This window comes from Photobacterium sanctipauli (assembly GCF_003026495.1).
In the GTDB taxonomy this organism is placed as follows: domain Bacteria; phylum Pseudomonadota; class Gammaproteobacteria; order Enterobacterales; family Vibrionaceae; genus Photobacterium; species Photobacterium sanctipauli.
This window is the reverse complement of the sequence record NZ_PYMA01000001.1, coordinates 403,700-461,370: the sequence shown is the minus strand read 5'-3', so window position 1 is coordinate 461,370 and position 57,671 is coordinate 403,700. Positions and strand designations below refer to the sequence as shown.

Here is a 57,671-nt window from a genome sequence, read left to right as displayed (position 1 = left end):
ATTTACTTAACCTGCGGATCTGAGGGGGAAGAGGCAATGCTTAGCGTGGGTGATAACGGCGTCGGTATCGCGCCAGAGCACCATGAATTGATTTTCAAGCGCTTGTACAGGGTCGACCAAAGCCGGACTAAGTCGGGGTATGGGTTGGGACTGGCGATGGTGAAGGTCATGGTGTCTTCGCTAAAAGCCAACATCCAAGTGGAGTCGGCATTGGGGCAAGGGGCGATGTTTACCGTTATCTTTGCTGATGAAACCACAACGAGAGAGCGCTAGGGGCGGGTTTACCCCGCGCTTCCCTTTGTTGAATCCGCTGCTAAGTGCTATGCTTCACCGCTCGTTTTAGTGTTAAGTCCGGAAGTAAGATGAATTTTAATCGTATTGTCTGTTTTGATCTCGAAATGTGCTGTTGGAACGATGGTCGGGAGTCAAGAACAGGCGAGATCATAGAAATCGGGGTCGCCGAACTTGATCTGACAAACGGTGAAATTGTCCGACGTGCTCAGCACTTTGTAAAACCCGAGCATGATGAAGTGTCGCAATTTTGTACCGAGTTGACGGGCATCAAGCCGGAAGTTATCGAGAAGAACGGTAAGCCATTGGCAACCATCCTAAAGTCGGTTGAACAAAAGTTTGGTGGTCGCCATAAGATCTATGCGGCTTGGGGACGAGATGACCTCATCTTGCGCCAAGAATGCAAAGAGAAGGGGATCAAGGTACCGTTCAATGAGTTTTTGAACTTAGCCACCTTGTTTAAGCTCCAGCGCCATGTGAAGAACAAACGCTGTGGTCAGCGTTATGCGATGGAAGTGGCTGGTATTGAGTGGGAAGGTCGTCAGCACTCGGGCTACGATGATGCCTATAATTTGGCACGCCTTGCTAGAACCATGTTTTTGCCAAGTGAAGGTTCCGAGTAACGTATCGATACTAATTTGGGGCACCCTACCTGCTGTGCCCCATGATTCTCTTTTGTTAAAAAGCCCTTAAAGCCCTATCATCTAATAACCTCTCAAACTGTACAGCTTTTCATACCTTAACTTTTCCATACGGTATCATGCCAATACGTGATGCTTTTCCAACTTTTTGCATTGTTATTTGATCTATAAAAGAAAATTATTGCTGTGGATTTGACACAGATAACGCTTTTAATAAACTAGTGGCATATAAAAAGAAAGACATTTTACACTGGTTGGCTATGAACTTTACAAATTGTCGTATCCCGATAAAACAGCGGGATACTGAGCACCTATTTCCTTGCGCAGATGTTCTGAACGAGAACCGCACCCATCATGAAATTATCGAATGGTGGAATGTCCCTTACATTGATGAACTGGTCTATGAAGAAAGCGGCTTGATTGGCGTTTACGTTCTTGACGGTGCAACTTGGGATTGCCCGCGAAAGATATCTGAACATGACAGCTTTGAAGAGGCAGTGTCTGCGGCCAATTTTTATATCAAGCACTCCCCGCTTTTAAGGCGTTACCATGAGACATATCAACCAACCGCAAAGGTTGATCACTTACTTGATATGAGTTCGTTAATTCGAGGTAAAATGGGGCGTCCAACCGAGCAGGAGCTGTTTGATTATATGTTCCATTGGTTACCGCCTGCCGAGGCGGAGTTGGAGCGAACGGCTTGATAGCTTTGTGTTGAGCTAGCAGGGAGTCTATTCCCCCATTAATGACATATTCTAGTGCCAGCCATTCGGTTGGCACATTTGTTTCCTCTCATTTTTGCTTCCTATATTTGCAAAGCGACTTCCTGAAAATAGATCTATCAATTATTACTTGATTCAGTTGCAATCGTCCTAAGCTAATTAACAAATTAATTACAAAGCATCATTAGCTGCCATGTATTTCAAAGGAACATCAAGGAGATAGATATGTCCACTGAAACGCTCCCCTATCAGAAACCCACCTTGCTTCAGCGCTTTTCATCGGTATGTACTGCAATCGTACAGCGCTATTTACCTGATCCATTTCTTTTTGCTGCAATACTGACGTTTGTTGTATTCCTTATTGCAATGCCGGTTACTCAGCAGAGCCCAATGCAGATGGTCGATGCATTCTCGGGTGGTTTTTGGAAGCTGTTAACCTTTGCCATGCAGATGGCACTGGTGGTGGTGACAGGCCATGCGATGGCGTCAGCACCAGTATTTCGCCGTGGACTCTCTTACTTAGCGATGACGGCCAAGACACCGGGCCATGCGATTTTGATAGTGACGGTTGTGTCGGCGATTGCCTGCTGGATCAATTGGGGATTCGGTCTGGTTGTCGGGGCAATTTTTGCCCGTGAGTTGGCAGCTAAAGTAAAAGGTGTCGACTACCGTCTGTTGATTGCTTCGGCTTATACCGGCTTCTTATTCTGGCATGCCGGCTTATCTGGCTCTGTGCCGCTTGCCATTGCTTCAGGTAGCAATTTAGAAGCCGTGACCTCAGGTGCCGTTACTTCGCCTATCCCAACGAGCGAAACCCTTTTTTCTAGCATGAACCTGATCATTGTATTGGCCATGCTGGTTGTTATCCCTTTATTGAATCGCTCTATGCACCCTGCCGCCGATCAGGTGGTCTCTATTTCGCCTGATTTATTGCAAGATGACAAAGAAGAAGAGGAAGTAGATAAAAGCAAACTGACCCCTGCAGAAAGGCTAGAGCAAAGCCCTTGGGTTAACCGTTTGTTGGCACTGCTGGGCTTTACCTACATCGTGAGCTATTTCAGCGACAACGGCTTTGCCCTGAACTTAAACATCGTGAACTTTATCTTCCTGTTCACAGCTATTTTGTTGCACGGAACACCAAAGCGTTTATTGAAAGCGGTGGCTGAGGGCACCAAGAATACCGCAGGTATCTTATTGCAGTTCCCATTCTATGCCGGGATCATGGGCATGATGGTTGCCAAAGGCCCTGAAGGTGTGTCACTTGCTGGCGCGATGTCGGACATGTTCGTCAGTATTTCCAATGAGTACACTTTCCCGCTATTTACCTTTATCAGTGCTGGTATCGTTAACTTCTTTGTGCCCTCTGGTGGTGGTCAATGGGCGGTTCAGGCGCCGATCATGATGCCTGCCGGTGCAGAGCTGGGTGTACCCGCTGCCAAAACAGCCATGGCAATTGCCTGGGGTGATGCATGGACTAATATGATCCAGCCGTTCTGGGCATTACCCGCATTGAGCATCGCCGGTTTGAACGCGAAGGATATTATGGGCTTCTGTATCATATCCTTGTTCGCATCGGGCACCATCATAGGATTAGGCTTGTTGATCTTCTAATCGGTAAGTTTTGCCTTAGCTGGCATGATGAAGAAAAAACGCCAAACAAGCTATGTTTGGCGTTTTTGTGTGAAGAGTTTAGGCTTAGGCTAACCTGACATTCATGGTTATCTCGGCCCGAAAGACCATATTGCCCTCAGTATCAGTCACTTCAACCGGCACGAGCTTGTCACCTTCTGTCGCCCAGTCAATGTTGTCCCCGATGGCTTTTGCCGTTAGGTCTGACTTTGCTTTTTTTAGGTATTCCACGGTCATGCCGACGGGGATCCAGCGGCTTTTTACCGGCACCGATACATCGGTCATCATGCCGCCGGCAAGCTCTGCCATATTACACATTGCGATAGCGTGAACGGTATTGAGGTGGTTGGTCACTTTGCGGCGTTTTTTGATTGTGACTTCCGCATAGCCGGGCTTGAGATCGGTGACTTTGGGCTTAATGGAGCCGAAGTAGGGTGCCATACGACAAACAACGAACGAAAAAAGGCTGTTGCCAAAAGGCAAACGGGAAAGCTGCTTATATATCTTGAGGTTTTTACGCATTGAAACTTCCTTTTCCAACTAATTTGCAATAACCATTCATTATTCAAGTTATAGTCTGGTCTGACCACTATGCAAGTTGAAATTAGAGTGTTCAACCCATTTGTTGGTTCTCATAATGCAAAAAGGGCTCTGAAGAGAGCCCTTTGATGGTGTTAAAAAGTGGTGTTAATTATGGGTTTTCAGAAACCGCAACAAACACTTCATTCTCGCCAAAGCCAACTAGGTCAGCACGGCCGTTGCCGTTTACGTCACCAAACATACGTGGGTGCACTCCTCGCTCCCAATTACGGTACGGAGTGAATTGCTGGTAGGCCGTATCATTTTCATTGTTATGGCGCCATTTAGATTCGTATACCCAAACACTGTTTAGGTTTTCGAAGTGGTCACCTGCACCATCGTCATTGATATCCGCAGACCAAGCTACATAAACACCATGCTCGCCGATAGCCCAGATATCAGCACGGCCGTTACCGTTCACATCAGCAACCCCGCGAGGGTACTGTGCACCCCAGTAGCTATCTGGTCCCCAGCCGACACCAAGAACTAGTTCAGCGAACGCAGTACCGGCTACAAAGTTTGCGCCATTGCCCTCTGCATCGTCACTTAGCCAAGTTTGACGTTCGCTGAAGTTACCTTTGCCATCATTCACCGAAACGTAAATCTCTGTGTGGCCGAAGGCGATGATATCAGCCGCGCCGTTACCTGTTACATCGGCGACAAAGCGTGGGTAATTCGAATCGTTGCCTTCAAATTTTTCACCACTTTCGATATCTACAAGGTTCTCTGAACCGAAATCACCAACAATTTTCGTTAGTGGGCCAAAGCTATCCCCTTGGTTTTGTCCAACATAAGTGCCGTCTACAGCGAAGACAACCAGATCAGCTGCGTCATTACCTAGCACTTTACCAAAGGCAATGTTGTAGTCTGAAGGCTTGACTGGTGGGAATGGGTTTGATGGTTCTTCGTTCTCTTCTTGAGCTGATTCAAGTGGGTCAACACCGCCATTCGCTTTGCCCCAGCTTACTTCATCCAAGAAGCCTTGCTTACCATCATTAACTGCAACTAGGATATCGCCATTATCATTCATACCTACAAGGTCAGCTAAACCATTACCAGTAAGGTCAATTAACTGAACAAGGTGGGTAGCGGTGAAAGTTGTTGGAAGCAGCTGTGGCTCATTGAAGCCTTCGCCTGTTGAGGTCGCTAAAAAAACCTGACCTGTAGCGAAATCAACTTTTACGGCATCTTGCAGTTTATTGCCAGAAACATCGCCGATAATACGAGCAGAGTTATAGTGATCACTACCAGTTGCCGAAGTTAGAACAGTGCTCTCACTCCAAACTTTTTCCTCTGCAAGTTCGCTCGAGGAGTAAACGTTCTCACCATCAACAAAAGTACCTTCGCCGAAGTCACGATTGAAGTAGTAAACCGATGAGTTATCGCTACCGTCTTGCCAGCTCTGACGGTGGTTGTGATAAGCCGAGGTAACGAGTGATTCAGAAACAAAGTTGATGTTACGCGTACGGCTGATTTCATCCAAGATCGGCAGTAGGTTTTGGGCATTGGTATCTGTAGAAATAGATTCTTCTTCAAGTACGATGCGATCTTCGGCAACACCGTATTCAGCCATTAAGTAATCTTTCATCGCTTGGGCTTCAGTTAAGCCTTCGCCATTTTCGAAACATGTTTCTAGAGACGTTGGGTTACCCTTACCAGCAAAGGCGAAAAACGGATTTTCTTTTTCAAGCGAAACGGCATAAGCGCGATCAACACGTTGCTCTAGAAGCAAACGCGCATTACAAGATTCGTAGTTAACCTGTAAGCCAAGGCCAATAATGAGATCTGCATTTTCTGTTGAGTTGTCACTTTGGCATCCAGCAACCAGTGCTGATGCAACCAATACTGCGGCGATCTTATGTTTCATCGTTATAAAGTCCTAAAGTATGCATAGAGGTAGCATGTAACACTACATCTGGGCCCTTCGAGGTAGTGAACGCGGTTATTTTGCGTAGAAGATAAAGTTATTTCCATTTGGTTTTTAAGCTTTTGTGCTGATGATCAAATAAGCATAAGAGTGTTCGCATATGTACTTTTTAGACAAGGAATTGCTTGAATGTGAGCAATAAACCATGAAATAAATGTGCTTTTTATAAATATGAAAGTAATTTACTTTGTTGATTTACTAGTTAATTTTTATTCGTAAAATAATGATGTTTACTTAGGGATATATAACTTTGGAGTATGAGTTGGCTGTGAGAAATTATTGTTTTTATGTGCTTATATGGGGTTAAATCCTGACTTTTATGTTTGTAACATAATGTGTCTGTGGCGGAATTTAAGAGGTTTTTTTCGTTTTTGCTCATAGATGAAGAATAAAGTTAAGGGACAAAAAATGACCGATTATTTTTGGCAAACTCTAAAAAGTAGCTTCTGCAATCCCGTTCCTGTGAGCTTTATCACTCTTTCTTATTGGGAATGAGTTGGGTTGATTTTCATTTATATTTTAAAAATCAGTGCTTTACATTGTTTATTGAATCTCGTTTTTCTTAATTTTTCATGTCGCCCAGATTAAATGTCCGACAATAAAGTCACGATGTCTTTTTAGAGATATTTATTTGCCAGATGACCTGCCAAAATATGCAGTAGATGAATAATTCATCAACTTCTTCTATTTGAAAGGCACGCAATGTTTTACTTATTTCCTTTATTGACCGTTTGCATTTGGGCGGGGAATGCTATCGTCAATAAGCTGTCGTATAGCGTTATTGATCCGGGGGCAATCTCTTTTTATCGCTGGTTTTTTGCCATGGCGGTGTTAACACCTTTTGTTTTGCCATCGGTGTGGCGAAAGCGCCATATCATCAAGCCGCATCTATCAAAGTTGGCCTTCTTGGCGCTGTTGGGCATGGTGCTTAACCAGTCGTTAGGCTACTTTGCTGCTGCGACGACAACGGCAACCAACATGTCGTTGATTATTTCGCTGGTACCTTTGATCAGTATGTTCTTGAGTGTACCGCTACTGGGCCAACGCTTGTTACCTACGGCGGTAGTAGGGGCCGTGTTATCGCTGGCTGGTTTGGTATTTATGTTGGGGCACGGTGACATCAGCAATCTAGTATCGCAAGGGATCACCCAAGGTGATGGTTTGGTGATGTTGGCTGCCGTGGTCTACGCACTATATTGTGTATTGCTAAAGCGTTGGCAGATGCCAATCAATAACTGGCAGTCTGTGTATGTACAAGGTTTGTTCGCGATTGTCATGTTGTTGCCGCTGCTATTTAGCAGTGAGCGAATGGCCATTACCAGTGAGTCGTTACCACTTATTGCTTATGCCGCAATCCCTGCTTCTGTACTCGCACCGTGGTGCTGGTTGAAAGGCATTGAGATCTTGGGGGCAGACCGCACCGCGATGTTCATGAACTTGATGCCGGTATTAACGGCGTTCATTGCGAGCATTACCTTGAGCGAGCAGTTGGCTATTTACCATTATATTGGCGGCAGCATGGTGCTTGCGGGTGTGATTCTGGCGCAACGTAAACCGAAGTTGGAAATGCCTACCGAACCGCTGGCTGGCAGTGCCAAACCAACGGCATAACGAAGCATACCTGATTGATGAAACGGCAGTGGTGAGAAGCCACTGCCGTTTTTTATTGTCGACAATCTAGACTAAGGTCTAATACATATTGTTAACAATTAGGTTGTAAAAGCCGATTTTTAGCGCTAAATTTGTTCGTAACTTAACCAATTGTTGACAATTTAATGAGCGAGCAAGGTTTGAAATTGAAAAGTGTCGACAGCCAAGGTGAGAAAGAAGGCACCAAGTCAGAAAACCTCACCGAGCAGCTAATTGATCAGATTGTAAAAGGTAGCTATCCCGCTGGCAGTAAGATCTCGGAGCCGGAATTGGCCAAGTATTATGGCGTCAGCCGTGGCCCTTTGCGTGAGGCGATGATGAGATTGGAATCCATGGGACTTGTTGAGCGGGTTCCCCATGTAGGGGCACGAGTGGTTGCTCTCAGCCAAGAAAAACTGATTGAAATCTATGCAGTTCGCGAAGCGCTTGAAGGAATGGCGGCAAGGCTTGCTTGTGCGCACATTACCGACGAAGAAATCGCTGGATTGGAAACCTTGCTAGACGCCCACCACCAACATATAGAACAAGTGGAAGGGGCCTCATATTTTCACCAGCAAGGTGATTTTGACTTTCATTACCGGGTGATAAAGGCGAGCCGGAATACCAAGTTAATTAGCCTACTTTGTGACGAGCTTTATCATTTGTTGCGTATGTACCGCTACCAATCGCAGCGTTCTCATTCCCGTCCGGAGCAGGCACTCAAAGAACACTTTCACCTACTTAGCGCATTAAAAGAGCGCGATGGAGAGTTGGCAGAAATGTTGATGCGGCGGCACATAATGAGAAGCCGTCAATTAATCGAACAACAGCTGATGAAGGATAAGGAGACAGCCTCATGAGTCCAGGGAAACGCTTCCGCCAAGCGGTAGCCAATAACAACCCGTTGCAAATTGTCGGGACCGTCAACCCCTACTGTGCCATGATGGCGGAGCAGGTTGGCCACCAAGCGGTGTACCTATCGGGGGGAGGCATTGCTAACGCCTCATATGGGTTGCCTGATTTAGGTATTACAACCTTGAACGATGTGCTTGAAGATGTCCGACGAATTACCGCCGTGACAAAACTACCCTTGATGGTTGATATTGATACGGGCTTTGGCGGGGCGTTCAACATAGCTCGAACCATCAAAGAGGTGGAACGAAGTGGGGCTGCTGCTGTTCATATGGAAGATCAGGTCGCTCAAAAGCGCTGCGGGCATCGACCCAACAAGGCGATTGTTAGCCAACAAGAAATGGTTGATAGGATCAAAGCGGCTGTCGATGCCAGAGTCGATGATGATTTCGTGATAATGGCGCGCACCGATGCACTCGCTGTGGAGGGGATGGACTCGGCAATTGAGCGAGCGCAGGCTTGTGTTGAGGCCGGGGCAGATATGATCTTTCCGGAAGCCATCAATACGCTGGAGCAATACAAGCAGTTTTCCGATGCGGTAAAAGTGCCGATTCTGGCTAACATTACCGAGTTTGGCCAAACCCCATTGTTCAGTACCGATGAGCTGGCGGAGTGCGGCGTAGATATGGTGCTTTATCCACTGTCGGCATTCAGGGCAATGAATCAGGCAGCATTGAATGTCTACCAACATCTATTGAAAGATGGCCATCAGCGCAACGTGGTTGATCAAATGCAAACCCGTGAGGAGCTCTACCACTACTTGGGCTATCACGATTACGAGCAAACACTCGATAAACTATTCAAAAAGCCTTAATCGAAATTATCTCTAAGGCTTATTAAAACAATAAAAATCGCAAACAAGTACAGGGTGGAAATAACCTCTGGGGATAAGTGTATCCATTTATCCAATAAATAAAGAGGAAGCCCAACTTATTTAAAATAACGTGAATACAACTTAAGAAGGAGTCTGCTATGACTGCGATAGCCGTAGCTGATGTAAAGAAGGACGAGAGCGAAAAGAAATCACCAGCCCTTGGGGGCGCTGGCTTGAGAGGCCAAAGCGCTGGGGTAACAGCGCTGTGTACGGTCGGTAAATCAGGCACAGGGCTGACCTACCGAGGTTACGATATTACCGACTTGGCTAATTATGCTGAGTTTGAAGAAGTGGCCTATTTATTATTAAAAGGCAAACTGCCAAATAAGCAAGAATTACAAAATTACAAACAAGCACTGGTTGAATTTCGGGGGCTACCTGAAGCATTAAGGTTGGTACTCGAAACTATCCCGGCCGATGCCCACCCAATGGATGTAATGCGAACGGGTTGTTCAATGCTTGGTAATCTTGAGCAGGAGCTTGATTTCTCGCAGCAGGATGAAAAAACTGACCAACTGCTCGCCATGTTGCCTGCCATTATTTGCTACTGGTATCGCTATAGCCACGACGGAGTCCGTATCGATACGGCTAATAGCCGCGAGGATAGTATCGGTGGCTACTTCCTTGAAATGCTCACTGACAAGTCACCATCGGCACTCCATAAGCAAGTGATGCATTGTTCATTGGTGCTGTATGCCGAGCATGAGTTTAATGCTTCAACGTTTACCGCCCGGGTTTGCGCCTCAACCTTGTCAGATCTGCACTCTTGCATCACTGCAGCCATTGGTAGTTTGCGTGGCCCGTTGCATGGAGGTGCCAATGAGGCGGCGATGGCGATGATTGAGCAGTGGCAAACTCCCGATGAAGCTGAAGCTGGCATTATGGAAATGTTGGCGAATAAAGACAAAATCATGGGCTTTGGTCATGCGATTTACCGTGAATCCGACCCCCGGAATGCTTTAATTAAAGCATGGTCAGAAAAATTGTCCGCTGATGTTGGTGACACGCACTTATACGCGGTTTCTGAGCGGGTTGAGCAAGTAATGAAGCGCGAGAAAGGGTTGTTCTGTAATGCCGACTTTTTCCATGCTTCGGCCTATCACTTTATGGGGATCCCTACCAAGCTCTTCACCCCTATTTTTGTGATGAGCCGTGTCACGGGCTGGGCAGCACATGTATTCGAGCAACGTGACAATAACCGTATTATTCGCCCAAGTGCTGACTATGAAGGCCCTGAGCATCAGGATTGGCTGCCGATTGAAGAGCGTCGTTAATACCACAATTTACGGATGTAATTTATGAACATGAATACTCAATACCGTAAACCACTGGCAGGTAGCGGGCTTGATTTCTTTGATACCCGCGAGGCCGTCAATGATATATCGCCCGGTGCTTATGAAAACCTCCCATATACGTCTCGGGTGTTGGCTGAGCAACTGGTGAGGTGCTGCGATCCTGAATCTTTGACTGACTGCTTGAAGCAGATCATCGATCGAAAGCGGGATCTTGACTTTCCTTGGTATCCAGCGCGTGTGGTTTGTCACGACATTCTTGGGCAGACGGCCTTGGTTGATCTCGCGGGATTGCGTGATGCGATTGCCGAACAAGGTGGCGATCCGGCTAAAGTGAATCCGGTGGTGGAAACCCAGCTTATTGTTGATCACTCCCTTGCCGTAGAACATGCCGGTTTTGATCCGGAAGCGTTCGACAAAAACCGGGCAATAGAAGAGCGCCGCAACGAGGATCGCTTTCATTTTATCGAGTGGTGTAAAACGGCTTTTGAAAATGTCAGCGTGATACCGGCTGGTAACGGCATTATGCACCAGATCAATCTGGAGAAAATGTCACCGGTGGTTCAAGCCAAGAACGGTGTCGCCTACCCAGATACCTGCGTGGGGACGGATAGCCACACTCCCCATGTTGATGCGCTGGGTGTCATTGCGATAGGTGTGGGCGGACTCGAAGCCGAGACGGTGATGTTAGGCCGGCCATCCATGATGCGATTGCCCGATATTGTTGGCGTAAACCTCACAGGCAAGCGTCAACTAGGTATTACCGCAACCGATATCGTGTTGGCTATCACCGAGTTTCTTCGTAACGAGCGTGTGGTGTCGTCTTATCTTGAGTTCTTTGGCGAAGGGGCGCGTGACCTTACTATTGGCGACCGTGCAACTATCTCCAATATGACGCCGGAATACGGTGCAACGGCGGGTATGTTTTATATCGACGAACAGACCATTAACTACCTCAAACTGACCGGACGGGACGAGCAGCAGGTCGAGCTGGTTGAACAATACGCCAAGCATACCGGTTTGTGGGCAGACGATTTGGAAACGGCTCAATATGAGCGGGTGTTGGAATTCGACTTGTCGAGTGTGTCCCGCAATATGGCTGGGCCGTCAAACCCCCACCGTCGTTTACCGACCTCTGAGCTTGCCTCGCGCGGGATATCGGGTGAATGGCAAGAAAAAGACGGCGAGTTGCCTGATGGTGCCGTTATTATTGCGGCCATTACGTCTTGTACCAATACCAGCAACCCGCGAAATGTGGTCGCAGCGGGCTTACTTGCCAAGAAGGCCAATGAGCTAGGCTTGGTGCGCAAGCCATGGGTGAAATCCTCGTTTGCACCCGGATCCAAAGTCGCCAAATTGTATTTGGAAGAAGCCGGACTGTTGCCAGAATTAGAGAAGCTGGGCTTTGGTATCGTGGCTTATGCCTGCACCACCTGTAACGGCATGAGCGGGGCATTGGATCCTGATATTCAGCAGGAGATCATCGACCGCGATCTCTATGCCACCGCAGTACTGTCGGGTAACCGAAACTTTGATGGTCGTATCCATCCGTATGCAAAACAAGCCTTTCTGGCATCGCCACCTTTGGTCGTTGCCTATGCGCTAGCAGGCTCTATACGCTTTGATATTGAGCGTGACTCTCTTGGTAACGACCAGCAAGGCAATCCAATTTACCTCAATGATCTGTGGCCCACTGACGAGGAGATTGATGCGGTTGTCGGTGAGCATGTGAAGCCTGAGCAGTTTAATCAGGTGTATATCCAGATGTTTAAACTGCATGATGAGCAGCGTAACAACAATCCGCTTTACGATTGGCGTCCAATGAGCACCTATATTCGCAGGCCGCCTTATTGGGAAGGGGCGCTGGCTGGCAAACGAACCCTATCAGGGATGCGCCCTTTGGCAGTATTGGGGGACAATATCACTACCGATCATCTATCACCATCGAATGCCATTCTGGCATCTAGCGCGGCGGGTGAGTATTTGGCGAAGATGGGCGTGCCTGAAGAAGACTTCAACTCTTATGCTACCCATAGGGGAGACCATCTCACCGCGCAGCGGGCAACATTTGCCAACCCGAAACTGTTTAATGAAATGGTGAAGAAAGAAGGCGAGGTTGTGCAAGGTTCGTTGGCGCGAATTGAACCTGAAGGCAAGGTCGTTCGTATGTGGGAAGCCATTGAGACCTATATGGAACGCAAGCAGCCTCTAATAGTGGTGGCCGGTGCTGACTATGGGCAGGGCTCATCGCGTGATTGGGCGGCAAAAGGGGTGCGTTTAGCAGGTGTTGAAGCGATTGTGGCTGAAGGATTTGAGCGTATCCACCGTACTAATTTGGTGGGAATGGGGGTATTGCCATTGCAGTTTAAGCAAGGCACTGATCGTAACACCTTGGGGCTGGACGGAACCGAGCTTTATGACGTGGTTGGTGACATAAAATCAGGTGCTGACTTGGCCTTGGTGGTGACGCGTGCTAACGGTGAAAAGTTCGATGTGCCAGTAACATGCCGCCTCGATACGGCGGATGAAGTGGCAGTGTACCAGGCGGGCGGTGTACTCCAGCGCTTCGCCCAAGACTTCTTGGCACAATAGGAGAGATAATCATGACAAATTTATCTTCTCAGCTTCAATTTAAGTCCCAGCCACAATTAAAAGTGCCAGCCACTTATATCCGTGGTGGCACCAGCAAAGGGGTGTTTTTCAACCTTGCTGACTTACCCCCCGAAGCTCAGGTGGCAGGTGAAAGTCGAGATAAGTTGCTGATGCGCGTCATTGGTAGCCCAGACCCTTATGCCAAGCAAATTGATGGGATGGGGGGCGCCACTTCGAGTACCAGCAAAACCGTGATTGTGTCAAAAAGCGACAAAGCAGATCACGATGTCGATTATTTGTTTGGCCAAGTATCGATTGATAAACCTTTTGTGGATTGGAGTGGCAATTGCGGAAACCTTTCGGCAGCTGTTGGGCCGTTCGCGATTCATGCCGGGCTCATTGCGAAAGAGCGTATTCCACAAAATGGCAGCGTTACCGTGCGTGTTTGGCAGGTTAATATCGAGAAAACCATCGAAATCCATGTGCCGGTGGTGAATGGTTTTGTGCAGGAAACCGGCGACTTCGAACTCGATGGCGTGACATTCCCTGCCGCTGAGATCCAGGTGGATTTTATGGATCCTGCCGACGGCGATGGCGCGATGTTCCCAACCGGTAACTTGATCGATGATCTCGAAGTGCCTGATGTGGGAACCTTCAATGCCACAATGATCAACGCTGGGATACCGACGATCTTCATCGATGCCGACGCGCTGGGCTATACCGGCACTGAATTGCAGGAAGACATTAACAGCGATGAAAAGGCGTTGGCGATGTTCGAGCGTATCCGGGCCCATGGTGCATTGAAAATGGGGCTGATAACGAGCCTTGAAGAAGCTGAAACTCGTCAGCACACGCCTAAAGTGGCTTTTGTCGCCAAACCCAACACCTACCTATCATCAAGTGGTAAAGCCGTGAATGAAGAGGATGTTGATGTACTGGTGCGAGCCTTGTCGATGGGGAAGTTGCACCATGCCATGATGGGCACTGCGGCAGTGGCCATCGCTTCTGCAGCGTGTGTACCGGGAACCTTGGTTAACTTGGCTGCTGGTGGCGGGAATAAAGAGTCTGTCACTTTCGGCCACCCATCGGGAACGCTGAGGGTGGGGGCGCGTGCAAAACCAGCACCGCAAGGTTGGCAGGTTGAGAAAGTGATGATGAGTCGCAGCGCGCGCATATTGATGGAGGGCTTTGTCCGTGTTCCATCTGATGTCTTTGTATAACGGCATTTTGAATAACGTTATTAACTAAAACGTTTAAAGCACTTTGATTGAGCAATGTCAGGACATACTGGAGGAAGCACTATGTCTGTATATCAGAAAGAATATCAGTTGGCACAAACTGCGCCGCAAGATTTTTGGCAACAGCAAGCACAAAAACTTCCGTGGTATCAATTTCCGCAAACGATTTTAAGCAAAGATGAAAATGGTATCGAACGCTGGTTTGCTGACGGTGAATTGAATACCTGTTACTTGGCGTTAGATCAGCATGTGGAAGCGGGGAGGGGCGATCAAACTGCCCTTATTTATGACTCACCAGTAACAGGCACCAAGGTTCAATACAGTTATCAGGTATTGCGAGACCAAGTCGCCAAAACGGCGGGTATGTTGGCTGAGCTTGGGGTAGTGAAAGGGGATCGCGTGGTGATATATATGCCGATGATCCCCGAAGCTGCAATGGCCATGTTGGCATGCGCTCGGATCGGTGCCATTCACTCAGTGGTATTCGGGGGCTTTGCGCCCAATGAGCTGGCTGTGCGTATCGAAGACGCCGAGCCCAAACTGGTACTGACTGCTAGCTGCGGCATCGAAGTAAACAAGGTTATCCCTTATAAGCCTTTGGTTGATCTAGCCATTATGGACAGCCGTTGGAAGCCAGAGCATGTGGTGGTATTCCAACGTAATGCCTGCCGTGCAGAATTAACCGAAGAAAGGGATCGTGACTGGCAGATGCTAAAGCAAAAAGCAGACATGTATCCCTGTGTGCCCGTCAAAGCCACCGACCCACTTTATATTTTGTATACCTCTGGCACAACGGGCAAACCGAAAGGAGTGGTGAGGGACAATGGCGGCCATGCCGTAGCGATGAAATACAGTATGGAGACGGTCTATGCCGTGGATCCCGGTGATGTATTTTGGGCTGCGTCTGACGTTGGTTGGGTCGTTGGCCATTCTTATATTGTTTATGGTCCACTCATTCATGGTTGCACCACGGTTATGTTTGAGGGGAAACCGGTTAAAACACCTGATCCTGCGGCGTTTTGGCGAGTATGTAATGACTACGGGGTGAAGGTGCTGTTTTCCGCCCCTACAACCTTCCGAGCGATTAAGAAAGAAGATCCCGAAGGGGCAATGTTGGTGGATTACCCGATGCCGAAGCTAAAAGCGATTTATATGGCGGGCGAAAGGTTAGATCCGCCAACACTGGAATGGGTGCAAGAGAAAACCCAGCGCCCAGTGATCGATCATTGGTGGCAGACAGAAACAGGCTGGGCTATCGCGGGTAACCCGGTTGGGCTAGAAAGTTTTGCGATTAAACCAGGCTCGGCCACTATACCTATACCGGGTTATGGCGTGGTTGTTTTAGATGAAACCGGAGAAGAAAAACAAGCCAATCAGCAAGGCTATATTGCGATTAAAAGGCCACTACCACCCGGCTGCCTACCCACGGTGTGGCGCAACCACGATAGGTTCCAGTCAGGCTATTTAAGTCAATTCCCAGGGTATTACGTTTCAGGGGATGGGGGCTACCTTGATGATGAAGGGTATTTATTCGTGATGGGACGCATAGACGATGTCATCAATGTGGCGGGTCACCGTTTATCAACGGGTGAGATGGAGGAAGTGGTAGGCGGCCATGAAGCCGTTGCCGAGTGTGCGGTGATTGGTATCCATGATGACTTGAAAGGTCAGTTACCGTTGGGTCTGGTGGTTTTAAAAGATGGCTACTATTCGGAGAATGGTGCCATAGAAAAAGAACTACTGCAGAAAGTGCGAAGCGAAATCGGTGCGGTAGCCTGCTTCAACCGTGCGCTGGTGGTCGATAGGCTACCTAAAACGCGCTCAGGTAAGATATTGCGTAGGGTAATTCGGCAGATAGCAGATGGTGAGCAGTATGTTGTGCCATCGACGATTGATGATCCTTCGAGCCTCAGCGAGATAGAGAAAGTAATCAATTGATGTTAATGTGATCTTGATCGTTTTTAACAATTGGTTTACAACTAAGGCGATGCATTGAAAAAGGAGGATCTATGCAGCTTAATCTTATCGTGATGATTTTTGCCTTGGGGATTGTGGCCGTCGATAAGTTGTCATGGTTTGATGATAGCGTGACTGAATATGCGAACGTACCGCAGTTTGAACCGTCAATTGTGTTTATGGATGAACAGCACGAGAAGGCGGTCGTACCCGATACCAAGGTGGCTTTGCATGAAAAAAAGCTTGCTGAATATTATGAGCAAAGCATGTCGCCTGCAATAAAAAAGGTGGTTTTGGGCAATCTTGTTGTGCCTGCTGAGTATTAATCCAATGTCCAGGCGAGTAAATTAAGGAGCCATTCATGATTATGAGTGGCTTCTTTATGTTAACCGTTCTAAATTTGGATCAGAGGTGCTTTTAGCGGTTTTTTGATTGCTTATTGTACTTTTCAAGAAAAGACAACCTTGTCTTGTTGATTGCATCACGACTTTGTATTTTTAGCTTTTGCCGAAGTTGCTTCGCATCCTTACTCATTACCTAGCCTTATCATTTTTAATATATTTTATTACTGATAGATATGTAAATGTGATATCCATCTCATAAAGTGGTGTGAATATACATGATAAGGTTAGGGTTTCATATTAACTTTTGATTGCGATTATAAGAAAAAATCTACAAATTTGATCCCCATCAACCTCCCTTCTTTTATGTCGACAAATTAGTTATTACGTGTGTACAGGAAATAACCTAATACTTAGTGGGTATTTTTTGGGGCGGTTTTATTACTTTGGCTTTAACATTACGTCCAAACTGTCACGCAAATCAATGAGAGGCTGCTGGCTGATATCGATGATACTTCTCGAAGGCCTGTCGAGTTCGACAATTAAGGTAAGAACGATAGAAAAAGCCAGTGCAAAAGGCACTGCGGCCACCAGTGCACGGCCTTTGTTTTGCGATCCGACTTGGAGGCCATTGAGCCCAATCGTTAGAAAAGTGAGAAAACCCAAAGTAAACCAAATGCTGACAGGGATACGGCCACGGATCCCTTTATTGATTCTTTCTGTATGTATATCAATGACTTCGTTTAAAGAATTTATATAGAGCAGTAATTGCTGAGGGGAGGTAGATTCATGGGCTTTCATCGCTTCGTTCCAGAGCTGGAGTTGGAGAGCCTCACTTTGTTTGATGACTGAATTAACAACCCGTTTTTGCTTTCTCTTGTCTTCAACAACCCTGATGGTGACATATTCTCTAAATAGCTCGCGGCTTCTTGAGCGGTAGGGCTCATCAAGTAGCGATGTACGGAGGATCGCCGTCCCCACAGCATTGGCTTCCTTCAATACCAACTCTTTGCGATCGGCTGATTTTGACGCCGCCATACTAAAGGTAAAAGCAAGAATAAACGCGAGCAGGCTAGCAAGGCCTGTTGCCATAGGGCTGATTGATTGGGTGATTTGCTTCGAGGGGGTACCAAGGGCTAAACGGTATCCGAACTCGAACATTAAGGCGATGACGATAAAGATCAAAGCCAGAATGGCATAGATGGATAGCGAATCAAAGAAGGCTTCCTGAAACATATAACGACCTTGATTTTTGGTTATGGTTATTCGGTTGCTGATAACAGTATAGCGGCTGCAATAAACACCGTATTTATGGTGGCATCTTGTGGAAGGAATGTGAAAGTCAGCGACTTGCAGTGTGGTTGGATATACTTGAAAGGGAGAAACCACAGCCAGCTGGGTGTTGTCATGAACTATAAGCATATGATGCTAGCAGTGAACTTCAATGAAGATGCTGAACAATTGGTGATGAAATCGGCGCAGCAAGCGCGGCTAAATCAAGCACAGTTTAGTGTGATCCACATTGATCCTGACTTCTCTAAGATCTATGAGGGTGTGCGTGAATTTAATCCTGAAAGGTTTGATGACAAGGTACACAGCCAGTCTGTAATCGCCATGAAAAACTTACTTAAAGGGGCTGATTACCCTGTATATAAACACTTGTTTTATGCAGGGTATGTGGAAGATCAAATCATAAAAGCGGTGGGTGAGTATGAGATTGATCTGTTAATTATTGGCCACCATGAATCAACCCTCTTCCATCAGCTTACAATGTCAGCGAGTGAGCCATTGTTACGCAAGATGCCCTGCGATATTTTATTTGTTCGCCTTGAGCGATGATGGCTATGCCATTTGCTTGGCTTATTCTCCTAGTCGATTCGCTTAACTATGTGTTAGGCATTGAGCAGCGTAGTAATGCTGTCCCAACGATACACAAACTCATCGACGGTACTGCCTTCGGGGGCTTGCCATTGCTGGGCCTTCGCCTCATACGCCCCTAAGTATTGGTAAAATGCTTGGGCACTGGTATTACCCGCCAATACTTCTAGATACATCCCATCAATATTTGCTTGTGCAGAAGCCTGCTTTGCGGCGTGGTGTAGCAGCGTTCGGCCTATGCCCTGGCCTTTGAAGCTTGGGTTAACATGCAGGTTCTCAATCAGTGTTCCCCATGCCTTATCTTGATCAAGGTAGATGCAGATAAAGCCGCACAACTGGTTATTTAGAGTGGCAATATACACCCGTTGATTAGGCTGCGGCGATGTAAAACGTGTTTGCCATAGCTCGCCCCTTTCGGAAAACACACCGTCTTTGAGGTAATCGCTGTTAAGTAAGCCTTGGTAAATCCCTTGCCAGCTGGTGGCGTGGAGGTGAGCGATATTTTCAGCATCATTGATTGTGGCAGGGGTTATGTTCACAAATAGTCCTTTAAATCAGAATTCATCACTGAGGGGCGTTGAGTACCTATACTGCAAATATTTTTTTGCTTGAGCAAGTACCAATATCTATGGCCTGTTTCTGTGATGGGCTTATTAGATACGGTGAAAAAATTTCTAACATTTAGTGAATTGTGAGCAATGTTAACCAAAAATATAAATTGGTTGATTTTGATCGAGTTTTCAATTTGTTTTGGTTAACCAATTATTATCGGGGATTATGATGGAGCTGTTGTTTCAATGACATAAAAAATTAAAAGGCACAGTATGAACAGCAAATTCTTTACCCTAGCACCAATAGCAGTGGCACTTGTGTTGGCCGGTTGTAACTCCTCATCAAACTCCAACGACGGAAAGGATGATTTAATTCAGCCCGTTGTACAATCTCGCGTCCATGCGTTGCTTGAGGTTGATGGCTACCGATTCCGAGACTTAGATGGGGATGGAAGCTTAGCACCGTATGAAGATTGGCGATTGCCTGTCAATCAACGCGTCGAAGATCTGTTAAGCCGCATGACGCTTGGAGAAAAAGTCGGCTTGATGCTTATCTCAACCCATAATATGGGCAGAGATAAGCTTGGTAAAGCCGATGGTCGGCTTAATGAGAACGACTCTGTAAGTTCTTTCAACCCATTTAACCCTGCTGTGCCTACGCTAGCACCAATGATGTCTGAGTCTGGTGCAACGAAAGGTATTCAGGAAAGGCACTTACGTCGATTTATTGCACGAGATAATGAGTCTGCCTTTATCTCCGCCCTTTGGGCAAACAATTTACAAGAAGTTGCAGAAGATACCCGTCTCGGTATTCCAGCACTTATCACGTCCAACCCACGAAATCACATTGCAGCAGATGCAGGCATTGGGGTGAGTGTGGGTGAAACCGCATTTTCGGCATGGCCGGGTGAGTTAGGCTTAGCTGCAACGCGAGATGCTGAGTTGGTGAAGGAGTTTGCAGAAATTGCGGCCCAAGAATGGGTGTCGGTTGGCTTAAGGAAAGGCTATCAGTATATGGCTGATATTGGTACTGAGCCGAGATGGGAGCGAGTGGAAGGGACTTTTGGTGAAGACGCCCATCTAGCTGCCGATATGATAAAAGCCATTACCGAAGGTTTCCAAGGTGATAAGTTAGGCACTCACTCAGTCGCCTTAACGACTAAGCACTTCCCTGGCGGTGGCCCACAAGTTGATGGGGAAGACCCACATTTTCATTGGGGTCAAGAACAGCATTATCCTGGAGGAATGTTTGATTACCACCTAATACCTTTCCAGGCTGCTATTGATTCAGGCACCTCTTCGATAATGCCTTATTATGCTATGCCGATTAATAGTACCAGCGACCTTGACTTTGATTTCGAAGAAGTGGCGTTTGCTTATAACAAAGCCATTATTACTGACTTACTACGAAAAGAAATGGGCTTTGATGGAATTGTAAACTCTGACACCGGACCAATTTTTTGGCAACCATGGGGTGTTGAAAGCTATAACTTGAATGAACGCTACCAAAAGGCATTAGAGTCAGGTATTGACCTGTTTTCTGGTAACGCCAACCCTGAGTATTTGCTAGAAACGGTTGAGTCAGGCATGGTGAGTGAAGACAGGATTGATCAATCTGTTCGACGCCTCCTACGTGAGAAGTTTGAGCTGGGTATTTTTGAAAACCCTTATGTTGATCCGCAATATGCAAGTGAAGTAGCTGGAAACGAGGAGTTTCAGAAGAAAGCGGATATTGCTCAACGTAAGTCTATCGTATTGCTAGAGAATGATAAGTCTATTCTGCCACTTCGCCAAAACAGTAATGTATACATTGAGAAGATGTGGTCTGATGCGCAATGTAGTGGTGGTATTATGTCAATGGGAGCCGAAAGTGCTGCTACAGTTGCGGCAAAAAATACCTTGTTGCCAGCGAGTAACGAGGTTGTCGAAACCAATTTGGCTCGTTCATTAGGGTTAAATAGCGCTGAAACAATTAACATTGTGGATGACATCGATGATGCAGATACAGCAGTGCTAGTTGTGATACCGAATAACTGTGGCCTGTTTTCTGCTTCCGAAGATCCAATTTCGCTGAAACTGTCTGAGAACAACATCGATATTGACTACATCAATGATGTTGCAGGAAATAAAGATACGGTACTGGTGGTTAACTTTACCAGTCCATGGTCTTTAGAAGAGGTTGATAGTGCTAATTTACATTCAGTAGTGGCGACTTTTGGCACCTCTGATGCTGCGATTCTTGATGTGCTAACGGGTGAGTTTAACCCTAGCGGTAAAATGCCAATATCAATACCAATGAGACAGGTTGATGCCGATAATAATGACTCGGATGTACCGGGACATATGGATAGTAAAATGCAGCTTCGTTGGACATTCGGTGATGGACTTTCATATTAATTGATTTATGCGAATAAAAAAGGCTAGGTATTTTACCTGGCCTTTTTATTATTCGATCAATGTCAATATATCAATAAGCTTTGGTCAACCAATTGTGGGTTTGATGTATAATATTATTGTTTTATATTGGTGAGTGAAATTCTGCATGATTAAAGGTAATTTAAATAGCATAGATAATCATCGTTACCTCGATGAGAAAATAATTGATATCATAAAAGTGGTAAAAAAACGCTTGGTTGAAAATGACGATTGTGGTCATTATTCTATCATTGGTGATAAAGCTTTTTTCTTTGTTGTTGATGATCATACCCAGTTATTAGCCGAGAGGCGATGTGAAATCCATAAACGCTATATTGATGTACAAATTTTATTAGCCGGGCATGAATGCTTTGGCTATAGCCTTGAGCCATTTTTATCAATATCCGAAGACTGCCTGTTAGAAAAAGACGTAGCGTTTAGCGAAGATATTGTTGATGAAAAGTTTACCTGTCTGCAGGCCGGTGACTTTGTTGTTTTCGACACTTTGCAGCCGCATCGTCCTTTGGTTGCCGTTGATAACCCAATGCCAGTTAAAAAAGCGGTTGTGAAAATCGATAAGAGTTTGATTTAAGGAATGAATGATGAACTCATATATGAATGTATTAGGTTGGGAGGATAGTGATATCCCTCATCGACTTTGGGTGGAAAAACAAAGTGATAGCCGTACTCGGCTATGTATGAAGGTTGTAAAAGATGTTGAGCCTGAAATGCTCTATTTGGATTTGCCAGTTAGCCAGGAAAAGGTGCTAGGTGCATGGCAAGGAAAAGCATTCGCAGTTTCTGATGAGTTTAATGATGGCACTTTATACACACAGGTGAGGGGGTTGTTTAACTTGGATAGTGGCTGTGTGGTTTGGATGGTCAATCATATTCAACTACCATGTGGCAATAAAATGTCAGCAGACAAGCTAACGTTAATCCCAAATATGAACTACCAAAATGGTATTCTATTATCTAAAGTTGACGCATAACTAATACACATCTTCTTATGAAAATATTATTAATTTAGTTGGTTTGTTTAATTTAATATTGTTAGGGTATAAACTATAACGCATAATTTAATCGATGATAGCACCAAGCATGAGCTTGGTGTTTTTCTATGTTTCTCTTGCCTGTTTAATTAAATTTGTAATGGTATATAGGTTCACAACAATAAATGTTGCCTCCATCATTGTTCCGCCGATAGAGCCGAGCAGCAGGTTATTGGTTAACCAGCAGAATGAGTTGAATAAGATAAGAAAGCGTAAGGTGAGCCCGTCGGTTTTAAATAGGCCGTACGTCGCAACCGAAGCACCAAAAATAGTCAGTAGCTCATAACTGTATTGTAAGTTCGGTAGTCCCATTATCCATAACAATGCAATGAAGAGTCCCATGACGTAGCCAGACTGGGTTTTTGTTGATGCATAACTTCTCAGTGCGCTGATCCCACAACCAATAGCGGCGGTAATCGCACCCATCAAGATAAAGTGGCTGCAAAGTACAATCTGGAAAAATGTAAGGTGAAGACGAAATTTATTGCCGTCTTGGTGTAAGAATGCGGTTGCTCCGATAAGAAAGGCAACAATACCAATAGATTGGGCGAAATCGAGTTCAGGCATGGTTCATCCTTACGTTGAGTGCTTTGCTTGAGCAAGCTTATCCGCAATATGTGTCAGGCAAAGCGCAGGGCTTGTCAGTACAGGTGTTGTAGTCGTTATGTCATGCTCGAGGGCGGGGGCCATGGAGGCTTGAGCCAAGATGATGGCATCAAACCCGCTGATGCGATTGATATAGTCTGCGATGACCTTGGCATAGGTAGTAATGTCGCCAGAGGTGAAAGATGACCATGCGTTAGGCACGATGGCCGTTTCAATCACTGGCGCTTGCTGTTGTTCTTGCCCACATTGTTCAAGCAAGGCCATTGTTGGTTGAATCGTGCTTTCTAAAGCGGCCAGCACCAGCACTTTTTTATATGTCGTTGCCTTCATGGCCATTGGACGGTCGACTCGGGTAACCAATGCTTGGATATTGGGTGTTTGCTCTGCCATATCGCCGATGCTCGAACAAGTACAAATTACCCAATCAGCCCCGTTAGCGCTCAATTGTTTCACTGCATCCTGTACCGATTCTGTGACCTCAGCGACTTCGCCAAGTTCGATGGCTTGTTGAAGTAATGCCTCGTTAACATGGTGGCTAATAGTCACGTCAGCTTGGCCTAAGTATCGGTTGATATAAGGGCGAAACAGGGCAACATTGGCTTCGAGTGTATAGAGAAAAGCGACGTGCATGCTTGGCTTCCTAGATTAATGAATAAGGGCGTTAAATTAAGGCCATGGAAGTACTGGCGCATTAAAGTGCTGGGCCAGTAAAAAGGCTTCCGAAAGGAAGCCTCAAAAGTGATGCTGCGAGCTGCTTACTTTACAAGGTCAGCCGCTTCTTTTGCCAAACGGCCAATTTCGTCCCAACGGCCTTCGTTGATGAGTTTTTTATCAACCATCCAAGTACCACCACAAGCGAATACGCGATCAATGGCAAGGTAATCTTTCACATTCTTGGTGTTGACCCCGCCAGTCGGCATGAACTGGATCTGGGTGTAAGGGCCCAGCAAGGATTTCACCATGTTAATACCGCCAGACGCTTCGGCAGGGAAAAACTTCAACGTGGTGATACCCATCTCGATAGCCGCTTCTACCGCACTTGGATTGTTGACGCCTGGTACGATATCAATGCCCAGCTCTTGGCAAGCCTTGACCGTATTTGGGTTAAAACCCGGAGAGACGACAAAAGTGGCACCGGCTTCTTTGGCAGCAATGGCTTGCTCTTTGTTAAGCACGGTACCTGCACCAATCAGCATGTCAGGTTGTGCTTCGCGTAGCAAGCGAATAGCCTCGGCAGCCGCGTCGGAGCGGAAAGTAATTTCAGCTGCTGGTAAGCCGTTTTCAGCCAATGCTTTGCCAAGGGGGATAATGTCTTGTGCACGATCGATAGCAATCACTGGAATCACTTTGATATCGGCAAGTTGTTGTGCGATGTTGCTCATTGTCTGGTGTCCTTTTGCGCTGTTTGGTTATATGAATTAAGTGCCTGCTTACTGAGCTTGGTTAAAATCAATATCTTGCGTTGCGACATGGGGAATGATTGCCCCTTTATGCTGGATCACTGTGCCCGCTAAGCGGTGACCTTGTTGCGAGCACTCGATAGGATCTTTTTCGGTTAGTACACCTGCAAGAAACCCAGCGTTGAAAGAGTCGCCAGCAGACGTTGTATCAATGACGGTTTGAACTGGGTTGGTGGCAATGAACATGCGATCATCTGTACTGAAGTCTTGGTAGAAGTTTCCTTTAGCGCCCATTTTTACCACTGCTTTTCGAACGCCAGCTTGCTGCAAGCGAGCCAATGTGGCTTCTTCACAGCTATCACCCCATAGCGCTTCTTCGTCATCATTAGTGACAAGCGCAAGGTCAGTGAAGCTAAATATTTGTTGGTAGCAGCGTTGTGCCTGTTCTACCGACTCCCATAGGGCAGGGCGGTAGTTGGAATCAAACGCGACTTTAACGCCTGACTGAGTCAATTCAGCGAGTAAGTCGATGAGTTGTTGTCGATCTTCTTGCGGCAAAATCGCTATGCTTATCCCACTTAGATACACCCAGTCGACTTGCTTCAAATGCGTGCTAACTTTGTCGAATTTAGGGTGCTGCAACATGTAACGTGCAGCAGACTGGTTTCGCCAATAAAGGAAAGTGCGCTCGCCCTGATCGTCGAGTTGGATCAAATAAAGCCCTGGCTGGCGTTGTGCATCGCGCAAAACGTAGTGAGTACCTACTCCTTCCTGTTGCCAGCGAGAAAGCATTCCGTCACTGATGGCATCGGTGCCCAGAGCTGAAATGTAGTCGATATTGATAGATTGGCCAGCGCAGCGAGCAAGGTATACGGCGGTATTGAGTGAATCACCGCCGTAAGTTTGCTCCATGGCGCCGAACGGGGCGCCATTGAGCTCAATCATGCATTCGCCAAGCAATGCGATACGCTTCATGCTTTAGGCTCCTGCGATTTCAGATGGTAGCTTGAAATAGGTTTTGGCATTGTTGAAGCAGATATCCTGAACCAGTTTACCAAGCATATTGATGTCGTTTGGTACTTCGCCATTAACCACCCAGCGACCAATCATGTCACATAGAATACGACGGAAATACTCGTGGCGGGTATAAGATAGGAAGCTGCGCGAATCAGTCAACATGCCGACGAATTGGCTAAGCAGGCCAAGTTGCGATAACTGCTCGATCTGGCGTTGCATACCGTCTTTCTGGTCGTTGAACCACCAACCCGAACCAAACTGGATTTTGCCTGCAACACCACCACCTTGGAAGTTACCAATCATGGTCGCCATCATTTCATTATCGCGTGGGTTTAGGCAGTACAAGATTGTCTTTGGTAGCTCGTCGGTGAGATCCATGTCGTTCAGCAGAGAGGCCAGCTGGAAAGCAAATGGACGATCACCAATTGAGTCAAAGCCACTATCAGGGCCGAGCAGCTGGAACATGCGAGTACTGTTATTGCGCTGGGCGCCAATGTGCAATTGCATGACCCAACCGCGCTTGGCGTATTGCTTGCCAAGCCATACTTGAACGGCAGTGCTGAATTGATCGATCTCGTCTTCGGACAGAACTTCACCAGCCAATCGACGGGCTAGCATATTATCCAGCTCTGATTCTGCCGGGATCTTACCGTAGCGTACAATTTCGATGCCGTGGTCAGCAGCGCGACAGCCGTGGGCGGCAAAGTGATCAAGGCGGCGGTCAAGGGCGGTTAGCAGATCGTCGAAGCGGCTGATATTTACATCTGCCGTTTCGCCAAGAAGCTGCATGTATTCAGCAAAGCCATCTAACTCGATCTTGAAGGCACGGTCAGGTCGCCAGCTAGGCGCAACCTCGATATCACAGCTCTCATCTTCGGCAATTGCCTTGTGGTGTTCCAGGGTATGGATTGGATCATCTGTCGTACCGGCCATGACCACGTTCATTTGCTTCATGATGCCACGAGCTGAAAACTCAGGGCTTGCTAACATCTCATTACACTCGTGCCAGATGTCTTCTGCTGTTTTAGGGCCAAATAGTTTACCGGTGATCCCAAAAGGACGGCGAAGCTCAAGGTGGGTCCAATGGTATAGCGGGTTGCCAAGGGTTTGCGGTACGGTTTTGGCCCAAGCCATGTACTTGTGGAAGTCTGATGTAGATTTCCCGGTAATAAGGGCTTCTTGGATGCCCGCTGCACGCATACCACGCCACTTATAGTGGTCGCCTTCAAGCCACATTTGGCCGATGTTATCGAAACGGCGGTTTTCTGCTACTTCTTGTGGGTTGAGGTGGCAGTGGTAGTCATAAATGGGCATGTCTTTGGCAAAGTCATGGTATAGCTGACGAGCGATATCGTTGGTCAGTAGGAAATCGTCACACAAGAATGTTTTCATTTTTAACTCCGGTTTCCCCTCTGAAAACGCACAGCATTCAGAGGGAAGAATTGATGACAAGAAGACGAATTACAGAGATGCAACGGCAGCGCGGGCACCCTTGGTGATGATCAACTGATAAGCGTTAGTCACTTCATTGATAAAGCTTTCATTTTCAATCAGATCGGTCCCGAAGATGGATTCAATACCCAGCAAAGCTCTAACGGCGGTAGGGTTGATACCGTGTTCTTTGTAAATGGCTTTGAACTGGTCAACCATAGGGTCTCTGACATCAATAGCGTCGCCTTTCTCGTCCTGTGCGCTGATGTATCTCATCCATCCTGCAATGCCCATCGCTAGCCATTTGTAATCACTGCCGTTGGCAAGGTGATGACGTAGCGAGCCGCCCATACGCTGTGGAATCTTCTGGCTGCCATCCATTGCGATCTGCCACGTTTGGTGCTTCAGGCTTGGGTTGGTGAAACGGTCGATAAGCAGTTTGGCATACCCTTCTAAGTCAGTACCTTCTGGCATGGTAAGGGTCGGTGCCTGTGCTTTCATCATCATATCGAAAGCGGCTTGGCGGTAGTGCTCATTGGTCATGGTATCGGAGATATGCGGGTAACCACCAAGGTAGCCTAGGTAAGCAAGAAATGAGTGGCTGCCGTTAAGCATACGAAGCTTCATTTCTTCAAACGGCACAACGTCTTCAACAAACTCAGCGCCCGCCACATCCCACTCAGGGCGGCCGTTCACAAAGTTGTCTTCAATTACCCACTGGCGGAATGGTTCGCAAGCAATGCCGCATGGGTCTTCAATGCCGACTAATTCGGTAATTTCCGCCAGGGTTTCAGCCGTTGCCGCCGGTACAATACGGTCAACCATAGTGCACGGGAAAGTGACATTGGCTTCAATCCAGCTTGCTAGCTCTTGGTCGACTAGGCTAGCGAAGTCAAGAACCGCCGCACGTGCAACGTGGCCGTTTTCCTGTACGTTATCGCACGACATAACGGTGAATGGCTTGATGCTTAGCTCTCGGCGGATGCGCAATGCTTCAACGATGTAACCAATGGCTGAATCTGGCTCGCGAGGGTTGGCCAAATCTGCTTTGATTAGCGGATTGTTTTTGTCTAGGCGGCCTGTTGCTGGGTCGGCACAGTAGCCTTTCTCGGTAATGGTCATCGATACAATAGCGACTTGCTCTTCGGCCATTTTACTCAGGATCGCTTCTTTACCGTCAAAGTTAGGGTGAAGCGACTCCGTGACTGAGCCAATCATTTTAACTGCGGTGCTTTGTGCACCTTTCTCAGCCACCGTATATAGGTGGTCTTGCTCGCGCAGCTGGTTGATCAGCGCTTCACCACCAAACAGGTTAATTTCGCAAATACCCCAGTTGCTACCCGTTTTCTCCAGCATCTCATTGGTAAACAGGGCTTGGTGTGCACGGTGGAAGGCGCCAAAGCCTAGGTGGACGATACGGCTCTGTAGCGCTTTGCGATCGTACTGTGGGCGAATGACTTGAGGGTTGAGGTTTGCGTTTGCAATATTATCCATTGTCGTGTCCTTGAGTCCGCCAGCATAAGCTGGCGGCGGGTGAAATCATTGTGTTTTTAATGTGTTGCCAAAATCTGAATTAGTAACCTAGTACTAGGCCCGGTAGGAACAGGCTTAGCTGAGGAATAAAGGTTACAGCCAGTAGAGCAGCAATGAGCGCCGCATAGAATGGCAGTAGTGGTTTGATGATCTTGTCGATTGAAACCTTCGCGACTGAACAGCCGATAAATAGCGCACTACCTACAGGCGGTGTACAGATACCGATAGCCAAGTTGAAGGTCATCATGATGCCGAAGTGAACTGGGTCGATACCTAGGTCAAGCGCGATTGGCAAGAAGATTGGGGTAAAGATCAGAACCGCTGGAGTCATATCCATGAAGATACCAACAATCAATAGAATCAAGTTGATGATCAGTAGGATAACTAGCGGGTTTTCAGATACTGCAAGTAGCGCGTCCGCAATCATGTAAGGGATATCGGCATTGGCCATCGCCCAAGACATCCCCATAGAAGCACCAACCAGAAGCAGTACGATTGAAGTCGTTACGGCTGATTCCAAGATGATTTTCGGTAGATCGCGGAACTTCACTTCACGGTAAACCAATACCGCGAGTATAAAGGTGTAGACAACCGCAATGGCCGATGCTTCGGTTGCGGTGAAGATACCACCGATGATACCGCCCATGATGATCACGATAAGCATCAGTGATGGCAGAGCTTTGATCAATGTATCCCACACCTCAGCCAACGTCGGCTTAGGTGCAAGCGGGTAGCCACGGCGTTTGGCGATGAAACCTGCCACACACATTAAGCTCAGGCCCATGATAATACCTGGGATGTAGCCACCCAAGAACAAGGCTGCAATTGAAGTACCGCCAGAGACCAAAGAGAATACGATCAGGGTGTTACTTGGCGGGATCAACAGGCCTGTTGGGCATGAAGTGATGTTAACGGCAGCCGAGAAGTGCTCGTCGTAGCCGTCCTTCTTTTGTAGTGGTGACATGGTGCCACCTACCGCCGCTGCCGATGCAACCGCAGAGCCAGAAATCGAGCCGAACATCATATTTGCCATCACGTTTACGTGCGCAAGGGAGCCAGGCAGGCGGCCACCCAGTACTTTGGCAAAGTTGATCAGACGAATTGCAATACCGCCTTGGTTCATGATGTTACCCGCCAAAATAAAGAACGGGATAGCGAGTAGGGCAAAGTTATCAAGGCCTGCTGCCATACGTTGGGCAACCACGGCAATCGCGGGCTCAAGCGGCAGGCTCATCATGATAGTTGCAAGCGATGAAAGACCGATAGCAAAAGAAACAGGGATCCCCAAAGTCAGGAGAACTGCAAAGCTACCAAATAGAGTGAGAATGACTTGCCATTCCATAGTTGTAGTCCTTTATAAAATTAATTCTGTTGGGCTTCAGATGTCGGGATGTTGCCAGAAATGAGTTGGCCAATTTTTTCAGCAGCGAAAACAAAGGAGTAGAAGATCATTAAGGCACCGCTAATTGGTAGACAGAAATAGATGTAACCCATTTCCAATCCAAGGGCCGGTGTTACCTGTCCGGTAGCCAATGTTTTGATGGCGAGGTTACTACCGCCGTAAACCAGTACCACAAAAGCAAAGGTGGCGATGGCCATCTGGATAATGATTTCGTTGATTAGCTTACGCTTGCCACTTAGCTTCATTGTTAGTAGGTCGATAGCAAGGTGGCGCTTCAAGCCGGTAGTGTAGGCGGCGCCAATCAAGGCAACCCACATAAAGAGGTAGCGGGCAAGTTCATCGGTAATAGTACTTGGTTTACCAATCACATAGCGGGAGATCACCTGCCAGATCACACAGAAAACCAAGAAAGTAGAGAGTGAAACAGTGAATACCGCCAACCCTCTATTGATATAACCAACCAGTTTGTTCATCTTCAGTTCCTTTCAATGTGAAGCGTCCGTTAGGTTTGGTTAACCAATGTAAGAAAGTATTAATGCTTTCTATGGGGACAGACGCTTATTTCTGGTTGGGATTATAAGAAAGGGGTATGAAAAGTCATGTGAGGGACATCACACTTGTATTGGTTGACCAATTATAGGGTGGTTATTGTGATTTGGGTCAACCAATTTGACTTTTGGGTTTGACGATTTGTTCGATTGGCGACAATATTGGCCCCGTAAGCAAACATACCCTACATAAATGGATTACCAATCTCACGGAGATAACAATAATGATGACACGCAAAAATGTGTTAACAGCAGTAATCGGCGCAGCTTTAACCTTTGGTGCAACAGCTTCTGTTTATGCAGCAACGACATTCAAATTAAGCCACAACCACCCACGTGACCATGCGGTACATCAAGCAATGGATCACATGGCGAAAGAAGTACGTAAACTGACTGATGGTGAAGTGCGTATCCGTATTTACCCTGATGCACAGCTTGGTACTCAGCGTGAGTCGATGGAGCTAATGCAGAATGGCGCACTAGAAATGGTGAAAACCAATGCGGCAGAACTAGAAGCGTTTGCGCCAGCATACGCAGCCTTTAACCTTCCATACCTTTTCCGTGATAAGTCACACTACTACAATGTTAAGGAAGGTGAAGTGGGCGAAGAGATCCTAGCGTCTTCACGCGACAGCGGCTTCATTGGTGTAACTTACTACGATGCAGGTGCACGTAGCTTCTACACATCGAAACCAATTAACACGCCTGAAGATCTAAAAGGCCTGAAAATCCGTGTTCAGCCAAGCCCATCTGCTATCGCAATGGTGAACGCATTGGGTGGTAGCCCAACACCATTGGCTTACGGTGAGCTATATACAGCACTTCAGCAAGGCGTTGTTGATGCAGCAGAAAACAACATTCCGTCATTCAGCCTAAGCCGCCATAGCGAAGTATCTAAGTACTTCAGCCTGGACGAGCACACCATGGTGCCTGATGTTCTTGTGATTTCAACGAAGGCTTACGATGCACTATCTGACGAGCATAAAGACGCACTGAAAACTGCAGCGGATAGCTCGATGGAACTGATGAAAAAGCTATGGGCTGAGTCAGAAGCGGAAGAACGTGCGAAGGCTGAAAAAATGGGTGTTGAGTTCGTTAAGCCAAACAAAACAGCATTCGTCGAAGCTGTTCAGCCTATGTATGACGAGCTAGAGAAAACGAACCCAGAGCTAAGTGAAATTGTAGAGCGCATCAAAGCGGTACAATAAGCGATAACGCTCAAGAGAAAAACAAGTAAAACAGAGTGTTGCCACACTTTGAGACATAGAGGTTGACCAATTATAATTGGTCATTATGATGGCGTAAGAATGCAATGGAATATAGTGACAATATCATCATGATGCCTTTTGAACCGAAACGACCTTATCAAGAGTTAGGGTTGATACTAAGACAAGAGCTAATTGACGGCCGATATCAAGTCGGTGACCGTCTGCCGCCTGAGCGTGACATCGCAGAGCGATTGAACGTCAGCCGAACGGTTGTGCGCGAAGCGATCATTATGCTTGAGTTGGAAAATTTGGTAGAGGTGAAAAAAGGCTCTGGCGTGTATGTGCTCAATATTCCGAGCCATCCTAATAGCCGCGAAAACGTGATTAGCGATGATGCCGGCCCATTTGAAATGCTGCAAGCAAGGCAGTTGCTGGAAAGCAATATTGCTGAGTTTGCTGCAATTCAGGTGACGCCAAGTGATATCGTAAAAATGCGCGCTGCATTGGAGCTGGAACGAAATGAAATCGCGAGCGGTTCTGAGAACTGCACCGGTGACGAACAATTCCACCTTTGCATTGCCGAAGCAACACAAAACTCTGTCTTGGTAGATATGCTTAAGCATTCCTGGGATCGCCGTGAGCAAAGCCCGATGTGGAAAAAGCTTCATACTCATATTAATGATATGGCTTACCGCGAGGAGTGGCTGGAAGATCACGCTCGAATCCTAGCTGCCATGCAGAGGAAGGATCCGATTGCGGCTAAAAACGCTATGTGGCAACACCTTGAAAATGTAAAGCAACGATTATTAGAACTTTCTGATATTGATGATCCGAACTTTGATGGTTATTTATTCAGTTCGAATCCGGTTGTTCTCTTAGGGGAAAAATAAACCGCAATATCGATGGCCAATATATTTTTATTGGCCACTTTCTCTACAGTAAATATTAAGCTGTATTTTTAAAGTCGATTTAAGTATCTAACTTGATTTAATTCAAGCGGGTTAGGTATGTCTATATTAAGGTGATTGTCATGGAACAAACCTGGCGCTGGTATGGCCCAAATGATCCTGTTTCTCTTGATGATATTCGTCAGGCTGGTGCAACAGGTATCGTTAATGCTCTACACCATATTCCAAATGGTGAAGTATGGACGAAAGAAGAAATTCTAAAACGCAAAGAAATTATTGAAGCGAAAGGATTAACTTGGTCTGTTGTTGAAAGTGTACCTGTACATGAAGAAATAAAAACACAAACCGGTAACTACCAACAGTGGATTGATAATTACAAGCAAACACTTCGTAACCTAGCTGAGTGCGGCATCGATACGGTTTGCTATAACTTTATGCCGGTATTGGATTGGACGCGAACCGATCTTGAGTTTGAAATGCCGGATGGCTCTAAAGCACTTCGCTTTGACCAAATTGCATTTGCAGCATTTGAATTGCATATCCTTAAGCGCCCTGGTGCTGAAAATGACTATTCGGCTGAAGAGCAAGAACAAGCACTGGCGTATTTTAACAATATGTCTGAGCAAGAAGTGGCTAAGCTGACTGGCAATATTATTGCAGGTTTGCCGGGCGCCGAAGAAGGTTACACCCTAGAAGAGTTCCAAGCTCAGCTAGACCGTTATGCGGGCATTAATAAAGATAAGCTTCGTCAGCACATGGCCTACTTCTTAAAAGAGCTCATGCCTACGTGCGATGCGAATGGACTTAAAATGGCGGTTCACCCTGATGATCCACCGCGCCCTATCCTTGGTCTGCCACGTATCGTATCGACGATTGAAGATATTGATTGGCTGACAAATGAAGTACCGAGCAAGATGAACGGTATCACTATGTGTACGGGATCTTACGGTGTTCGTGGTGATAACGACCTCGTTAATATGATCAAGCAGCATGGCGATCGCGTTTACTTTACCCACCTCCGCTCGACCCAGCGTGAGGAAAACCAGTTAAGCTTCCATGAAGCCGCTCACCTAGAAGGTGATGTCGACATGTACAATGTTGTGATGGCGATTTTGGAAGAAGAGCAACGACGTGAGCAAGAGGGCAACACACGCTTGATCCCTATGCGCCCAGACCACGGCCATCAGATGCTAGATGACCTCAAAAAGAAGACCAACCCGGGCTACTCGGCAATCGGTCGCTTGAAAGGTTTGGCAGAAGTACGTGGTTTGGAATTGGCGCTAAAGCGATCATTCTTTAAAAAATAAAACTATCTAGCCCTTACTTAATGAAAGGCCCAAATATGGGCCTTTTTTCGTATTTCTCGATCACATCGACATTTATTTACTCATTATCGCTGTAATCTAACTCTCTTATCTATATTTAGAATAATAGTTGATGGCCAGCAGGGAATGAAAATGGCAAGCAAAACTTCGTTTAAGATAAAAATCATTTCAATTTTAATACTTATATTAATTGTAACAGTATTAACGTCATTTTTTAGTGTTAATTACTTCGTTAGCCGTTATATTTTTGACAGTGACGCTAAAAATATCAATGCACAAATTACCTTGGTTAACGAGAAACTAGCAGAAGATATTAATAGCAAGGTTGTGCTTGCCGAGAATTTATCACTTGGTTTGACGGGGTTGGATGACATAAAGCAACGTAGTGGGTTTTACGCTGTAACCAAAGTCATTTCTGATTTGGTGGTCACCGACCAAGGTCGCATTGATGACGAAAGCTTGGCACAGCAGCGCATTGATCAGGTCGCTTCAGCAAACGGCGTGACAATCAGCGACGTGTTTTACGACGGCGATACACCGTTACTGAGTATCACGATTCCTCGTGATGGTAATAGCGGTGATATTTTTTATGTGGATTTAAGAAGTACGCAGCAATTGCTTTCTCAGTCATCGGTTGAAGGTAGCTACATTGAGTTGCGCGATCCGCAAGGTGAGTTGGTATTCTCGAACCGTATCGAAGGCGATTTGATCCCTTATACCAACCAGTTCAACATCGGTGGGAAAGAGTGGCAGCTAACAGGTTATATCGACCAAGGCTTTATTCAGAAAAATACTAATGCACTAAGCCAAAGTATCACGATGGCGCTACTGCTGGTGTCTTTTGTGATTATTCCGCTGAGTATCTACATCATTAACAGTATTTTCAAACACCTTAGCTCTCTTCGTAATGTTATTGTCGGCTTGTCTAGCGGGGACGCTGATCTTACTCATAGACTGGCGGTATACAGCAATGATGATCTTGGTAAGATTGCAGCAGGGATCAACGACTTCATCGCGAATCTGCAACGTATGATGCTGGATGTCGCCCAGTCGAGCAATGCGATCCAAACCGAAGTGGAGGCGCTAAAAGATAAGGCCGATTCTAATAAGTTGCTGTTAAACAGCCATACCCAAGAAACCGAAAAAGTGGTTACTGCCATCAATGAAATGAGCGCAACGGCAGATACCGTCGCGCAAAGCGGGGTTCAGGCGTCGGAGTTTACCCAGCAGACAAACGTTGAGGCTGAAAAGTCAAAAGAAGTGGTACGTATTGCTGCTGATAGCGTCAATGCTTTGGCCGAAGAAGTTGACGGTATGTCGAGCTCAATCCAAACCATGAGCCAAGACTTTGAGAAAATCGATACGGTGCTGCATGTTATTGGTGAAATAGCCGAGCAAACTAATCTGCTAGCGCTAAATGCAGCCATTGAGGCGGCAAGGGCTGGTGAGCAAGGCCGTGGCTTTGCGGTGGTGGCAGATGAGGTACGTGCTTTGGCAGCCCGAACGCAGCAGAGTACCTCTGAAATTGATGCCATGTTGTCAGAGTTACGCAAGGCCACGTCTGTGGTGGTGCAGTCGATGGAAACGACCAAGGGCAGCTGTTCACAGACGGTTGAACATACAGCGGCAGTGATGGGTTCATTGGATGCAATGACTGGCTCGATTAGTCAGATTAATGATCTGACCGCCCAGATAGCCAATTCTGCCAAAGAGCAAAGTGTAGTAACGGAAGAAGTGAATCAAAACATGATTGCCATTCATGACATGATCCGCGAGTTAAACAACAATGCTGAAGATACTGTTGCAAGTAGTGAGAAGTTAGCCGTCACGAACAGCCAGCTAAATGGCATGGTGGCTAACTTTAAGCTGAGTTAATTTCAATTTCATTCAGTTTCTTAACCAAAGTTAAATTGAACCTGAAATGGTTTGCGGAGGGTGATAATAAGATTTATTATCACCCTCTATAGTTATAGGGAGTCAATCATGAAACAAGCGGTCAGTCGTAAAACCTTGGTAGTTCAAAACACAGATAAAGTGACACCAAACATGTTGCGAATTACCTTGGGTGGTGGTGATATCGATCAGTTCTCAACCGAGAGCGTAGGCCAGTACATCAAGTTTCTTTTTACTCCTTCTGGCTCTACTGATGTCGAAGCGCTTTTTGCCCAAGGCCAAAAGCCAATGATGCGTACCTTTACCATCTCTGGCTATGATGAAAAAGCAAAAGCGGTCACCATCGATATGGCGCTGCATGATGTTGATGCCTCGGTTAGTGTTGAGCCTGGAATTGGCGGTTATGCCTCGGTATGGGCACTGAACGCCAAGGCTGGCGATACCATTTCAGTGGTTGGGCCTAAAGCCATTCAAGGTATCCCGCTTGAGGGGGAGCATTATCTTCTGATTGCCGATATGACCTCGCTAACAGCCATGGCGGCTAAATTGGCAGAGTTGCCTACGCATGCAAAGGGCCATGTCGTAATTGATGTCCCTTCAGAACAAGATGCGCAGCCGTTACCCCGCCCGGAAGGTATGGAGCTGGTTGTGAATGTGTCATCCAAGCAATCCCTTTCTGATGCGATAAAAGCATTACCTTGGCAAGAGAACAGCGATATCGCGGTATGGTGTGCATGTGAATTTAGCCAAATGCGAGAAATTCGTCGTTATATCAACTCGGATAAAGGCGTGGATCGCAAGCTATGTTACCTGAGCAGCTACTGGAAGCAGGGCGTGACGGAAGATGGCCACAAGGTACTTAAGCGTGAAGACAACGCTGCGTTGGAGCAGGAAGGCCAATAGTGGACAAGCTCACCTCCAGGCAAGCCTAATTGCTGGAGGTGAGGAGTAACTGTTCAATTTTCTTTTCGGCGCTGGACCTTGCGTATTAGTGCCATTGCTGCAAGAAAGCTGGCAATAAGAGGTATGGTTGAGGGAGCGGGTACCTCGCCATATAAAGTAAATGCATGGTGCCAGTTATTTCCTTCCGCCATCCATGAGCTCCCAGCATCTAATGAATAGAAGCCTGTTGATGATGAGCTTCCATCTGAACCACCGTCTGAAGTCATCCAGAAGCTTGTACCGCTACCTGCTGCGTTAGGAAGTCGAGAGCCAATCCAATAGGTTTCGGGGGCTAACTCGATGCTTAATCCGAATACTGAATAGTTATAGACAGAGCGATTGAATAGGGTTCCACCTGTTACTGTCCGGGTAAAATTAGAAGTACTAATTGTATTGAGTAAACTACCAGGTTGGCCTGTTTGATTACTATAAATAAAAAACTCGATTAGGCTACCAGGGGTTAATCCATTGTCATCAACGGTAGTGAAATGGAATTCATTGATAGTCACTGCTTGGGTAAAGGTAACATCATCAGTAGTTCTAATATTGGGGAAAACTGGAGGCGATGTTGCTCTGCCATTAAATCCATCAGGAGTTAGATTATTATCCCAAATGAGGGCAGCATGTACTGATGTTACTTGAATTAATAAAAATATAGAGAAAATCAATCTGGTCAACATAGAAAACCTCAACAATGAATAACCGAATGTTCAATATCAGCATATTTCATGTCAGGTTTGATTTTATTAATAAAATCAGGTTTTTATGGTGATTGCTTGGATGCGCTAGCTTAAAGGTGTAAAACATGCTGACATGTATTGTTGGTTTTAAGGCTCAATCTTTGTTTTTTTAATATCCTTAGCCACTAGTGAGTATTTGTAGAGTGCGTTAAAAACCTGTAACCCCGCAGCATGAGAGTGCTGCGGGGTTTGCTTTTTTGATTCGATTACTTGAGAAGCTCCGAGAGCGGAATCATCGGTTGGTCGTTATCAAAGTGAACGATACGCAATTGACCATTATCTTCGATGACGAAACGACGCGGCCATGCAGCATAGCTGATGACTTGGGCTTCTGATCCTGAGTGATCAATCATGCCGTTGACACACTGGATGCCATGCTCGTCTACCAATAGGTAGGTGGAAATACCGAATCCTTGGCAGTAGGTCACCAACTCTTGCCCCATATCCCAATCGATACCGCTGGCATTGGCAAATAGCAGGTCATCACCAAAAGCATCTTGTCCGAAGCGGCTGCGAGATAGTTTGTGGTCATTCAAGTTTGGTGCGGTGCAGCAGAATGTGGAGGCTGCTTCACCCGCTGCCAGCGGCTTGGGTGAGGATTTTACGTTGTAGTCATAGCAATTGAACATTGCCATGGAGGCTGCATAAGCCTGATGCAAGCATTGGCGGTCAAGTAAGCCCTCGTAAGCTGCAAGCGAGGCGCTGGCAACCAACCCACCCCAAAGTGAGTGGTTCATTGGTGCAAGTGCTTCCCACCAACGGTCTGGGCTTTGCATCCGGTAGTCGTTTGAGAAGCCGATATTTGCCTTCATCAGCTCGGCATAGGCCTTGGCTTCTTTCGTGTGGCCGTGTAGCAGTAGGGTTTTGCAAGTTGGGCCGAAACCGGCGTTATCATAAAAGTGCTCGGTGATTGCCCCTTTCATTCCATTGCTGTTAGCGACCATTTTTTCACCGAACTGTTGCCATAGCTTGGCAAGATGCTGTGATTCGGCGGCCATGTTGTTGCTAGCTAGCGCATCAATAACATCTTGGGCATAGTAGACGAATGGCCCGTTGATTTCGGTTTCCTCTTTCTCGCGCTGCGAATGATGCAACTCGGGATCGAGGCGTAGGCGAAGTACTTGGTATGCCCAGTCTAGGTAGGTCACTTTGTCATTAAGGATGACTTCGTCTAGCTGCGAAAGCAGGAAGTAAATTTGACCAATGAAGTCGAGGTCAAAGATGCGATAGAAGCCATCATACAAGCGAGCAGGCTGGGTAAAGTCGCCATCGGTGAACCAATGTGGGCGAATATCATAGGCGGCACAGTGCTCGGCGCTGCGGATCTGCTCTATATCACTGCTGCCAAGCACGTTCTTGATTAGTACGAAGGCTACCTTACCCAAAGACTCCCCTTGATTCGACAATGGCAGGAAAGCATTAGGGCGGGTGGTATCGTCCGGACTGTAGCTCTTTCTCACCAGCCAATCGGCACGTTGCTCAAGCAAATGGGCGATTTCAGGCAGAACATTGAAAATAACCTTGTCTTTTAGCCCGTTATTAAGGGTAATTTCAAGCTTGTGCTCGCCTTCGCTATTTGGCTTGAACGTGAGGCCAAACTGATTGTTGGCATTATGCGTAGTGATATCAAGCGGGGTGGTCGTCAGCTTATCACCCTGCCAGTAAGACACTTCGGCCTTGTCGATAACGACATCGCTAATCAGGCTGATCTTGGCGTTGAACTCGCCCTTTGAGGTGATAACCGGTGAGTAGTCCCATACCGGCTGACCCAACTCGCCCGCTTTGGTGTAAAACGCCTGCTGATCTTGGATCGGGGTGATCAGGTAAGATGCACTCAAGCGTTCGCCAACAGCGAGGGTTTTGCTCTGGTAGCATTCTTGGTATAGCCAATCACATTGCTTTAGTTCAGGCATGGTTTCACCATCTTCTACCAGTGAAGCACGGTGGTAAATTACGCCGTCCAATGATGGGGATACCTGCTCAAAAAAGCGGTTGGTGTAACGGCAATATGTGCCCATAAACTCAGTACGGCCTGTGTGCTGGTACACGCCAAGATGCGGGGCCAAATTGCTGCGCTTAATGGCTGCAAACTTACTAAATTCACCTGACAGGTGGTTGAACACTGCGCAAGACTGCGCCATATTGCGTTCAACGTCGAGATCGCGGTACATCACATTGGCTAGGGATAGCCAAAGGTGCAGCCCTTTAATGTCTATCGTGCTATTGCTGGTGTTTTCGCAGCACAAGCCCGCTATAAAATGGCCATGGTCATCGAACTGGTAACTGATTTTAATATCAAAGCAATCAAATGAATATAAAGCCACGATGCTATTATTATCATTTGAAATTATTGGCTGAATATCTTGGCTGGAAAATTCCAAGTTATTTGCAACAACAGAGAAATTACCAAATAATTTGTCGCAGTCTTGATAGCTTAAGGTATTTAAATAGTCGTGATTAACAACCCAGTTGGTTTTACTTGTATCCTTGTTAATTAATAATTCGGTTAGTATTCCTTGTGCATTACAGCGAACAGTGAATTGGTTATTTTGCAGGGTGTAGCGTTGCATTGTTCGCTCCTTTTTTATCGTTGGTTAAGATCAGTGCGGTAATACAGGTAAAGATGAAAATGGCGATACCCATCCAGATGTAGGTTTGCTCAAACCCATATTCGTCATACAGGCCGCCAACAGCACCGCTGAATAAGAAAGTAAAGAATTGAACAACGAATACCGAGCCAACGAGGTAAACGGTAGAGCAGGCTTTTTCAGTGATCATGGATGCGATGTACTTGAACATCGAAAGCAGGATCAAGGTCCACTCGACCGCGTGGAGTAACTTACTGATGGTAACTGGAGTCGGGTAAGGAGCCACACCCGTCATGATCATGCGAAAAGCAGTAAGCACACCCGCGAAAATCAGGCAGTTTTTAGCACCAAACTTCACAATCAAACCGGCGCAGATGAACATCATGATACCTTCAAAAAAGGTTTGGATGCCGATAACAAAGCTTGCGAACTGCACGCCACTCTCGTATTTATCGAATAGGCTGGTGAAGAATACGGAGAACTGTAGGTCGTACATGTTGTAGATAGAGATAACGAAGGCGCTAAAGAAGCAGATCCCCCAGAAGTCTTTGGTCTTTGAGACTTCCTTCAGTGTTGCTAGGTTAAAGCTCGACCCTTGTGAGTTGGTGGCTGTCTCTTCTTTGATCAGTGAGGCAACAACGATAAATAACAAGCCTGAAATGGAACTCACGACAAAGATATAATCAGGATCAATGGCGATCACGTAACCGGCAACAATGGCTGCAACGGCCCAGCCAAATGAGGCAAATACTCGGGCTTGCCCAAACTCAAAGCCTTGGCGACGGCTGACTTTTTCAAAGAAAGAGTCAATGGTGGCTAAGCCGGCCAGCCAAACAGAGGCAATATATAAAGCACCGACAAGGGCACCCAAAGTAAAGTTACTTTGTAGTAGCGGCTTATATACATAAAGTACAAATGGGTAAGATGCCGCAAATAGTAAACCAATTGTATAAATAAGATTTTTACGGCTGCCAAGCTTATCGGAAATAACGCCAAATAGAGGCAAGACTAATAAGGATAAAAGGGCATTTCTTGATTGTACAATACCAATTTCAGTTCGGCTTAAACCAACCCCAAATTCCAACCAGTTACCGTATAAAGAGGCAAGTGAGGAGACTGTAAATACAGCCATAAATAATGCCATACAAGAAAGTATGTATATCTTTCTATTCATGTTACTCTTCCACATAGTTAATTGATGGCGTGATGTTAGTCGTGCCTCAGGTGTGTTTTTGCCACATCCATCACAGAAATTCTTTATTGCTCTTTTCGGGTTTTTCATCTGTGAGTCATGCTGTACACCTAACTAAAATTTAGTTTATCTACTGAAGATTTTTAGTGAGTAAGTGATGAAAAAAGTAACGCTCAAAGATATTGCCGCCCATACGGGCTTCTCGCCAACAACGATCTCAGTAGTGCTGCGTGGTTCAGAAGGCATTCAAATCAGTGCCGAAACCAAAGCAAAAATCATCGAGGCTGCAAAAGAGCTAGGCTACTTCTCAACACCTAAGCCACCAAAGGCTAACCAAGCAGAGCGCAAGAAAATCGCGATTCTGGTTGACGCCATCTTGCATGATGACCCGTTTATTGCGTCCTTGCAATCAATGAAAGAGGCGTGTTGGACCCATGACCACATTCCGGTGATTTTCGACTTCCACCACAATTATGAGTTAGCAAGAATCGTCCTGGATGATGTCAAATACGGCCATTATGCTGGTTTGATTATCGCGACCCAGCGTACGGGGGGACTGCCTTCTGAAATGCTGGAAAAAATTAACTTGCCCACAGTGTTGCTAAATTGCCGAACAAGCCACCATCGGTTTACCACAGTGCTGCCCTGTGACGAAAAAGGCGGGTATTTGGCAACCCAGCACCTGATTCAGCAAGGCTTTAGCCGAATTGCTCATGTTACCGGGGATATTAGCTCACCTGCATCCATAAACCGCCTGAGGGGATTCAAGTCGGCATTGGCCGATCACGATGTATTGCTGAATGAGGAATGGATCAGCCCCGGTAAGTGGACCGTTAAAGATGGTTATGAGGCTGTGCTGAAAATGCTGGAGCGCGAGCCTAAGCCGGATGCCATTTTTTGCAGTAACGACATGAGTGCGGTTGGCGCGTACTTTGCGTTTATCGAGAAGCAGCTGAAGGTGCCGGAAGACATGGCCGTCATCGGCTATGATGACATGCTCATTTGCGAGCAACTCACGCCCAAGCTAACCACTATGAGCACCCCTTACCGCAAGATGGGGCAGGTTGGTGTCGAGCGTTTGCTGAGTGAGATGGCAGGGTTGGCGAAAGGGCCGGTTGTGCTCCAGGTTGAGCCAGAGTTGATCATTCGTAACTCAACCGGCCGATAACCTATTGAGCAAAAAGTTAGCAGAGCATAGGATAGAAGGTTGCGACTCTTCGCCTCCATACCAGCAAGGAATGCTAACTTATGTCCATTACGTTTACCCAACTCCATTACCAAAGTGCAACGACCGATCTATCGATTCCTGAGTGGCAAGTTCAACCAAACCAACATTGGGCGATTTTTTCCAGTTACGGTCAAGCTGGTACGCTGCTTGTTGATCTTATTGGTGGTGATCTTGAACCTAGCTCAGGCAGCATCCACGGTTTGCCTGAGAAGCTGGGTGTGGTGTCGCTTGCTCGCCAGCAAGCCTTGTTAGAAGCAGAGATAAAAAAAGACGATACGGATTTTCTCGATAGAATCGATACGGGTTCAACGGTGGAGCAGCTGGTTCGCGAATGCTGCGAAGATGCCGGCGAACTGGAAGCGATTTTACAACAGGTTGATCTAGTGGCATTGCGAGAACGTGGCTTCCGTATGCTTTCGACCGGTGAAACGCGGCGTTTAATGTTGGCCAGAGCCCTAGCCTCAAAACCCGCATTGCTTGTGCTGGATGAACCTTATGCTGGGCTCGATATTCAACACCAGCAGGACTTGTCTGCATTACTCAATAAACTCAGTACAACTGTTCTGCTATTGCTTGTGACCTCGCGTGAAGATGAGCTACCTGATTGTATTAGTCATATTGCGTTGTTTGATGGTGGCAAGCTCAGCCAAACAATGAGCCATGAAAAGTGGTATCACCACCCTGTATTGCAGCAGTTAAAGGCGCAATCGGCTGAGCGCAGTGAGGAAGTACTTGCCCTTATTCGCCAGAATCGACATCAAGCCGCCATGCCCGATCCGCTGGTGGATTTGAAAAATGGCAAAGTAGAATACATTGATAAGCTCATTTTTGAGAGCGTGAATTGGCAAATCAATCATGGTGAACATTGGCAGGTTCGCGGGCCGAATGGTTGCGGCAAGAGCACCTTACTTGGGTTGATTTTTGGTGATCATCCACAGTGTTACAGCAATGACATTACGATCTTTGGTATGAAGCGGGGCAGTGGCGAAACCGTTTGGGATATTAAGCAACATATCGGCATGGTGTCGTCTGCGCTTCACTTGCAGTACAGGGTGTCGTGTAGCGCATTAGATGTGGTGTTATCGGGTTTCTACGACTCCATTGGGTTGTACCAGCAACCTAGCCAGAATGAGATAGAGCAGGCAAAAGCCTGGCTGGCGATTTTCCATATGTCTGAGTTGGCTTCGGTGTCTTTCCGCCAATTGGAGTATGGCCAACAGCGATTGCTGTTGATCGCGCGGGCACTTATCAAAAAGCCAGTGTTGCTGATTTTAGACGAGCCATATCAAGGGTTGGACTTTCTTAACAGGAAGCTGGTTTATAACGCCTTAGAGATGGTTGCGCGGGAGAATTTAAGCCAGCTATTGTATGTCTCACACCATGTAGAGGATGCACTGCCAAGTATTACCAACTTTGTGGAGTTTGTGCCATTAACTGATGAAGAAATTGATAGCGTTGCTTACACAGTAAACATAAAACACGACTAGTCCTACCTATAAAGTTTATACCCAAGTTAATTTCGTCGCTCTGACTTTATTAAGCTTGGGTGTAACCATAACCCATGTATTTAGAGTGCTTTTTTATTAATCTTAATAAACGCTAAATTATTTCTATAAAAGACAATAAATGAATGGTTGTGTAAAATTATTAACAGCTAATTAATGGTGTTTTCATTTCTCATTTGCGAGCGGTTATCAATAATAAAATCCTTTAAATTCAGTTATTTGTCGGCTTGATTGCAGGCGGTAATAAGCTTGTAGTAATTTATTATTTCCATGCTTTGTTTTTTCTATTAAATAAATTTATTTTCAGTGAAATTTATTTATACATAGCTTCTTAAATTGATATTGATCATTAATTTTCCACGATTACTACTTTAGTATCATCGAAAAAATAATATGTTAAAGAACTTAGCGATTTGCAAAATCAGAGTACATTTGATTGTGCTTTGCGAGTTCTTCCATCACATCATAATGGTCGCAATATGAAAAACTGGATAAATGAAGCAATCCTATCGCCGATCAAGCGTCGTACCTTCATTAAATGGGGTGCAGCTGTGGGTGGCGCTGCTGCAACTGTGGGTACTGGCCTTCCTTTAAAGGCTGTGGCTAAGACAGAAGAGGTTGCTGGTGAAACCGATACGGTTTGGTCAGCATGTATGGTTAACTGTGGTAGCCGCTGCGCGCTACGCGTTCATACCAAAGATGGCGTAATCACCCAGATTGAAACGGATAACCGTGGTGATGACACTGAGTTCGGCAAACACCAAATTCGAGCGTGTCTACGTGGTCGCTCTATTAAGCATCGCGTATATAACCCAGATCGCCTGAAATACCCTATGAAGCGAGTGGGCGAGCGTGGTGAAGGTCGTTTCGAGCGTATTACCTGGGACGAAGCGCTGGATTTAATGGCTGACAAACTGAAGTACACCATTAAAGAGTACGGTAATGACTCTATCTTCATTACTTATGGCTCGGGTACTCAGGGCTACCGTACCGACGGTAAAGATTGCTTCAAGCGACTATTTAACATGATGGGTGGTTTCCTAGATTACTACGGTAACTACAGCTGGGGCCAAATCCAGTTTGCATTGCCATTTACTTACGGTGATAAGAAGGCATCGGCATTCGGCTCATATACAACTGAAATCGAAAATGCTGAATTGTTGGTAATGTTCGGTTACAACCCGGCTGAAACTCGTATGAGTGGCGGTGGTGAAATTCACGAGTATATTGCGGCGCAACGCAAGAAGAATGTACGTACTATTATTATCGACCCTCGATACACCGACACTATGTTGGGTAAAGAAGATGAGTGGTTGGCTATCCGCCCGGGCACTGATGCGGCATTGGTAGAAGCGATTGCCCATGTGCTGATCACCGAAGATTTGGTTGATCAGGCGTTTCTAGATAAGTACTGCCAAGGTTTTGATGAGAAGACATTGCCGGCGAGCGCGCCTGCTAATGGTCACTACAAAGCTCACATCCTAGGCCAAGGCCCGGACGGTATCGAGAAAACACCGAAGTGGGCGGCAGAGATCACAGGTATTCCTGAGAAGAAAATCATCCAGCTGGCTCGCGAAATCGGTACAGCCAAGCCTTGCTTCATCACTCAGGGTACAGGTATTCAGCGTCAGGCTAACGGTGAGCAAACGTCTCGCTCAATCGTGATGCTACCAATTTTGACTGGTAATATCGGCTTGCCGGGAACAAACACGGGTGACATGCCTGCAAACTACGGCTACCCAGCGCCACGTATTCCGGTTGATCCTAACCCTGTGAAAGTCAAAGTGCCGTTCTTTAAGTGGAGCGATGCCATTTGGCGCCACGAGGAAATGACCAACAGAACAGATGGTATTCAAGGTGACGAGCGCCTTCACACGCCGATTAAGTTCATCCTCTCATACTCAGGCAATATGTTGATGAATCAGCATTCCGACCTTAATCGCCATGCAGAAATCATCAAAGATGAATCGTTGGCCGAGTTTATTGTCGTGTGCGACAACCACATGACCGCTTCTGCCCGTTATGCTGATTTGCTGCTACCTGACGTTACCACTATCGAAAACAACGAAGTGAGCTCTGATGGCTATTCATCTGGCTCAATGGCTGGTCTGTGGCCGCTGGTTCGCGCCATTGAACCACTATACGAAACACGCAGTGCCTACCAGATGTGTGCCGAGCTATCTAAGCGCTTTGACCTGTATGACCAGTATACCGAAGGTCGTAACCGTGATGAGTGGCTGGAATACTTGTATGCCGAGCGCATGAAGCAAGACCCGAATATTCCTTCATTGGAACAACTTCGTAAAGACGGCCCATACACGGTTGTGGCACCGAAAGAAGGCCGCATTGCCCTGGAAGACTTCCGCAAAGACCCAGAAGCGAACCCGGTTGGCACGCCGTCAGGCCGTATTGAGATCTATTCAACCAAGCTAGAAACCATTGCTAAAGAGTGGGAGCTAAAAGAGGGTGATGTGATCACGCCGTTGCCACAGTACGTGACAACATGGGAAAGCCACTTGGATCCGAAAACCAAGTCATTCCCGCTGCAGCTATTTGGCTACCACACCAAAGGCCGTACCCACTCGACGTACCACAATATCCCGTGGCTCCGTGAAGCGGTATTTGACGGTATTTGGATGAACCCTATTGATGCCCAGAAGCGCAACCTGAAGAGTGGCGATTTCGTGAAGGTATGGAACGACCGTGGTGAAATTCGTGTTGCTATCAAGGTAACACCGCGCATCATGCCGGGCGTAACGGCGCTAGGCCAAGGTGCTTGGTATAGCCCTGACAAGAAAGGTGTAGACCAAGGCGGTTGTATCAACTCGCTAACGTCGCAGCGTGCCACGCCGTTATCGAAAGGTAACCCGCAGCACACCATTCTAGTTGAAGTAGCCAAGGCCTAAGGAGAAGCGTAAATGACTCAATATGGTTTCCACGTTGATACCAGTAAGTGTACTGGCTGCAAAACGTGCCAAGTATCTTGTAAAGACAAAAGTGATCTACCAGTAGGCGTTAACTGGCGCCGTGTATACGAGTACGCTGGTGGTGATTGGGTGCAGCACGAAGACGGCACCTTTACCAATGATGTATTCGCTTATTACATGTCTATCAGTTGTAACCACTGTAGCAACCCGGCATGTACCAAAGCATGTCCGACCGGCGCGATGCACAAGCGTAAAGAAGACGGCTTGGTGGTTGTCGATGAAGATGTGTGCGTGGGTTGTCGCTATTGTGAAATGGCATGTCCTTACGGCGCGCCTCAGTACAACCCTGAAAAGAAAAACATGACCAAGTGTGACGGTTGCTACGAGCGTATCGGCACGGGTCAGCAGCCTGTTTGTGTCGAATCTTGCCCGCTTCGTGCGATTGATTTTGGCCCGATCCAAGAGCTTCGCCAGAAGTACGGTGCGCGTGCTGATATTGCACCGTTGCCGGATCCACGCTTGACCAGCCCGAACCTGATCGTTAGCACTTGCTCGAACAGCAAGCTAAGCGGCGACACCAAGGGTAGCATTCAAAACCCAACGGAGGTGGGCGCATGAGCCAGTTATCGTTAGTCTTCTTTACCGTGCTGGCACAAAGTGCCGTGGGTATGTTCATCGCCCTTGGTTTGGTTGAAATGCTGTTTAAGCCAAACGAAAAAAGCATGACCCGTAGCTTTATTGCGGTATTCGTGTTGTTGGGTATTGGTGCAATTGCGTCAGTCACCCACCTGGGTCACCCGCTGCGCATGTTCAATGTCATGTTTGGCTTGGCGCACGGTAGTGCATTGAGCCTTGAGATTGTAGGCTTGAGCCTATTTGGCGGAGCAGGTGCGGCCTACACGGGTATGCGTATGTTCAACCTAATGCCAGCCGCTCGTAAGCTATTGCTACCGGTTGCGATGGTGCTTGGTGTGGTCTTTATTATGGCCATTGCCAATGTCTATACCTTGGCGACTGTACCGACATGGAATACGCCATTTACGTCATTTCAGTTCCTAATGACAGCAGCCGTTCTTGGTCCAATCGCAGCGGCAGTGATGCTGCGTGCTCAGTCTACTGGTATGGGCGAGTTGGGCGAAAAAGCGGATCGCACACTGGCTGTGTCTGCGGCGGGCTTTGGCCTTGTGGCATTGATGGGCTATGCCGCATACCTGGTATGGCTAGGTCAATTGGATGTCCACGTAAACCCGTTTGAAGTGGTGGATTACTCATTCCGTTTGGCAATGATGCGTGTAGGTTTGCTACTGGCTGGTGTATTATTCTGGCTAGTGAGTGCAATGAAGGGCGCCTGCAATGCCAAGCATGTTGTGATTGCCAGCTTTGTTTTGGTGTTAGTGTCTGAATTTATGGGACGCGCCTTCTTCTACGATGTTTATATCAGCGCAAGTGCTGGCATGTAATTGTCAGTGTTTTAGGCGTTAACGCTAATTCACTATTTGATTAAGCAAGGAAGGCTGATTATTCAGCCTTCTTTTTTGGAAAAAATATGACTGAACAACAATTTCAAACTGTCGCAGGCTTGTCGTTAGTGAGCCGCTTTTTCTATCAAGCCTTTCACCAAGCGCCATCGGCAGAATTTATTGATGCCATCTACCAAGATGCCCTGGTTGAGCAATGGCCGCTGGATGCTGATAATGACTCACTAGCGCAAGGCCTGGCACTGCTTAGGAATAAGCCGGACTTAAAAGCACTGTCCGCTGATTTCCAGGACTTGTTTATTGGCCCTGATGCTTTGAAAGCCGCCCCATGGGCATCGGTATACCTAACAGAAGAACAAACTATCTTCGGTAAGCCAACGCTGGCAATCAAGGAGTTCTATGCACAGTTTGGCGTTGAAATTGATACCGGTGAGCGAGAGCCTGAAGATCACATTGGTTTAATTTTCACTTTCCTAGCGCACCTTACAGAAATGGCATTGCAACAGGACATTGATGATGACAAACCATCACCTTTACTTTGTGCATTGGAAAAATTCCTGACTGAGCATGTGTTACCATGGGCTCCGCGTATGCTCCATATCATGCGTGAACAAGCCGAGACGGATTTCTATAAAGGGATCAGCTTGGCGGCAGAAGGTACATTGCGTCAGTTTGCCCATTTGGTTAAAGCGGATTACCGAATCGTTCGTTTGTACCGATAACGGATCGGGTTGGCAGGGTAAAAAGGGTTAGCGGTATGGTAGAAAAAAGCGAAAAGTATTACAAAGCAGTGCTTGAGCACAAGCAGGTGAGCCGTCGCGGCCTGTTCCGTGGATTGCTATCGGGGGCAAAGAAAACCCAGCAAGCCGCGATTGCCGAGCCGTTTACCCGCAAAGTGGCCCGCCCGCCGCAAGCCGTTGATGAAGACTTGCTGGCTAAGTTGTGTGACGGTTGTGGCGAGTGCGAAAAAGCCTGCCCACAACAAGTGATCAGTATGATTGAAGGCAAGCCAGAACTTCACTTGGACTGTAACTACTGCACCGACTGCGGCGAATGCCAAAAGGCCTGTCCAACTCAGGCGCTCTCCAACAATATTGCTTCAACCGGCATGATCCCTGTCTTTAGCGGTGCATGCCGTCGAGTACTGCATGGCTATTGCGATATGTGTGCCGAAGATTGCCCGAAGCAGGCTATCGATTTAACTGATAAGCGCCCAGCAGTGATAAAAGCGAACTGCACGGGTTGCGGTCAGTGCCGGATGTCATGCCCGATGGGGGCGATCAGCTTTGAGTTAACCGTGATTCAACCTGTACCTGTTCAGGCTTAATTGATAAGAATTTAACCAACCAGGTCCATCTATACAAAAGCGGCGAGTGCACTGTTTAAACAACCAATGTTTTGACAGCATGGCACTCGCCGCTTTTTTGTCGCCGGGTTTTGATGGGGCTAGCTACCGTAATACATGCAGATGCGGCTGCCGTTCACTTCTTGGATATTGAACTCGATACTGTAAATATCTTCCATAATTGGCTTTTGAATGACATCGTCAACCTTGCCGCTCTTGATGACTTCCCCTTTGCGCATGGCAACGATGTTGTCGGAGTAGCAAGAGGCGAAGTTGATATCATGGATCACGATAACCACCGCCTTGTTCATCTCATGGGCAAGACGACGAATGGTTTGCATGATCTCAACCGAGTGCTTGATATCAAGGTTGTTTAGCGGCTCATCCAGAAAAATATAATCCGTATCTTGGGCAACGACCATGGCAATGAAAGCCATCTGGCGCTGCCCACCGCTGAGTTGATCCAAAAATTTGTCTTGGATATGGGTAATATCTAGGTGGGTCAGAGCTTCGTCGATGATGCGGTTGTCTTCATCGGTTAAGCGCCCTTTACTGTGCGGAAAGCGGCCAAAAGCAACCAACTCACGGATTGTGAAGCGCATATTGATGTTGTTCGACTGGCGCAATACCGCCAAGCGCTTAGACAATTCCTGGGTGTCCCACTGTGATAGGGGCTTGCCTGCAATCAACACCTCTCCGGCATCGCTTTCTGTCAGGCGGCTTGCCATCGATAGCAAGGTACTCTTACCAGCCCCGTTGGGGCCGATAATGGATGTTACCTCTCCTAATGGGAACAGGGCACTTGCCTCGCTAACCACCAAGGTGTCGTTATATTTCTTAGATAGTCCTGTTAATTTAATCATGATAAATCAAAACTTGTTGCGCATTAGAAGATAAAGGAAGTAGCTGCCACCAACAAAGTTGATGATGACGCTGATGGTGGTATCGAAAGTAAATACTTTTTCAATCAACCACTGGCCGCCAACCAGTAGTACAATCGACATAGTGCTGGCCGCTAGCATCAGGAAGCGGTGGTGGTAACTGCGAAATAGCTGGCGAGTCAGGCTAACCACAATCAAGCCAAAGAATAAAACAGGACCAACCAAGGCGGTTGAAATCGAAACCATCACGGTGATCACCATCATCACCTGCATCGTGACTTTGTGGGTGTCCACGCCCAAGCTCTTGGCATTGTCGGTACCCAGCCAGAATACATCGAGCTTGTTCGATAGGGTGTATAAGTAAGCCAGGCAAATAGCCAGCGGGATCATAGACCAGTACACCAACTCGCCGTTGACGTTGTTGAAGCTGGCAAACATGGTGTTTTGCAAGTTGGCGAATTCGTTCGGATCCAAAATCATGGTGAAGAAGTTGGACACGCTGCTAAACAGGCTGCCGCAAACAATACCTATTAGCAGCAGGGTAAAGACGTTGCTATTGGCTCGGCGGAAGTAGAGCGAGAACAGCAGCATTGCGAAGCCGCTCATGGCCACGGTTGTCAGTACGAAGTTGATTTTCGGATCGGAGAACCACACGCTCATACTGCCAAACATCACCACGATAATGACTTGAATCATCACGTAGAGCGAGTCAAAGCCAAGGATCGACGGGGTCAGGATCCGGTTGTTGGTAATGGTTTGGAATACCAGTGACGAGGTTGAGATTGCGATGGCGGCCAGCACAATCGCCATGACCTTAGGCAGTCGCAGTGATAGGAAGAACTGGTAGTTTTGGGCATTCAAGCCCTGACCAATGAAGTAGCCAGTAATGAGCAACCCCAGTACGGCAAGCAGGGAAACTTTAATACTGTCACGCATTGGATTTATCCTTCAGAACAAGGGCGATAAACACAGCCCCACCGAAGATACTAATGATCATCGAGATAGGCATTTCATAAGGGAAGATAATTAGGCGGCCAAGAATATCGCATCCCAATACCATCACCACGCCCCAATAAGCTGTCCATGGCAGGTTACGACGCATGTTATCGCCCATGAAGATAGCGACAAGGTTAGGCACGATTAACCCAAGGAACGGGATAACACCGACAATCATCACCACGGTCGAAGATAGGATGGCGACGATCAGCACACCAATAAACACGATTTTCTGGAAGTCTAAACCAATGTTTTTGGCGAAGCTCTCACCAACACTCGCCGCGCTGAATTGGCTGGCGTAGTAGTAGGCAACCATGCAAGCCGGTAAGGCAAGGTAGAGGAATTCGTAGTTGCCTTGGAGTACCGAGGCAAAGTTGGCCACCGTCCAGGCCGACATGGTTTGAACCAAATCGTAGCGGTAAGCTATAAAAGTAGTCATCGCCGAGATGACGTTACCATACATAATACCGATCAGTGGCACCAACACGGCATTCTTGAACTGCAATCGTTGCAGGAATTGCACAAATAGCAGCGTACCAACCAATGCAAAGATGAGGATGACCCCTAAGCTGATCCAGCGGTTGGCACCGGCAAAGAACACGATCCCCAAGACATAACCCAGCATGGCGCAGTCAATGGTGCCTGTGGTTGATGGTGAGGCAAAGCGGTTCTGACAGACTTGCTGCATGATCAAGCCGGCGACACTGAGCCCGGCACCGGCTAAGCAGATCGCAAGCAAACGGGGTAGGCGGCTACCGAAAAGGATAGAAAGAGTGTGTTCGTCACCAGCAAGTAGGCTGTGCAGGTTGACGTTAGCTACGCCAATGAAAAGCGAGATAGCGGCTACCGGAAGTAGGGCGATGATGGCCCAGAATAATTTTTTATTACGCATTATTCATCATGGATATAGAGAGAAGCCCGGCAAATGCCGGGCTGGTATTGGTTATTGCGTTGAAGTGGCTGCCTTGCGGGCATCTTCAATCATGATTTCTGTCGCGTTAGCCCCGGCAATGGTGAGGTACCAAGCACTTGGGTTTAGGAAGACAATGCGATTGTTCTTGTACGCGGGCGTGCTCTTGATAAGCGGGTTATCAAATAGCTGTTGTGCTTTCCCTGAGCTTTGGCCGATAGCACTTTCGCGATCAAGGATGAATAGTACGTCCGGCGCGGCATCAGCGATGAACTCGAATGAGATCAGGTTGCCGTGCGGGTTTTGGGTATCAGACGTACGTGCTGGTTCAAAGCCAAGCTCGTCAAACAATACTGAGAAACGACTCACTTCACCGAACATTGAAATGTTGTTACCGCTGTTCATCACAGCCAGTGTTTTCAGACCTTCAGCCTGAACCATTTCACGCACCTCGGCAAATTCGGCTTCGGTTTCTTGGATTAGGTTTTCGGCTTCCGCTTCTTTGTCGAAGATCTTACCTAGCATGCGCCAGTTTTTCTTGGTGTCTTCCCAGTAGCTACCGTTTTCAACAACGTGCATGACGGTCGGTGCAATAGACGATAACGTCGGGTAGGCGTCGACCATACGGCTTTCGGCAATAATCACATCAGGCTGAAGCGTGAAGATTTGCTCGAAGTTTGCTTCTTTCATGCTGCCAATAGAAGTGGCTTTCTCGCTGTAGTCCGCAAGGTATTCCGGCAGCATTGTGGTAACAGTACCAACAGGTTCAATCCCCAAACGGTTTAAGGTATCTAGGCTGCCATGGCCGCCGACAACCACCACGCGCTGCGGTGTTTGCTCGAAGGTTGCAGTACCAAGAGGATGTTCAACAGTAATTGTGTCTGCCATTGCAGGGGCATTAAACGCCAAAGCACCCATGATCAGTGCTGATTTTAGAGCCGTGGTGAAGCGTGTCATAACTAACCTTGTCTGTTTTGAAGCTGATTAAAAGCTAATAAGTGCAATCTAATCACAAATGAGAATTATTTTTATTGATGTTACTCATGAATAGGGCCGAAAATATATGTAAATTTACAATCTTTACAATAAATCCCTTGGTTAAAGTAAGGTTTAGTATTGCTTTGCTTTGCTTTGCTTTGCTTTGCTTTGCTTTGCTTTGCTTTTATTGAAGTGATCTTCAATCTCAACACTCTGTACCTTGAAGTAAATTGGCTATATATGGCATCGGAGGTATATGACATTGCTCACAATCGAGATCGAGTGATACAAAAATATAGTTATTGGTTTTTTTTTGCTATTTAAGAAATATTCGACATTCTCTAAATTTAACTCATTACTTCAGTACCAAAGAGTTAAATAATGATCACCGAATTAACCAACGTAAATTTAATTAAAGGCAATCTTCAAGCTAACAATAAAAAAGAAGTCTTTGAAGAGCTTTCTAATATGCTATTTGAAAATAATAGAATTAATAGTAAAGAGGCATTCTTAACGGACATTGAAGCGCGTGAATCACTCAGCGTGACTTCTATGGATGGCATTGCTTACCCCCATTCTAAAAGCAAAGCGGTGGTTGAACCTGCAATCGCCGTTGGCGTTAAGCGCGAAGGTATTGAGTATGGCGATGAGGAAGGCATTGAACCCACAGTGTTTTTCATGATTGCCTCACCGGATAACGGCGCTGACCATCATATTTATGTTCTTCAAGAGTTATTCGGGAAGTTTAGCGAAGAATTCATCGGAGATATCCACAACGCAAAAGACGAGCATCAAATACTAAATGTTTTAATTAATTCTTAAGGCGTGAAACATGACTACAATTACAGCTCAAGCAAATAATAATAGCGATTATAAAAAAATCTTAAGTACCATGAAAGGCCACCTTTTATTTGGTACTTCCCATATGTTGCCATTTATTGTTGCCGGTGGTGTATTACTTGCCCTCGCGGTAATGGCCTCCGGTAAAGGTGCGGTGCCTGCTGATGGCTTATTAGCTGACATTTCGAATATCGGAATTAAAGGCTTGGTGTTATTCCCTATTATTTTAGGTGGTTTTATCGGTTACTCCATTGCCGATAAACCAGCATTGGCTCCTGCGATGATTGCTTCTGGCATCATGGCTGATATGGGAGGCGGTTTCCTCGGTTGTATCGTGGCGGGTTTCATTGCGGGTGGCGTGGTACTTCAACTGAAGAAGATCCCGCTATCGGCTAACTTGACCGCATTGGGTGCTTACTTCATTTACCCGCTTATCGGTACGCTGATCTCAGCAGGTATTGTGCTATGGGGTATTGGTGAGCCGATTAAGCTTTTCATGGCATCAATGAATGAGTTTTTGGCTTCAATGGCCGGTGCTTCGAAAGTGGTGTTGGGTACGATTCTTGGTGGTATGACAGCATTTGACATGGGTGGCCCTATCAACAAAGTGGCGACCTTGTTTGCTCAAACACAAGTGGACACCCAGCCTTGGCTAATGGGTGGTGTGGGTATTGCAATCTGTACTCCACCGCTGGGTATGGCACTGGCGACCTTCCTATTTAAGAAGAAGTTCACCAAGCAAGAGCAAGAAGCAGGTAAAGCCGCTGCAATCATGGGCTCAATTGGTATCTCTGAAGGCGCGATCCCGTTTGCTGCCAACGACCCGCTGCGTGTTCTACCTTCGATTGTGGTTGGTGGTATCGTTGGTTGTGTGTTTGGCTTCCTAACAGATGTATTACTACATGCACCATGGGGTGGCCTGATCACTGCGCCAGTATCGAGCAACATTCCTATGTACGTTGTTGGCATCGCACTAGGCTCGATCACCACAGCACTGATTGTCGGTTTCTGGAAGCCAGTTGCAGAAGAAACGGAAGATGACATGGTAGACGCTGAACCTGTTCAAGCACAGGTTGCACCAGCAGCTGGCGAAGGCGAGTACGACATTGTTGCTGTAACTTGCTGCCCATCAGGCGTTGCACACACTTTCATGGCAGCAAAAGCACTGGAAAAAGCAGGCGCCGCGGCTGGCATCAAAATCAAAGTTGAAACCCAAGGCCAAAACGGTATTCAGAACCGTATCACCGACCTGGATGTTGCCAATGCGAAGCTGGTTATTTTGGCCCACGATATCCAAGTGAAAGACGCTCACCGTTTTGCTAACGCAAAGGTGGTTGAGTGTTCAACCAAAGAAGCGATGCGCAAGGCCGCAACCTTGATTAACGCTTAAATCCGAACCCTTAAATAAATGCTCCTCCCTTAAGAGCCCTTCCCCCTAAGGGCTCTATTTCCCTACAAAAAATAACGACAAAACGGTATGCAAATGTATAAACGCAACTTCCTCTCTTTGGCTATCTTGGTTGGTCTTTCTGGTGGTTTAGTCGGCTGCAATAGTGACGATGATTCGTCAGGTAAAGGGTCTGGCGATCCGGTGGTGGATCTCGCTGTGCTGGAATATGTCGACCCGATGATCGGTACCGCTGCTTCAGGCCATACATTCCCTGGGGCAACAGTACCCGCAGGTATGGTTCAGCTATCGCCGGATACGTTTATTGGCTCTGGTACCGATCACGAGTCTGGCCTGAACCCTTGGCACTCGGCATCTGGCTATTGGGATTCCTCGAATTATGAAACAGGCGAGGTGGTTGATACAGATGTGCCGCTTTATGGTTTTTCTCATACCCACCTATCAGGCACCGGCGCGACCGATTTAGGCGATGTGCTGGTGTTGCCATACTCGGATTTAGCGAACAAGCAGTTGAATACCTTCGATAAAGCCAACGAAGAAGCCAGTGCGGGCTACTACCGAACCAAACTAAACCAAGGTCAAATCGAGGTTGAGCTTAGCGCAACCAAGCGCGTTGGCTTACATCGATACGTTTTTGCTGAGGGTGCCGAGCGAAATGTGAAGTTCGATTTAGGCCACACCCTAATGAACAACAACGGTGAGTCACTAAATAACAAACTCGAGGTGGTGGATGACTACACCATTCGTGGCAGCAAGAAATCCACTGGCTGGTTCCAAGGCCAAGATCACCAAGGTCACGATATCTTCTTCTATGCCAAATTCAGCCAGCCAATCGCCAAGGCTATGCTGGGTGAAGACGGTAGCCTACCTAATTTGGACATGGAGCCGAAGTCGGTTTATGAAGGGAATGATCTCACCGCCTACCTAAGCTTTGGCGCGGGTGAAGAGGCCATTGAAATCCGTGTCGGCATTTCGCCTGTGAACTGGCAAGGGGCGCAGAAAAACTTAGAAGCTGAAGCCCCAAGTTTTGAGCTGGAAAAAGTAAAAGAGGCTGCCGAGTATGCGTGGGCTGAGAAGCTGGCGAAAATCCAGGTTGAAGGGGGAAGTGACGCCGAGAAAACCAACTTCTACACTGGCATGTACCATATGATGATTGCGCCAATCGAGTTCTATGATGTCGATGGCCAGTATGTGGATATGCTTGGCGCTACACGCAGGCTAGAGGAAGGCGATGTCCCTAACTACTCGATTTACTCAACCTGGGATACCTTCCGTGCGGTTCACCCGATGTGGACCATTATCGACCCTGATCAAGCCACATTGTATGCGAAAGATTTGATCCGTAAATCGAATGATGAATTTGGCTTGTTACCGAAGTGGGAAGGCCACGGTTCAGAAACGGGCACCATGATCGGTTACCCATCCGCCGCGATTTTGGGCGATGCTGTCACCAAAGGTTTGATTGATGCGGAAACTGCGTACAAGGCATCGGTGAAGTCTGCTCGCTATACCCCGCATGAATACCCGCAAATTCATGATGACATTCTCAGCTCGCTAATGGCGGGTCAATTGAGCTATCACGAAAGTGAAAAATGTGTTCGTTATCCGAACTGGAACTCAGTGTCTTACTCGCTGGAGTTTTCATTCTACGATTGGACTATCGCCGAAATGGCCAAAGCCGCAGGCGATATGGACGGCTACGAAGAGTTTAAAGCACGCTCCTACAACTCGCTTAACCACTGGGATGCTGATGCAGGTAATGCGGATGGTACCGGCTTCTTTGTACCTACCGAGCTGAAAGAGGATGGCGTTGATCCATGTGAGCTGAAATACGCGTCGGCTGATTTCGACCCTTATCAGTCCGATGCTTACTACTACACCGAAGGCAACGCGTGGCAGTGGCAGTGGGCATTTATGCAAGAT

Annotated in this window: 50 protein-coding genes (2 of these 50 running past the window's edge); 31 read left to right on the top strand and 19 right to left on the bottom strand. The window is 46.9% G+C overall.

Going from position 1 to position 57,671, the window contains the following annotated elements; translation table 11 throughout:
- The 4 genes from C9I98_RS02010 to C9I98_RS01995 all read left to right on the top strand — a co-directional run.
- A protein-coding gene (locus C9I98_RS02010; RefSeq protein ID WP_081878821.1) for a sensor histidine kinase crosses the window boundary here: on the top strand, positions 1-273 show its end. Its footprint begins 1,164 nt before the window's first position; 273 of the gene's 1,437 nt are visible here — the last part of the coding sequence; the start codon falls outside the window, past its left edge; the stop codon is at positions 271-273.
- 89 nt (positions 274-362) lie between these two features.
- A complete protein-coding gene (locus tag C9I98_RS02005) occupies positions 363-914 on the top strand; it encodes a 3'-5' exonuclease (RefSeq protein WP_036816779.1) in 552 nt (183 codons plus the stop codon).
- A 278-nt stretch (positions 915-1,192) separates the two neighbouring features.
- Positions 1,193-1,636, top strand: coding sequence for a hypothetical protein (locus C9I98_RS02000; protein ID WP_036816781.1), 444 nt, complete (start codon positions 1,193-1,195; stop codon positions 1,634-1,636).
- A 243-nt stretch (positions 1,637-1,879) separates the two neighbouring features.
- Entirely contained in the window at positions 1,880-3,265 is a 1,386-nt protein-coding gene (locus C9I98_RS01995; RefSeq protein ID WP_036816783.1) for a short-chain fatty acid transporter, read from the top strand.
- 84 nt (positions 3,266-3,349) lie between these two features.
- Here the strand turns inward: C9I98_RS01995 and C9I98_RS01990 are convergent, their stop codons facing one another.
- Together C9I98_RS01990 and C9I98_RS01985 are read right to left on the bottom strand one after the other, a co-directional pair.
- On the bottom strand, positions 3,350-3,805 hold the full coding sequence (locus tag C9I98_RS01990; RefSeq protein ID WP_036816785.1) for a hotdog fold domain-containing protein: 456 nt from the start codon (positions 3,803-3,805) through the stop codon (positions 3,350-3,352).
- Between the two features lie 169 nt (positions 3,806-3,974).
- The gene (locus tag C9I98_RS01985; protein WP_036816786.1) at positions 3,975-5,729 is read right to left on the bottom strand and encodes an ElyC/SanA/YdcF family protein; all 1,755 of its coding nucleotides are present in this window, start codon (positions 5,727-5,729) and stop codon (positions 3,975-3,977) included.
- Positions 5,730-6,491: 762 nt separating this feature from the next.
- On the opposite strand from C9I98_RS01985, the gene C9I98_RS01980 reads away from it, so the two are divergent.
- From C9I98_RS01980 to C9I98_RS01945, 8 genes are all read left to right on the top strand, one after another.
- Positions 6,492-7,400, top strand: a complete 909-nt coding sequence (locus tag C9I98_RS01980) for a DMT family transporter (RefSeq protein ID WP_107271505.1) — start codon at positions 6,492-6,494, stop codon at positions 7,398-7,400.
- 164 nt (positions 7,401-7,564) lie between these two features.
- Entirely contained in the window at positions 7,565-8,278 is a 714-nt protein-coding gene (locus tag C9I98_RS01975; RefSeq protein WP_081878999.1) for a GntR family transcriptional regulator, read from the top strand.
- Complete coding sequence (prpB, locus tag C9I98_RS01970; RefSeq protein ID WP_036825209.1) at positions 8,275-9,144, top strand: methylisocitrate lyase; 870 nt, start codon at positions 8,275-8,277, stop codon at positions 9,142-9,144. The genes C9I98_RS01975 and prpB overlap by 4 nt, the downstream gene beginning before the upstream one ends.
- 158 nt (positions 9,145-9,302) lie before the next feature.
- On the top strand, positions 9,303-10,478 hold the full coding sequence (gene prpC, locus C9I98_RS01965; RefSeq protein WP_051902366.1) for a bifunctional 2-methylcitrate synthase/citrate synthase: 1,176 nt from the start codon (positions 9,303-9,305) through the stop codon (positions 10,476-10,478).
- A gap of 24 nt (positions 10,479-10,502) precedes the next feature.
- Entirely contained in the window at positions 10,503-13,088 is a 2,586-nt protein-coding gene (acnD, locus tag C9I98_RS01960; RefSeq protein WP_107271504.1) for a Fe/S-dependent 2-methylisocitrate dehydratase AcnD, read from the top strand.
- 11 nt (positions 13,089-13,099) lie between these two features.
- Positions 13,100-14,308 carry a 2-methylaconitate cis-trans isomerase PrpF gene (gene prpF, locus C9I98_RS01955; protein WP_036825205.1) on the top strand — a complete coding sequence of 403 codons (1,209 nt, stop codon included), beginning with the start codon at positions 13,100-13,102 and terminating at the stop codon, positions 14,306-14,308.
- 81 nt (positions 14,309-14,389) lie between these two features.
- Positions 14,390-16,264, top strand: a complete 1,875-nt coding sequence (locus C9I98_RS01950; RefSeq protein WP_170111205.1) for a propionyl-CoA synthetase — start codon at positions 14,390-14,392, stop codon at positions 16,262-16,264.
- Between the two features lie 71 nt (positions 16,265-16,335).
- The gene (locus C9I98_RS01945; RefSeq protein WP_036829333.1) at positions 16,336-16,608 is read left to right on the top strand and encodes a hypothetical protein; all 273 of its coding nucleotides are present in this window, start codon (positions 16,336-16,338) and stop codon (positions 16,606-16,608) included.
- A 456-nt stretch (positions 16,609-17,064) separates the two neighbouring features.
- Here the strand turns inward: C9I98_RS01945 and C9I98_RS01940 are convergent, their stop codons facing one another.
- Positions 17,065-17,859, bottom strand: a complete 795-nt coding sequence (locus C9I98_RS01940; protein WP_036826304.1) for a bestrophin-like domain — start codon at positions 17,857-17,859, stop codon at positions 17,065-17,067.
- A gap of 171 nt (positions 17,860-18,030) precedes the next feature.
- Here C9I98_RS01940 and C9I98_RS01935 point away from each other — a divergent pair, with 171 nt between their 5' ends.
- The gene (locus tag C9I98_RS01935; RefSeq protein ID WP_036826309.1) at positions 18,031-18,462 is read left to right on the top strand and encodes a universal stress protein; all 432 of its coding nucleotides are present in this window, start codon (positions 18,031-18,033) and stop codon (positions 18,460-18,462) included.
- Between the two features lie 53 nt (positions 18,463-18,515).
- On the opposite strand, the gene C9I98_RS01930 is transcribed toward C9I98_RS01935, so the two are convergent.
- Entirely contained in the window at positions 18,516-19,040 is a 525-nt protein-coding gene (locus tag C9I98_RS01930; protein WP_036826305.1) for a GNAT family N-acetyltransferase, read from the bottom strand.
- Between the two features lie 285 nt (positions 19,041-19,325).
- Here C9I98_RS01930 and C9I98_RS01925 point away from each other — a divergent pair, with 285 nt between their 5' ends.
- The 3 genes from C9I98_RS01925 to C9I98_RS01915 all read left to right on the top strand — a co-directional run bounded on the left by C9I98_RS01925 (position 19,326) and on the right by C9I98_RS01915 (position 22,459).
- Positions 19,326-21,449 carry a glycoside hydrolase family 3 protein gene (locus C9I98_RS01925; RefSeq protein WP_036826307.1) on the top strand — a complete coding sequence of 708 codons (2,124 nt, stop codon included), beginning with the start codon at positions 19,326-19,328 and terminating at the stop codon, positions 21,447-21,449.
- Between the two features lie 145 nt (positions 21,450-21,594).
- Positions 21,595-22,059 carry a NanQ anomerase/TabA/YiaL family protein gene (locus C9I98_RS01920; RefSeq protein ID WP_036828711.1) on the top strand — a complete coding sequence of 155 codons (465 nt, stop codon included), beginning with the start codon at positions 21,595-21,597 and terminating at the stop codon, positions 22,057-22,059.
- A 10-nt stretch (positions 22,060-22,069) separates the two neighbouring features.
- Positions 22,070-22,459 carry a hypothetical protein gene (locus C9I98_RS01915; protein ID WP_107271502.1) on the top strand — a complete coding sequence of 130 codons (390 nt, stop codon included), beginning with the start codon at positions 22,070-22,072 and terminating at the stop codon, positions 22,457-22,459.
- Between the two features lie 126 nt (positions 22,460-22,585).
- Here C9I98_RS01915 and C9I98_RS01910 read toward each other — a convergent pair whose 3' ends face one another.
- The 8 genes from C9I98_RS01910 to C9I98_RS01875 all read right to left on the bottom strand — a co-directional run bounded on the left by C9I98_RS01910 (position 22,586) and on the right by C9I98_RS01875 (position 30,381).
- Complete coding sequence (locus C9I98_RS01910) at positions 22,586-23,086, bottom strand: YgjV family protein (protein ID WP_107271501.1); 501 nt, start codon at positions 23,084-23,086, stop codon at positions 22,586-22,588.
- Between the two features lie 9 nt (positions 23,087-23,095).
- Entirely contained in the window at positions 23,096-23,755 is a 660-nt protein-coding gene (locus C9I98_RS01905) for a hypothetical protein (RefSeq protein ID WP_107271500.1), read from the bottom strand.
- A gap of 125 nt (positions 23,756-23,880) precedes the next feature.
- Positions 23,881-24,507 carry a bifunctional 4-hydroxy-2-oxoglutarate aldolase/2-dehydro-3-deoxy-phosphogluconate aldolase gene (locus C9I98_RS01900; RefSeq protein WP_036826607.1) on the bottom strand — a complete coding sequence of 209 codons (627 nt, stop codon included), beginning with the start codon at positions 24,505-24,507 and terminating at the stop codon, positions 23,881-23,883.
- A gap of 48 nt (positions 24,508-24,555) precedes the next feature.
- Positions 24,556-25,500 carry a sugar kinase gene (locus C9I98_RS01895; protein ID WP_036826610.1) on the bottom strand — a complete coding sequence of 315 codons (945 nt, stop codon included), beginning with the start codon at positions 25,498-25,500 and terminating at the stop codon, positions 24,556-24,558.
- Between the two features lie 3 nt (positions 25,501-25,503).
- The gene (gene uxaC, locus C9I98_RS01890; RefSeq protein ID WP_036826613.1) at positions 25,504-26,934 is read right to left on the bottom strand and encodes a glucuronate isomerase; all 1,431 of its coding nucleotides are present in this window, start codon (positions 26,932-26,934) and stop codon (positions 25,504-25,506) included.
- A 69-nt stretch (positions 26,935-27,003) separates the two neighbouring features.
- Positions 27,004-28,467 carry a fructuronate reductase gene (locus C9I98_RS01885; RefSeq protein ID WP_107271499.1) on the bottom strand — a complete coding sequence of 488 codons (1,464 nt, stop codon included), beginning with the start codon at positions 28,465-28,467 and terminating at the stop codon, positions 27,004-27,006.
- Between the two features lie 79 nt (positions 28,468-28,546).
- Positions 28,547-29,848, bottom strand: coding sequence for a TRAP transporter large permease (locus C9I98_RS01880; RefSeq protein ID WP_107271498.1), 1,302 nt, complete (start codon positions 29,846-29,848; stop codon positions 28,547-28,549).
- Between the two features lie 20 nt (positions 29,849-29,868).
- Positions 29,869-30,381, bottom strand: a complete 513-nt coding sequence (locus tag C9I98_RS01875; protein ID WP_036828334.1) for a TRAP transporter small permease — start codon at positions 30,379-30,381, stop codon at positions 29,869-29,871.
- Positions 30,382-30,680: 299 nt separating this feature from the next.
- Between C9I98_RS01875 and C9I98_RS01870 the strand changes: the two genes are divergently transcribed.
- The 5 genes from C9I98_RS01870 (at position 30,681) to C9I98_RS01850 (ending at position 36,693) form a co-directional block, all read left to right on the top strand.
- Positions 30,681-31,664, top strand: coding sequence for a TRAP transporter substrate-binding protein (locus C9I98_RS01870; RefSeq protein WP_036827422.1), 984 nt, complete (start codon positions 30,681-30,683; stop codon positions 31,662-31,664).
- A 104-nt stretch (positions 31,665-31,768) separates the two neighbouring features.
- Complete coding sequence (locus tag C9I98_RS01865; protein WP_036826436.1) at positions 31,769-32,554, top strand: FCD domain-containing protein; 786 nt, start codon at positions 31,769-31,771, stop codon at positions 32,552-32,554.
- A gap of 140 nt (positions 32,555-32,694) precedes the next feature.
- The gene (gene uxuA, locus C9I98_RS01860) at positions 32,695-33,879 is read left to right on the top strand and encodes a mannonate dehydratase (RefSeq protein ID WP_107271497.1); all 1,185 of its coding nucleotides are present in this window, start codon (positions 32,695-32,697) and stop codon (positions 33,877-33,879) included.
- A gap of 150 nt (positions 33,880-34,029) precedes the next feature.
- Positions 34,030-35,772, top strand: a complete 1,743-nt coding sequence (locus C9I98_RS01855) for a methyl-accepting chemotaxis protein (RefSeq protein ID WP_107271496.1) — start codon at positions 34,030-34,032, stop codon at positions 35,770-35,772.
- Positions 35,773-35,880: 108 nt separating this feature from the next.
- Positions 35,881-36,693 carry a siderophore-interacting protein gene (locus C9I98_RS01850; protein ID WP_036818093.1) on the top strand — a complete coding sequence of 271 codons (813 nt, stop codon included), beginning with the start codon at positions 35,881-35,883 and terminating at the stop codon, positions 36,691-36,693.
- Positions 36,694-36,746: 53 nt separating this feature from the next.
- Here the strand turns inward: C9I98_RS01850 and C9I98_RS26425 are convergent, their stop codons facing one another.
- The 3 genes from C9I98_RS26425 to C9I98_RS01840 all read right to left on the bottom strand — a co-directional run bounded on the left by C9I98_RS26425 (position 36,747) and on the right by C9I98_RS01840 (position 41,234).
- Positions 36,747-37,412: a hypothetical protein gene (locus C9I98_RS26425; RefSeq protein WP_146153848.1), complete on the bottom strand. Its 666-nt coding sequence runs from the start codon at positions 37,410-37,412 to the stop codon at positions 36,747-36,749.
- Positions 37,413-37,678: 266 nt separating this feature from the next.
- Positions 37,679-40,042 (bottom strand): hypothetical protein, encoded by a 2,364-nt coding sequence (locus C9I98_RS01845; RefSeq protein ID WP_051901934.1) that lies wholly within the window; start codon positions 40,040-40,042, stop codon positions 37,679-37,681.
- Positions 40,017-41,234 carry an oligosaccharide MFS transporter gene (locus tag C9I98_RS01840; RefSeq protein ID WP_281260918.1) on the bottom strand — a complete coding sequence of 406 codons (1,218 nt, stop codon included), beginning with the start codon at positions 41,232-41,234 and terminating at the stop codon, positions 40,017-40,019. The genes C9I98_RS01845 and C9I98_RS01840 overlap by 26 nt, the downstream gene beginning before the upstream one ends.
- Positions 41,235-41,409: 175 nt before the next feature.
- On the opposite strand from C9I98_RS01840, the gene C9I98_RS01835 reads away from it, so the two are divergent.
- The 7 genes from C9I98_RS01835 (at position 41,410) to C9I98_RS01805 (ending at position 49,717) form a co-directional block, all read left to right on the top strand.
- Positions 41,410-42,420, top strand: a complete 1,011-nt coding sequence (locus tag C9I98_RS01835; RefSeq protein ID WP_107271494.1) for a LacI family DNA-binding transcriptional regulator — start codon at positions 41,410-41,412, stop codon at positions 42,418-42,420.
- 80 nt (positions 42,421-42,500) lie between these two features.
- Positions 42,501-43,967 carry a molybdate ABC transporter ATP-binding protein ModF gene (modF, locus tag C9I98_RS01830; RefSeq protein ID WP_036822297.1) on the top strand — a complete coding sequence of 489 codons (1,467 nt, stop codon included), beginning with the start codon at positions 42,501-42,503 and terminating at the stop codon, positions 43,965-43,967.
- Between the two features lie 497 nt (positions 43,968-44,464).
- Entirely contained in the window at positions 44,465-46,891 is a 2,427-nt protein-coding gene (locus tag C9I98_RS01825; RefSeq protein ID WP_036824313.1) for a DMSO/selenate family reductase complex A subunit, read from the top strand.
- Between the two features lie 12 nt (positions 46,892-46,903).
- Positions 46,904-47,530, top strand: a complete 627-nt coding sequence (locus tag C9I98_RS01820; protein WP_036824315.1) for a DMSO/selenate family reductase complex B subunit — start codon at positions 46,904-46,906, stop codon at positions 47,528-47,530.
- Positions 47,527-48,372, top strand: coding sequence for a dimethyl sulfoxide reductase anchor subunit family protein (locus C9I98_RS01815; RefSeq protein ID WP_036824317.1), 846 nt, complete (start codon positions 47,527-47,529; stop codon positions 48,370-48,372). The genes C9I98_RS01820 and C9I98_RS01815 overlap by 4 nt, the downstream gene beginning before the upstream one ends.
- 86 nt (positions 48,373-48,458) lie before the next feature.
- Complete coding sequence (locus tag C9I98_RS01810; protein ID WP_036824318.1) at positions 48,459-49,112, top strand: TorD/DmsD family molecular chaperone; 654 nt, start codon at positions 48,459-48,461, stop codon at positions 49,110-49,112.
- A 35-nt stretch (positions 49,113-49,147) separates the two neighbouring features.
- A complete protein-coding gene (locus tag C9I98_RS01805; protein ID WP_036824319.1) occupies positions 49,148-49,717 on the top strand; it encodes a 4Fe-4S binding protein in 570 nt (189 codons plus the stop codon).
- A 119-nt stretch (positions 49,718-49,836) separates the two neighbouring features.
- On the opposite strand, the gene C9I98_RS01800 is transcribed toward C9I98_RS01805, so the two are convergent.
- The 4 genes from C9I98_RS01800 to C9I98_RS01785 are packed head-to-tail and all read right to left on the bottom strand — an operon-like array spanning position 49,837 to position 53,479.
- Positions 49,837-50,598, bottom strand: coding sequence for an iron ABC transporter ATP-binding protein (locus C9I98_RS01800; protein WP_036824320.1), 762 nt, complete (start codon positions 50,596-50,598; stop codon positions 49,837-49,839).
- A gap of 6 nt (positions 50,599-50,604) precedes the next feature.
- The gene (locus C9I98_RS01795) at positions 50,605-51,552 is read right to left on the bottom strand and encodes an iron chelate uptake ABC transporter family permease subunit (protein ID WP_036824323.1); all 948 of its coding nucleotides are present in this window, start codon (positions 51,550-51,552) and stop codon (positions 50,605-50,607) included.
- Positions 51,545-52,504: an ABC transporter permease gene (locus C9I98_RS01790; protein ID WP_107271493.1), complete on the bottom strand. Its 960-nt coding sequence runs from the start codon at positions 52,502-52,504 to the stop codon at positions 51,545-51,547. The genes C9I98_RS01795 and C9I98_RS01790 overlap by 8 nt, the downstream gene beginning before the upstream one ends.
- A 51-nt stretch (positions 52,505-52,555) precedes the next feature.
- Positions 52,556-53,479, bottom strand: coding sequence for a siderophore ABC transporter substrate-binding protein (locus C9I98_RS01785; protein WP_081878981.1), 924 nt, complete (start codon positions 53,477-53,479; stop codon positions 52,556-52,558).
- A gap of 402 nt (positions 53,480-53,881) precedes the next feature.
- Here C9I98_RS01785 and C9I98_RS01780 point away from each other — a divergent pair, with 402 nt between their 5' ends.
- The 3 genes from C9I98_RS01780 to C9I98_RS01770 all read left to right on the top strand — a co-directional run.
- Positions 53,882-54,322 (top strand): PTS sugar transporter subunit IIA, encoded by a 441-nt coding sequence (locus C9I98_RS01780; protein WP_107271492.1) that lies wholly within the window; start codon positions 53,882-53,884, stop codon positions 54,320-54,322.
- Between the two features lie 10 nt (positions 54,323-54,332).
- Positions 54,333-55,730, top strand: coding sequence for a PTS fructose transporter subunit IIBC (locus C9I98_RS01775; protein WP_107271491.1), 1,398 nt, complete (start codon positions 54,333-54,335; stop codon positions 55,728-55,730).
- A gap of 93 nt (positions 55,731-55,823) precedes the next feature.
- Positions 55,824-57,671 carry the 5' portion of a GH92 family glycosyl hydrolase gene (locus C9I98_RS01770; RefSeq protein WP_036822384.1) on the top strand. It continues 579 nt past the right edge of the window, so the window shows 1,848 of its 2,427 coding nt (coding positions 1-1,848); it begins with the start codon at positions 55,824-55,826; the stop codon falls past the right edge of the window.

What these genes read in the sequence shown, in the direction of transcription:
- C9I98_RS01835 (WP_107271494.1), top strand. Translation starts at nt 41,410, where the DNA reads ATGAAAAAAGTAACGCTCAAAGATATTGCCGCCCATACGGGCTTCTCG.
- C9I98_RS01915 (WP_107271502.1), top strand. Translation starts at nt 22,070, where the DNA reads ATGAACTCATATATGAATGTATTAGGTTGGGAGGATAGTGATATCCCT.
- uxuA (WP_107271497.1), top strand. Translation starts at nt 32,695, where the DNA reads ATGGAACAAACCTGGCGCTGGTATGGCCCAAATGATCCTGTTTCTCTT.
- C9I98_RS01840 (WP_281260918.1), bottom strand. Translation starts at nt 41,234, where the DNA reads ATGAATAGAAAGATATACATACTTTCTTGTATGGCATTATTTATGGCT.
- C9I98_RS01925 (WP_036826307.1), top strand. Translation starts at nt 19,326, where the DNA reads ATGAACAGCAAATTCTTTACCCTAGCACCAATAGCAGTGGCACTTGTG.
- C9I98_RS01880 (WP_107271498.1), bottom strand. Translation starts at nt 29,848, where the DNA reads ATGGAATGGCAAGTCATTCTCACTCTATTTGGTAGCTTTGCAGTTCTC.
- C9I98_RS01985 (WP_036816786.1), bottom strand. Translation starts at nt 5,729, where the DNA reads ATGAAACATAAGATCGCCGCAGTATTGGTTGCATCAGCACTGGTTGCT.
- acnD (WP_107271504.1), top strand. Translation starts at nt 10,503, where the DNA reads ATGAACATGAATACTCAATACCGTAAACCACTGGCAGGTAGCGGGCTT.
- C9I98_RS01990 (WP_036816785.1), bottom strand. Translation starts at nt 3,805, where the DNA reads ATGCGTAAAAACCTCAAGATATATAAGCAGCTTTCCCGTTTGCCTTTT.
- prpC (WP_051902366.1), top strand. Translation starts at nt 9,303, where the DNA reads ATGACTGCGATAGCCGTAGCTGATGTAAAGAAGGACGAGAGCGAAAAG.
- C9I98_RS01945 (WP_036829333.1), top strand. Translation starts at nt 16,336, where the DNA reads ATGCAGCTTAATCTTATCGTGATGATTTTTGCCTTGGGGATTGTGGCC.
- C9I98_RS01855 (WP_107271496.1), top strand. Translation starts at nt 34,030, where the DNA reads ATGGCAAGCAAAACTTCGTTTAAGATAAAAATCATTTCAATTTTAATA.
- C9I98_RS01815 (WP_036824317.1), top strand. Translation starts at nt 47,527, where the DNA reads ATGAGCCAGTTATCGTTAGTCTTCTTTACCGTGCTGGCACAAAGTGCC.
- C9I98_RS01820 (WP_036824315.1), top strand. Translation starts at nt 46,904, where the DNA reads ATGACTCAATATGGTTTCCACGTTGATACCAGTAAGTGTACTGGCTGC.
- C9I98_RS01795 (WP_036824323.1), bottom strand. Translation starts at nt 51,552, where the DNA reads ATGCGTGACAGTATTAAAGTTTCCCTGCTTGCCGTACTGGGGTTGCTC.
- C9I98_RS01805 (WP_036824319.1), top strand. Translation starts at nt 49,148, where the DNA reads ATGGTAGAAAAAAGCGAAAAGTATTACAAAGCAGTGCTTGAGCACAAG.
- C9I98_RS01775 (WP_107271491.1), top strand. Translation starts at nt 54,333, where the DNA reads ATGACTACAATTACAGCTCAAGCAAATAATAATAGCGATTATAAAAAA.
- C9I98_RS02005 (WP_036816779.1), top strand. Translation starts at nt 363, where the DNA reads ATGAATTTTAATCGTATTGTCTGTTTTGATCTCGAAATGTGCTGTTGG.
- C9I98_RS01920 (WP_036828711.1), top strand. Translation starts at nt 21,595, where the DNA reads ATGATTAAAGGTAATTTAAATAGCATAGATAATCATCGTTACCTCGAT.
- C9I98_RS01885 (WP_107271499.1), bottom strand. Translation starts at nt 28,467, where the DNA reads ATGGATAATATTGCAAACGCAAACCTCAACCCTCAAGTCATTCGCCCA.
- C9I98_RS01940 (WP_036826304.1), bottom strand. Translation starts at nt 17,859, where the DNA reads ATGTTTCAGGAAGCCTTCTTTGATTCGCTATCCATCTATGCCATTCTG.
- C9I98_RS01875 (WP_036828334.1), bottom strand. Translation starts at nt 30,381, where the DNA reads ATGAACAAACTGGTTGGTTATATCAATAGAGGGTTGGCGGTATTCACT.
- C9I98_RS01870 (WP_036827422.1), top strand. Translation starts at nt 30,681, where the DNA reads ATGATGACACGCAAAAATGTGTTAACAGCAGTAATCGGCGCAGCTTTA.
- C9I98_RS01850 (WP_036818093.1), top strand. Translation starts at nt 35,881, where the DNA reads ATGAAACAAGCGGTCAGTCGTAAAACCTTGGTAGTTCAAAACACAGAT.
- modF (WP_036822297.1), top strand. Translation starts at nt 42,501, where the DNA reads ATGTCCATTACGTTTACCCAACTCCATTACCAAAGTGCAACGACCGAT.
- C9I98_RS01995 (WP_036816783.1), top strand. Translation starts at nt 1,880, where the DNA reads ATGTCCACTGAAACGCTCCCCTATCAGAAACCCACCTTGCTTCAGCGC.
- C9I98_RS01905 (WP_107271500.1), bottom strand. Translation starts at nt 23,755, where the DNA reads ATGCACGTCGCTTTTCTCTATACACTCGAAGCCAATGTTGCCCTGTTT.
- C9I98_RS01780 (WP_107271492.1), top strand. Translation starts at nt 53,882, where the DNA reads ATGATCACCGAATTAACCAACGTAAATTTAATTAAAGGCAATCTTCAA.
- C9I98_RS01980 (WP_107271505.1), top strand. Translation starts at nt 6,492, where the DNA reads ATGTTTTACTTATTTCCTTTATTGACCGTTTGCATTTGGGCGGGGAAT.
- C9I98_RS26425 (WP_146153848.1), bottom strand. Translation starts at nt 37,412, where the DNA reads ATGTTGACCAGATTGATTTTCTCTATATTTTTATTAATTCAAGTAACA.
- C9I98_RS01950 (WP_170111205.1), top strand. Translation starts at nt 14,390, where the DNA reads ATGTCTGTATATCAGAAAGAATATCAGTTGGCACAAACTGCGCCGCAA.
- C9I98_RS01900 (WP_036826607.1), bottom strand. Translation starts at nt 24,507, where the DNA reads ATGAGCAACATCGCACAACAACTTGCCGATATCAAAGTGATTCCAGTG.
- C9I98_RS01865 (WP_036826436.1), top strand. Translation starts at nt 31,769, where the DNA reads ATGGAATATAGTGACAATATCATCATGATGCCTTTTGAACCGAAACGA.
- C9I98_RS01790 (WP_107271493.1), bottom strand. Translation starts at nt 52,504, where the DNA reads ATGCGTAATAAAAAATTATTCTGGGCCATCATCGCCCTACTTCCGGTA.
- C9I98_RS01845 (WP_051901934.1), bottom strand. Translation starts at nt 40,042, where the DNA reads ATGCAACGCTACACCCTGCAAAATAACCAATTCACTGTTCGCTGTAAT.
- C9I98_RS02000 (WP_036816781.1), top strand. Translation starts at nt 1,193, where the DNA reads ATGAACTTTACAAATTGTCGTATCCCGATAAAACAGCGGGATACTGAG.
- C9I98_RS01785 (WP_081878981.1), bottom strand. Translation starts at nt 53,479, where the DNA reads ATGACACGCTTCACCACGGCTCTAAAATCAGCACTGATCATGGGTGCT.
- C9I98_RS01935 (WP_036826309.1), top strand. Translation starts at nt 18,031, where the DNA reads ATGAACTATAAGCATATGATGCTAGCAGTGAACTTCAATGAAGATGCT.
- C9I98_RS01810 (WP_036824318.1), top strand. Translation starts at nt 48,459, where the DNA reads ATGACTGAACAACAATTTCAAACTGTCGCAGGCTTGTCGTTAGTGAGC.
- C9I98_RS01800 (WP_036824320.1), bottom strand. Translation starts at nt 50,598, where the DNA reads ATGATTAAATTAACAGGACTATCTAAGAAATATAACGACACCTTGGTG.
- C9I98_RS01975 (WP_081878999.1), top strand. Translation starts at nt 7,565, where the DNA reads ATGAGCGAGCAAGGTTTGAAATTGAAAAGTGTCGACAGCCAAGGTGAG.
- C9I98_RS01895 (WP_036826610.1), bottom strand. Translation starts at nt 25,500, where the DNA reads ATGAAGCGTATCGCATTGCTTGGCGAATGCATGATTGAGCTCAATGGC.
- uxaC (WP_036826613.1), bottom strand. Translation starts at nt 26,934, where the DNA reads ATGAAAACATTCTTGTGTGACGATTTCCTACTGACCAACGATATCGCT.
- prpF (WP_036825205.1), top strand. Translation starts at nt 13,100, where the DNA reads ATGACAAATTTATCTTCTCAGCTTCAATTTAAGTCCCAGCCACAATTA.
- C9I98_RS01910 (WP_107271501.1), bottom strand. Translation starts at nt 23,086, where the DNA reads ATGCCTGAACTCGATTTCGCCCAATCTATTGGTATTGTTGCCTTTCTT.
- prpB (WP_036825209.1), top strand. Translation starts at nt 8,275, where the DNA reads ATGAGTCCAGGGAAACGCTTCCGCCAAGCGGTAGCCAATAACAACCCG.
- C9I98_RS01825 (WP_036824313.1), top strand. Translation starts at nt 44,465, where the DNA reads ATGAAAAACTGGATAAATGAAGCAATCCTATCGCCGATCAAGCGTCGT.